At 70.6% G+C, this 44,578-nt stretch carries 39 protein-coding genes and 1 tRNA gene; 17 read left to right on the forward strand and 23 right to left on the reverse strand.

Features of this window, described 5'->3' with window-relative positions; genetic code table 11:
* Positions 1–235 precede the first annotated feature (235 nt).
* The 7 genes from PKA16_RS09320 to PKA16_RS09350 form a co-directional block, all read right to left on the reverse strand.
* Positions 236–2,701, reverse strand: a complete 2,466-nt coding sequence (locus tag PKA16_RS09320) for a serine/threonine-protein kinase (protein ID WP_324402588.1) — start codon at positions 2,699–2,701, stop codon at positions 236–238.
* Positions 2,698–3,351 (reverse strand): 4Fe-4S single cluster domain-containing protein, encoded by a 654-nt coding sequence (locus tag PKA16_RS09325; RefSeq protein ID WP_324402590.1) that lies wholly within the window; start codon positions 3,349–3,351, stop codon positions 2,698–2,700. Before PKA16_RS09325 ends, PKA16_RS09320 begins: the two co-directional genes overlap by 4 nt.
* Positions 3,352–3,719: 368 nt before the next feature.
* Positions 3,720–5,558 (reverse strand): AAA family ATPase, encoded by a 1,839-nt coding sequence (locus PKA16_RS09330; RefSeq protein WP_324402592.1) that lies wholly within the window; start codon positions 5,556–5,558, stop codon positions 3,720–3,722.
* Positions 5,555–6,649, reverse strand: a complete 1,095-nt coding sequence (locus PKA16_RS09335; RefSeq protein ID WP_324402594.1) for a hypothetical protein — start codon at positions 6,647–6,649, stop codon at positions 5,555–5,557. The genes PKA16_RS09330 and PKA16_RS09335 overlap by 4 nt, the downstream gene beginning before the upstream one ends.
* 245 nt (positions 6,650–6,894) lie before the next feature.
* The gene (locus PKA16_RS09340; protein ID WP_324402596.1) at positions 6,895–7,323 is read right to left on the reverse strand and encodes a TOBE domain-containing protein; all 429 of its coding nucleotides are present in this window, start codon (positions 7,321–7,323) and stop codon (positions 6,895–6,897) included.
* A 129-nt stretch (positions 7,324–7,452) separates the two neighbouring features.
* The gene (locus PKA16_RS09345) at positions 7,453–8,211 is read right to left on the reverse strand and encodes a TOBE domain-containing protein (protein ID WP_324402598.1); all 759 of its coding nucleotides are present in this window, start codon (positions 8,209–8,211) and stop codon (positions 7,453–7,455) included.
* A gap of 48 nt (positions 8,212–8,259) precedes the next feature.
* Positions 8,260–9,237 carry a hypothetical protein gene (locus tag PKA16_RS09350; RefSeq protein WP_324402600.1) on the reverse strand — a complete coding sequence of 326 codons (978 nt, stop codon included), beginning with the start codon at positions 9,235–9,237 and terminating at the stop codon, positions 8,260–8,262.
* Positions 9,238–9,334: 97 nt separating this feature from the next.
* On the opposite strand from PKA16_RS09350, the gene PKA16_RS09355 reads away from it, so the two are divergent.
* From PKA16_RS09355 to modC, 4 genes are all read left to right on the forward strand, one after another.
* The gene (locus PKA16_RS09355; RefSeq protein ID WP_324402602.1) at positions 9,335–10,534 is read left to right on the forward strand and encodes an MbnH family di-heme enzyme; all 1,200 of its coding nucleotides are present in this window, start codon (positions 9,335–9,337) and stop codon (positions 10,532–10,534) included.
* Between the two features lie 89 nt (positions 10,535–10,623).
* Positions 10,624–11,382 carry a molybdate ABC transporter substrate-binding protein gene (modA, locus tag PKA16_RS09360; protein WP_324402604.1) on the forward strand — a complete coding sequence of 253 codons (759 nt, stop codon included), beginning with the start codon at positions 10,624–10,626 and terminating at the stop codon, positions 11,380–11,382.
* 79 nt (positions 11,383–11,461) lie between these two features.
* The gene (gene modB / locus PKA16_RS09365; RefSeq protein ID WP_324402606.1) at positions 11,462–12,142 is read left to right on the forward strand and encodes a molybdate ABC transporter permease subunit; all 681 of its coding nucleotides are present in this window, start codon (positions 11,462–11,464) and stop codon (positions 12,140–12,142) included.
* Between the two features lie 23 nt (positions 12,143–12,165).
* A complete protein-coding gene (gene modC / locus PKA16_RS09370; protein WP_324402658.1) occupies positions 12,166–13,269 on the forward strand; it encodes a molybdenum ABC transporter ATP-binding protein in 1,104 nt (367 codons plus the stop codon).
* 159 nt (positions 13,270–13,428) lie between these two features.
* On the opposite strand, the gene PKA16_RS09375 is transcribed toward modC, so the two are convergent.
* Positions 13,429–14,619, reverse strand: coding sequence for a rhodanese-like domain-containing protein (locus tag PKA16_RS09375; protein ID WP_324402608.1), 1,191 nt, complete (start codon positions 14,617–14,619; stop codon positions 13,429–13,431).
* A 328-nt stretch (positions 14,620–14,947) separates the two neighbouring features.
* Between PKA16_RS09375 and PKA16_RS09380 the strand changes: the two genes are divergently transcribed.
* Positions 14,948–15,556 carry a TRAP transporter small permease subunit gene (locus PKA16_RS09380; RefSeq protein WP_324402610.1) on the forward strand — a complete coding sequence of 203 codons (609 nt, stop codon included), beginning with the start codon at positions 14,948–14,950 and terminating at the stop codon, positions 15,554–15,556.
* Between the two features lie 21 nt (positions 15,557–15,577).
* Positions 15,578–17,416 (forward strand): TRAP transporter large permease subunit, encoded by a 1,839-nt coding sequence (locus PKA16_RS09385; RefSeq protein ID WP_324402612.1) that lies wholly within the window; start codon positions 15,578–15,580, stop codon positions 17,414–17,416.
* A 121-nt stretch (positions 17,417–17,537) separates the two neighbouring features.
* On the opposite strand, the gene dctP is transcribed toward PKA16_RS09385, so the two are convergent.
* The 6 genes from dctP to xseB all read right to left on the reverse strand — a co-directional run bounded on the left by dctP (position 17,538) and on the right by xseB (position 23,957).
* A complete protein-coding gene (gene dctP / locus PKA16_RS09390) occupies positions 17,538–18,620 on the reverse strand; it encodes a TRAP transporter substrate-binding protein DctP (RefSeq protein ID WP_324402614.1) in 1,083 nt (360 codons plus the stop codon).
* A gap of 147 nt (positions 18,621–18,767) precedes the next feature.
* A complete protein-coding gene (locus PKA16_RS09395; protein WP_324402616.1) occupies positions 18,768–19,130 on the reverse strand; it encodes a cytochrome c in 363 nt (120 codons plus the stop codon).
* 156 nt (positions 19,131–19,286) lie between these two features.
* Positions 19,287–20,513, reverse strand: a complete 1,227-nt coding sequence (locus PKA16_RS09400) for a sulfite oxidase (protein WP_324402618.1) — start codon at positions 20,511–20,513, stop codon at positions 19,287–19,289.
* 349 nt (positions 20,514–20,862) lie between these two features.
* Positions 20,863–22,776: a 1-deoxy-D-xylulose-5-phosphate synthase gene (dxs, locus tag PKA16_RS09405; RefSeq protein WP_324402620.1), complete on the reverse strand. Its 1,914-nt coding sequence runs from the start codon at positions 22,774–22,776 to the stop codon at positions 20,863–20,865.
* Between the two features lie 48 nt (positions 22,777–22,824).
* Positions 22,825–23,721: a farnesyl diphosphate synthase gene (locus PKA16_RS09410; RefSeq protein WP_324402622.1), complete on the reverse strand. Its 897-nt coding sequence runs from the start codon at positions 23,719–23,721 to the stop codon at positions 22,825–22,827.
* Positions 23,718–23,957 (reverse strand): exodeoxyribonuclease VII small subunit, encoded by a 240-nt coding sequence (xseB, locus tag PKA16_RS09415; protein ID WP_324402624.1) that lies wholly within the window; start codon positions 23,955–23,957, stop codon positions 23,718–23,720. The genes PKA16_RS09410 and xseB overlap by 4 nt, the downstream gene beginning before the upstream one ends.
* A 476-nt stretch (positions 23,958–24,433) precedes the next feature.
* Here xseB and PKA16_RS09420 point away from each other — a divergent pair, with 476 nt between their 5' ends.
* The 3 genes from PKA16_RS09420 to PKA16_RS09430 all read left to right on the forward strand — a co-directional run bounded on the left by PKA16_RS09420 (position 24,434) and on the right by PKA16_RS09430 (position 27,382).
* Complete coding sequence (locus PKA16_RS09420; RefSeq protein WP_324402626.1) at positions 24,434–25,570, forward strand: aromatic ring-hydroxylating dioxygenase subunit alpha; 1,137 nt, start codon at positions 24,434–24,436, stop codon at positions 25,568–25,570.
* A 61-nt stretch (positions 25,571–25,631) separates the two neighbouring features.
* Positions 25,632–26,522: a DMT family transporter gene (locus tag PKA16_RS09425; RefSeq protein ID WP_324402627.1), complete on the forward strand. Its 891-nt coding sequence runs from the start codon at positions 25,632–25,634 to the stop codon at positions 26,520–26,522.
* A gap of 2 nt (positions 26,523–26,524) precedes the next feature.
* Positions 26,525–27,382 (forward strand): sulfurtransferase, encoded by an 858-nt coding sequence (locus tag PKA16_RS09430; protein WP_324402629.1) that lies wholly within the window; start codon positions 26,525–26,527, stop codon positions 27,380–27,382.
* A gap of 51 nt (positions 27,383–27,433) precedes the next feature.
* Here PKA16_RS09430 and PKA16_RS09435 read toward each other — a convergent pair whose 3' ends face one another.
* A complete protein-coding gene (locus PKA16_RS09435) occupies positions 27,434–28,300 on the reverse strand; it encodes a ZIP family metal transporter (protein ID WP_324402631.1) in 867 nt (288 codons plus the stop codon).
* Between the two features lie 132 nt (positions 28,301–28,432).
* The gene (locus PKA16_RS09440) at positions 28,433–29,260 is read right to left on the reverse strand and encodes a dienelactone hydrolase family protein (RefSeq protein WP_324402660.1); all 828 of its coding nucleotides are present in this window, start codon (positions 29,258–29,260) and stop codon (positions 28,433–28,435) included.
* 152 nt (positions 29,261–29,412) lie between these two features.
* Between PKA16_RS09440 and PKA16_RS09445 the strand changes: the two genes are divergently transcribed.
* Both PKA16_RS09445 and PKA16_RS09450 read left to right on the forward strand, forming a co-directional pair.
* Positions 29,413–29,488 (forward strand) — tRNA-Thr (locus PKA16_RS09445).
* A gap of 153 nt (positions 29,489–29,641) precedes the next feature.
* Positions 29,642–30,265, forward strand: a complete 624-nt coding sequence (locus PKA16_RS09450) for a Crp/Fnr family transcriptional regulator (protein ID WP_324402633.1) — start codon at positions 29,642–29,644, stop codon at positions 30,263–30,265.
* A gap of 298 nt (positions 30,266–30,563) precedes the next feature.
* Here the strand turns inward: PKA16_RS09450 and PKA16_RS09455 are convergent, their stop codons facing one another.
* From PKA16_RS09455 to purN, 4 genes are all read right to left on the reverse strand, one after another.
* The gene (locus PKA16_RS09455; RefSeq protein WP_324402635.1) at positions 30,564–31,700 is read right to left on the reverse strand and encodes an FAD-binding oxidoreductase; all 1,137 of its coding nucleotides are present in this window, start codon (positions 31,698–31,700) and stop codon (positions 30,564–30,566) included.
* 37 nt (positions 31,701–31,737) lie between these two features.
* Positions 31,738–32,631, reverse strand: a complete 894-nt coding sequence (locus PKA16_RS09460; protein WP_324402637.1) for an SMP-30/gluconolactonase/LRE family protein — start codon at positions 32,629–32,631, stop codon at positions 31,738–31,740.
* Positions 32,632–32,719: 88 nt separating this feature from the next.
* Positions 32,720–33,982 carry an RsmB/NOP family class I SAM-dependent RNA methyltransferase gene (locus PKA16_RS09465; RefSeq protein WP_324402639.1) on the reverse strand — a complete coding sequence of 421 codons (1,263 nt, stop codon included), beginning with the start codon at positions 33,980–33,982 and terminating at the stop codon, positions 32,720–32,722.
* 208 nt (positions 33,983–34,190) lie between these two features.
* Positions 34,191–34,784, reverse strand: a complete 594-nt coding sequence (gene purN, locus PKA16_RS09470) for a phosphoribosylglycinamide formyltransferase (RefSeq protein WP_324402641.1) — start codon at positions 34,782–34,784, stop codon at positions 34,191–34,193.
* 68 nt (positions 34,785–34,852) lie between these two features.
* Here purN and PKA16_RS09475 point away from each other — a divergent pair, with 68 nt between their 5' ends.
* The 4 genes from PKA16_RS09475 (at position 34,853) to mdtD (ending at position 39,527) form a co-directional block, all read left to right on the forward strand.
* A complete protein-coding gene (locus PKA16_RS09475; RefSeq protein WP_324402643.1) occupies positions 34,853–35,575 on the forward strand; it encodes a YceH family protein in 723 nt (240 codons plus the stop codon).
* Positions 35,575–36,783: an acyl-CoA dehydrogenase family protein gene (locus PKA16_RS09480; protein WP_324402645.1), complete on the forward strand. Its 1,209-nt coding sequence runs from the start codon at positions 35,575–35,577 to the stop codon at positions 36,781–36,783. The genes PKA16_RS09475 and PKA16_RS09480 overlap by 1 nt, the downstream gene beginning before the upstream one ends.
* Before the next feature lie 113 nt (positions 36,784–36,896).
* Complete coding sequence (locus PKA16_RS09485; RefSeq protein WP_324402647.1) at positions 36,897–38,012, forward strand: acyl-CoA dehydrogenase family protein; 1,116 nt, start codon at positions 36,897–36,899, stop codon at positions 38,010–38,012.
* Positions 38,013–38,087: 75 nt separating this feature from the next.
* Complete coding sequence (mdtD, locus tag PKA16_RS09490) at positions 38,088–39,527, forward strand: multidrug transporter subunit MdtD (RefSeq protein ID WP_324402662.1); 1,440 nt, start codon at positions 38,088–38,090, stop codon at positions 39,525–39,527.
* Positions 39,528–39,546: 19 nt separating this feature from the next.
* On the opposite strand, the gene PKA16_RS09495 is transcribed toward mdtD, so the two are convergent.
* The 3 genes from PKA16_RS09495 to PKA16_RS09505 form a co-directional block, all read right to left on the reverse strand.
* Positions 39,547–40,545 (reverse strand): OmpA family protein, encoded by a 999-nt coding sequence (locus PKA16_RS09495; protein ID WP_324402649.1) that lies wholly within the window; start codon positions 40,543–40,545, stop codon positions 39,547–39,549.
* Between the two features lie 72 nt (positions 40,546–40,617).
* Positions 40,618–41,196, reverse strand: coding sequence for an AAA family ATPase (locus PKA16_RS09500; RefSeq protein ID WP_324402651.1), 579 nt, complete (start codon positions 41,194–41,196; stop codon positions 40,618–40,620).
* A gap of 74 nt (positions 41,197–41,270) precedes the next feature.
* Positions 41,271–41,828 carry an HNH endonuclease gene (locus PKA16_RS09505; protein ID WP_324402652.1) on the reverse strand — a complete coding sequence of 186 codons (558 nt, stop codon included), beginning with the start codon at positions 41,826–41,828 and terminating at the stop codon, positions 41,271–41,273.
* A gap of 324 nt (positions 41,829–42,152) precedes the next feature.
* On the opposite strand from PKA16_RS09505, the gene PKA16_RS09510 reads away from it, so the two are divergent.
* Together PKA16_RS09510 and PKA16_RS09515 are read left to right on the forward strand one after the other, a co-directional pair.
* Positions 42,153–43,175, forward strand: a complete 1,023-nt coding sequence (locus tag PKA16_RS09510; RefSeq protein WP_324402654.1) for a bifunctional riboflavin kinase/FAD synthetase — start codon at positions 42,153–42,155, stop codon at positions 43,173–43,175.
* A gap of 128 nt (positions 43,176–43,303) precedes the next feature.
* On the forward strand, positions 43,304–44,578 hold a 1,275-nt coding region (locus PKA16_RS09515; RefSeq protein WP_324402656.1), incomplete at its 3' end, for a class I tRNA ligase family protein.

The following is a 44,578-nucleotide window of genomic DNA, read 5'->3' on the forward strand; positions in this document are numbered from 1 at the left end:
GCGCCCAGTCTAGGCTTGCGGGACGTTCAGGCAGGTCAACTGAGGAAAATAGGATGAACATGTGGCTCGGCCTCTTCGGTCGCGCTGGCTTGCCGGATCGAGGTGCCACGCACGAGCCGGCGCCACCCTCGCCGCGCCATGCCGCATGGCACGGCGCGATCGGCAGGGTCGGCCACATCCGACTGCCGGATCCCGGATGATTCGGACCCCGGTCCGGGTCGTGTCCCGCCGCCGATCAGCCGGGGTCCCGCGATCGGGCGGCGCCCATCGCGCCGTTGCCCAGCGCCCGGCCGATGGCGCGCACGGCGCCGACGCGGCCCATGATCGGGCCCAGGCGCCACAGGGCCAGGCCGCCGCCGGCCAGCAGGAGCAGCAGCACGCCGGCGGCGCGAAACAGGAACAGCACGAGGAAGAACACCCCCAGCGCGGTGCGCCCGACCTCGGAGCGTGTCCAGCCGGAATTGGCTTCCCGCCGCTCGATCACCTCCTCGACCAGGCGGCGCAGGCGCAGCGCCTGCGGCTCGGCGCGCAGCGCGATCCGGCGCGCCGCGCTGGCTGCCTCGCCAGCGTCGCCCAGCGCCCGGGCGCGGGCGGTGAGCGCGCCGAGTTCATCCAGGCTCGCCTGCAGCGGACCGGAGGAATCCAGCCAGTAGCCAAAGCGCTGCGCCTGCGCGCCGAGCTCGGCCAGGCAGGTGCGCAACTCGCGCTGCAGCTGCAGTGCCGCTTCGGCCTGGCGCGCGCGCTGCGCCTCCTGCTCGCGCTGGCGCTGCTCGGCATTCGCGCGCGCCTGCGGCAGCGCGGCCTCGCTGGCCAGCAGTTCGGCGGCCGACATGGTTGCCACCGGCGCCAGCGCCTCCAGCCGCTGATCCAGCACGCGCAGCGGGTCGAGTTCATGCTGCACCCGCGCGCGCAGGCGCTCCAGCCAGGCCGGATCGTAGGCGGCGGCCAGCAGGCGCGGGTGCAGTGCCAGCAATGGCGGGCGACGCGGTCCAGCCGGGCCGGACAGCAGCTCATCGAAGCGCACCACCGCGCCCGGCGCCGGCGGGTCGGCGCGCAGCAGGGCGTCCTGGCGCTTCCAGGCCGCGTCGAAGGCGTCGACCGCCTCGCTCCAGCGCTGGGCGAGTTCGGCGGCCTGCGCGTTGCCGGCGGTGGCATAGATGCCAAGCACGCCCTGTTCGTGCACCTGCTCGAGCCAGCGCGCGGCGCCGGCGTCGCCCTGCAGGGCCTGGTTGGCGTGCGCGAGCAGCGCCGGCAGCTCGACGCTGTGACCCTGCCACACCGGCACGATACCGGGCGCGAGGTAGAGGATGAAGTGCAGCAGTTGCTGGTCGGGCGAGAGCTGACGCTCGTAGCGCAACTGCAGCAGCAGGCGCACTACGTTCTGGTCCGGGTGCACCTTGGTGAACCAGTCGAGCAACTGGCCGCTCACGATGTCGGCGCGCCCGGCGACCCAGTGGCGGGCAAAGGCTACCGCCAGCTGCTGCGGCGTGTTGCACTGCTCGGCGCGCACGGCATAGGGCCGGGCAAAGGCGTCGCCGCCTTCGGCCGGCGCCGGCTCGGCCACCTCCAGGCGGGTGTCGCCGTCCAGCCAGCGGCCGATCTCGTCTGCACCCCAGCGGCGCTTCGGGTCGCGCAGCAGCAGCCCGCGCACCAGCAGGCGCAGGCGCGCATCGCCGACGCCGCCCAGCTCCACGGCGCGCGTCGTCAGGTGGTGCAGGATCACCGCCTCGGACAGGCCCTGGTAGGGATGGCGGCCGGTCGCCATCTCCAGCACCATCATGCCGAGCGACCAGTAGTCGGCCTTGGCGTCGATCACGCCCGACAGGCTCTCGGGCGGCGCATACAGGAGCGTGCGCGCGATGCTGGTGAAGCGCTGCGTGGCGTCCATCGCCGAAGCGGTGCTGAAGTCGGTCAGCACCAGGTCCAGCGGCTCGCGGCTGCGCAGCAACACATTCTCGGGCTTGAGATCGCGATGCACCACCCCGGCCGCGTGCACGGCCGCCAGCGCCATCTGCAGTTCCCGCACCACCTCGGTGATGAACGCCGCCGGCATGGCCTGCGCCTGCAGTTGCTGGCGCAGCGAGCCGTGGCGGCAGTATTCCATCACCTCGTAGGCGTGGCCGTCGGAAAGGCCCGTCTCGAACACCTGCACCCGGTGCGCGGGGTCGATGCGCGCGAGCCGCTGTTGCACCTCGGGCGGCGGGATGATGCCCTGGCGATAGAGCTTGGCGACGCGGGTGGTGCCGTCCTCGCCCTTGACCAGCAGGATCTCGGCCTCGGCGCCACGTGCCGGCAGCACCTCGCGCACGCGATAGTGCCCTGCCAGTGCCGACGGCAGGCGCAGCAGGCCGCTGGCGGCCGGCGTCAGCGCGTGCCCGGTCGCCAGCGGTCGGTTGCAGTAGACGCAGGTGGTCGCACCGGGCGGATTCGGCTGGCCGCAGTCCTCGTAGGGACAGACCAGCGCTGCCGCGTCCGCGGGCGGTGCCTGGGGCCGGTCGGCGGGTTCGATCTCGACCGGCAGCACGGCTGGCGCGGCCGGCTCTGGCGCGTCCGCGGCCGGCGGCGGCGCCAGCGCATCGGCGCGCACCAGGTCGACGCCGACCAGCAGCACGCTACAGCCGCAGCGCAGCACCTCGGGCGCGTTGGCGGTCCCGCAGGTGGGACACAGGCGCACGTAGCGCACCGCCCCGTCCGCGCTCACTGCCGCCACGACACCTCGCTGAAGTCCAGCCCACGGACCGCGCACAGCGCGCGCAGGCGCTCCATGTCGCCGCGCGCCGGAATGCCCACATACCAGACCCGGTCGCCGTCGACCACGGCCTGGATGCGCTTGGGCCCGAGCGCCAGCGGCTGGCGCAGGTACGCCGCGTAGCGGCGCCGGCCGCGCGCGCTCAGCAGCACCAGCGGCTGGTTCGCCGAGCCGCGCCAGGGTTCGCTCGCCGGCCGCGCCTCGACGAAGGGCTCGGGAATCAGCGCGTCCAGCAGTGCCAGCAGCGGCGCCTGGCGCTTGCGCAGCGTGGCGAGCGGATAGCCGCTGTAGCACAGCAGGTCGAAGTCCAGGCCGGCCTGCCGGCGCCAGGCGCGCAGGCCCTGCAGCAGCGCCGCCAGCGCCTCGGGCTGGTCGAAGGGTTCGCCACCCGAGATCGTGACGCCGTCCAGGCCGCCAGCCGCCACGTCGCGGCACCAGGCCAGCAGCTCGGCGATCGGCATGAGTCGCTCGGGATCGTCGGCCCAGGTGTCCTGCGAGATGCAGCCCTTGCAGCCGATGGAGCAGCCCTGCACCCACAGGCCGATGCGCCGCCCCGGGCCGAGCACGGTGACGGGGTAGTGGGCCTTGTTGATGGAGATCATGGAGCCCCCACGCTCCACGACTGCGTCTGTTGCGCTGCCCCCCGAGGGGGCCTTCGCCGCCTTGGGACGGCCCGGCGGCGGCTCAAGGGAGCCCCCACGCTCCACGACTGCGTCTGTTGCGCTGCCCCCCGAGGGGGCCTTCGCCGCCTTGGGACGGCCCGGCGGCGGCTCAAGGGAGCCCCCACGCTCCCCCGCTGCGCGTGGTCCGCTGGCCTTGCAGGCCGCGGAGCCGCCAGAGTCGGCTCCTCTTCGGGCTGTCCCGACTTGCACTGTCAAGTCGTGAGCCGCAGCCCTCAGCCCCTCGGGGGTCTTCGCGCCTTGGGACGGCCCAGCGGCGCTCATCTCGCCCCCACGCTGCGCGGTGACACTCACGACGCCTCCAGGCTCAGGCCGACGACCCGGTCCTGCTCCTGCAGGGCGGTGATGGTGACCTTCTGCTTGCCCACCAGCTCGTGCTCGAACAGCGCGCGCGACAGCGGGTTGATCAGGTTCGACTCCAGCGCATTGCCGATGCCGCGCCCGCCGTTGGACAGGTCGTGGGTGCAGCGCTCGAGCAGCTCGGCATGCACGGCCGGCAGCAGTGCCAGCCGCACCTTCAGCTCCTCGTGCAGGCGCCGCGCCACGTTGCGCAGCATGCCGTCGAAGATCAGGCGCGCGACCTCGGGCGTGATGAAGTTGAAGACGACGATGTTGTCGCCGATGCGGTTCAGGATCTCGGGGCGCGACAGGCGGTACTTGAAGTAGTCGCCGATCGCCTCGCGCACCCGGCTCTCGACCGTCTCGTAGCTGTCGCCCGGACGCACGTTCTGCACGCGCTGGCCCTGGGCGTCCTCGACGTAGATGCCGAGGTTGGAGGTGAAGATGATGATGGATTCGGAGAAGTAGGCGGTGTCGCCGCGGCCGTCGGTCAGGCGCCCGTCCTCCAGGATCTGCAGGAACTTGTCGAGGATGCGCGGGTGCGCCTTCTCGATCTCGTCGAACAGCACGACCGAGAACGGCTTCTCGCGCACCGCGTTGGTCAGCTCGCCCCCGGCGTCGAAGCCGATGTAGCCCGGCGGCGCGCCCAGCAGGCGGGCGCCGGTGTGCTCCTCGGCGAACTCGCTCATGTCAAAGCGGATGTAGGCGCGCTCGTTGCCGAACACCAGCTGCGTCAGCGCCTTGGCCAGTTCGGTCTTGCCCACGCCCGTGGGGCCGGCAAAGAACAGCACGCCGCGCGGCCGGTTGCCGCCCGAGCGCGCCTGGGCGCCGGTCATGCCCATGACCGAGCGCTTCAGGATGTCCAGCGTCTTGACCACGGCCTGGTGCTGGCCCTTGACGCGGTCCTCGATCACCGCCTCGCCGCCGCGCACCTTGTCGCGCACGTAGTCCTTCTTCCAGGGGTTGTCGAGCACGCCGACCTTGTAGCTGCGCACCGCGTCGTCGATCGCGTCCACGCGCAGCTGCTGGCGCGTCGCCAGCTCGGTGATGTCGGCCAGCGCCATCAGGCTCATGCCCTCGGTGCCGTCGGCAAAGGCGTTCACGAAGCGCTCGCGCAGCGCCTCGGCGGCCTCGGCGTGGCCGGCGAACAGCGGCGCCAGCTGGCGCGCCGCCGCCAGCCGCATCTCGTAGTCCGGCAGCGCGACCACCACGCTGGCCACGCGCTCGCTGTCGAGCGTGAACCAGGACGGGATGTCCTGCGCCCGGTTCAGCAGCCAGAACACCGGGTTGAACAGCGGCACGCCGCCGCCCTCGCGCGGCACGATCGGCGCGGCGTGCAGCGACAGCTTCTCGGCCGTGACGAAGAGCCGGTGCTCCGCCTCGCTCAGGTGATTCGGCTCACGCGTCATGCGCGAGGCGAAGTCCAGCAGCAGCGCCAGCCGCGCCTCGCGCTCGCCGGTCAGCTTGCGCATCACGCCCGTCAGGCGCTCCAGGCTGATCATCTGCCCGCCATCGGCAAGCTTGAGGTCGAACAGGCGCTCGGCCAGTTCGCGCACCTCGGCACGGTCCGGGTAGACGCGGATGCCGTCCGCCGGGTCATACACCAGCAGCGCCGCGTAGCCGTGCCCGCGCAGCGTCTCCCACAAGGCGCGCTGCAGCGGCACCAGCGACGCGGCGCCGTTCAGCGGCACGATGAAGCTGTCGCGGATGTTGCCCGAGACGACGAACTGCGAACGGATCGGCAGCAGCCGCTCGACGTCCGCCAGCCAGCGCGCGCGCGGCGGACTCATTGCAAGCTCCTGGCGCGCGGCGCCGCGCGCCGCAGCGGCGCCTCTTCGTCCTCGAACTTCGGCAGGCTGGCGCGCGGCACACGCTGTACCGGCACTTCGCCGGCCTGCAGCAAGCGCGTCACCTGCAGGTGCACGCCCTGCGCTTCCAGCGCCTTGAACAGGGCCGGAAACTCGGCGCACCAGCGGTCCTCCGCCAGATGGTCCTCGATGCTGATCTCGGCGCCGCCGTCGTCGACCGCGCGCACGACGTTGAAGTTCAGGCTCTGCGCGCGCGCATCGACGCGTGCGCGCACCATATAGTCGCCCCAGCCGCGCTTGCGGAAGTGCACCGTGCCACCCTGCACGAACAGCGTCTCGTCGAAGGCCTCGACCTCGTAGCCCAGGTCCAGCAGCGACTGCTCCAGCACCAGCGCCTGCGCCGCCTGCACCCGCAGCTTCAGCGCCTGCTCGGCCTGGCGCTGCACGCGCAGGCGCAGCTCGGAAGCCAGCAGTTCGGCGCGCTCGCCCGGCGGCAGGGCGTCGAGCTGGCGCGCCAGCGCCTCGATCTCGGCCGGCAGCGCACCCAGGTGCGCAATGCGCTGCAGCAGCCGGCCCGACACGCCGGCCGGCAGTGCCACCGCGGTCGGCAGGGCGAGCCGGCGCAGCACCGCGTCGACATCGATCGCGCCCTGCGCCTCGTCCTGCGGCTGCTGGGCCAGCACCGCCAGCAGCGCGTCCTGCGCGTGCGCGGCAAAGGCCTCGATGGCGCGCAGATGCTCGGCCCAGTCCTCGGCGCTGGCCAGTTCGCCCGGGGGGGCGGGGCGCTGGGCGGCAAAGGCGTGCCCGGCGTCCAGCCGGCCCGCCAGCTCGGCCAGGTGCTCGATGCGCTGCTGCGCGGCCTCGGCCGCCTGCTGCAGCGCCGCCAGGCCCTGCCCGGCCGCGGCGGCCTGGCGCGCGGCCCGGTCCTGCCGGGCGTCGGCGTGCTGCCCGCGCAGGGCGGCGGCCGACTGCTGCGCCTCGGCAACGGCGCGCGCGGCCTGGATCGCCGAGGCCGCCAGCAGCACCGGCAAGACCTGGGCTGGCAACAGGATGGCTGTGCAAGGCCCGCTCATGATCGATTGCTTTCCTCCGAATCACCACGCCGCAACACCAGGGCCGATTGTGCCGGACTGAAAGAAACTATCTGTAACAAACCCGAGCCTGGGTCACACGACCCGGCATTGCGACCCACAACCGGCGGCGGAGGTCGTGGCAGTATCGCAACAGTTGGCCGTGGCGGCGCTCCCGCACGGCGCTACCGCAAGCCGGGCTGTCCCCGGTCGCACCCGAAGGCGGCGCCGCGGCGCGCCGCCCGGCCTCAGGAAAGCACGCCGACGATTACGCTGGAAGCCTTGAAGAGCGCGCTGGCGGGCTGGCCCGCCGCCAGGCCCAGTCGGCTGGCGCTTTCCTGGGTGACGATGGCGACCACGTGGAGGCCACCCGCGACTTCGATCTCGACTTCGGTGTTGACCGCGCCCGCCTGCACGCGCGAAACGGTGCCGCTGAGCTGGTTGCGCGCCGAAAAGCGCAGGCCGCCGTCGCCCGCCACCACAATCGGCGACGAGGCCTTGACCAGCGCCACCGCCGGCCGGCCGACCGCCAGGTCCAGCGCGACGGCGCTTTCATGCGTCACGATGGCGACGATCTTCACGCCCTGGCCGATGTCGATCTCGACCTCGTCATTGACGGCGCCGGCCTTGAGCGCCGTGACGGTGCCCTGGAACTGGTTGCGTGCACTCGTTTTCATCATTTCATCCTTTCAGGAACACGGTGATCCATGCGCCCCACGCCGCGCAGCCCCGACGGGGCCCTCGCAGCTTCGGGCGACCGAGCAGGGCTCACATCGCACGGCGCGTGGTGCAACGGGTGAACCTTATCACCGCAGCGCCAGCACCACCGCGCTGGCTTCCACCCGCGCCTGCGCGCGGCTGCCGGCGCGCAGGCGGTTCGGGTGCGCGGCAAAGCCCACCAGCTGCTGCAGGCCGCCGTCCAGCGTCAGGGTCAATTCGTCGTGCGCCGTGCCGCGCGCGGCGCGCAGCACGCGCCCACGCAGCCGGTTCGCGCCGTCCGGCGCGGGGGCGTCGTTCGGCGGCTCGACGCGCACCGCCGTGGCCTTGCACAGCGCCAGCACCTCCAGGCCTGGCGCCAGGCCCAGCAGCTGCGCGCTCTCGCGCGTCAACAGCGCCGCCAGTTCGCCGCCACCCGGCAGGGCCAGCGCGACGCGCACCAGCGGGTCGCCCCGGCCGGCGCTGTCGAGCCGCACCACGCGGCAGGGCAGGTGGTTGCGCATGCTGGTGCGTGGGGCGGCCAGGGTCTGGGCCGATGGGTCGTTGACGCGCGCCAGCACCTCGCGCCGCGCCGCCTCCATCTGCTCGGCGACCTGCAGCAGGCGCGTGCCCGCGGGCGTCAGGCGCGCACCGCCACCGCCGGCGCCGCCCACGCTGCTGTCCACCAGCGGCTCGCCCGCGAGATTGGTGAGGGTGTGGATGGCCTGCCAGGCCGCCTTGTAGCTCACGCCGGCGCTGCGCGCGGCCTCGGAGATGGAACCGCACTCGCCAACGCGGCGCAGCAGTTCGATGCGCTTGTCGGCCGGCGCGTAGCCCAGCGAGCGCGCGGACATGGGTTTCAGCCTCATGGCCGGGATTGTGCCCGTCGGGCGCCGGCTCGCCGGCGCCTTGCGACTTCAGTCGAGCGGCACGATGCGGATCGAGGCCGGCCCGTCCGCCACCTCGGCCTTGACGGCGGCAAACAGCCGCTTGTTGGCCGCATCGAGCGCGACGCCAAGGATGCCCGGCCAGCCCTCGGCCAGCTTCTCGGACTGCCCCACCGCCGGGCCGACCTGGTAGAGCGTGCCGCCGCCGCCGAAATACAGCGTGCCGTCGGTCGCCGCGACCATCAGGTCCAGGCTGTCGGACGGGGTGAAGGCGATGAACAGCTCGCCATCCTCCGGTTGTGCCGGGGTGTCACGCGCGCGCAAATCGGCCAGCGAGTAGCGCCGCAATTCGCCCGAGAACTGATCCGACACGTAGAGCCAGTCACCCACCAGCGCCAGCCCGGTCGGCTTGCCCAGCCCGGTGATCAGTTCGCGCTCGCTGGCGCCACCGGCGCCGTCCAGCGTCACCTCGCTCACGTGGCCGACGCTGCCCGGCCCCGCAAACCAGCCGTCGATCAGGGTGCCGCCCGGCGCCGTGATGATGCCGATGCGCCGGCGCGTGACGTCCAGGCCGTCCAGGTTGCGTGCCACGCGCGATTCGGGCACGGCCACCACCGCGCCGTAGGCGCTGAAGCCGAAGCGCGTGGTGTACAAGGTGCCGGCGGCATCGCGCGTGAGCTGGCCCAGGGTGGTGCGCTCGCCTTCGCCCATCGCCGGCAGGTCGGCAAACACCGGGAAATCCTTCTTGTCGTCCCAGGCCCGGATCGCGTTGGCGTCGTCGTCCGTCAGGTAGAGCCTGGACTGACCCGGATCCCAGTAAAGGCCGTTGAGCTTGGCCTGGATCTTGATCGTGGTCGGGCCGCGATCGACGACGATCTCGTCATCGTCGTCGCTGCCGCCACAGGCCGTGAAGGTGAACAGCGTCAGCGTCGCCGCCAGCGCCGCGCACGCGGCGCGCTTCCATGCCGCGCCACGCGCGACCGGTCGGGAAAGAGTCTCCAGGTTCATCGAGGGTGCCTCCGGGGTTGGAAAAGTCGTTGTGTTTCGCTATTCTATATATGAATAACGAAATTCCCGCGCTTTCACACGTTCCAGGTAAGCACCCATGCCGACCGTCCACCCCGATCACCCGGCCATAGCCCGCCGGCCCGCCTTGCTGGCGCTGTTCACGCTGCTCGTGGCCAGTGCCTGCGGCGGTGGCGGCACCACGGCCGAGGCGCCGCCGCCCGAGCAGCCAGAGCCCTGGACCTGGACGCTGCCGGCCGGCTTCGCGCCGCCGGTGGTACCGGCCGACAACCCGATGAACGCCGCCAAGGTGGAACTCGGCCGCCACCTGTTTCACGACACGCGCCTGTCGGTCAACAACACGCTGGCCTGCGCCGGCTGCCACGCGGTGGGCCTGGCCTTTGCCGACGGCCGCGCCGTGGCACGCGGCGCCACCGGGCAGAACCACCCGCGCAACGCGCCGGGGCTGGTCAACGCTGCCTATCAGACGACGCTGGACTGGGCGAATCCGGCATCGCGCACGCTGGAGCAGCAGATGCACACGCCGCTGTTCGGCGAAGCACCGATCGAGATGGGCGTGAACGACGCGAATCGCGCCGCCATCCTGCAGCGCCTGCAGTCGGACGCCGACTATCCGGCGCGCTTTGCCAGCGCCTTCGGCGGCGAGTCAGCGCCCCTGCACTGGGACAACGTGATCAAGGCCATCGCCGCGTTCGAGCGCACGCTGATCTCGGCCGGCAGCCGCTACGACCAGGCACTGGCCGGCACGCTCACCCTGAGCAACAGCGAGCAGCGCGGCCAGGCCCTGTTCTTCGGCCAGCGCGGCGCGGCGCATTGCGTGCAATGCCACGCCGGCCCCAACCTGGGCGGCGGTGCCTTTGTCAGCAGCGAAGGCAGCGTGGGCGCGTCCGGCTTCTACAACATCGGGCTGTTCAACATCGGCGACACGGGCGCCTACCCGGTGGGCAACCAGGGCCTGATCGAGTTCACCGGCCAGCCCGCGGACATGGGGCGGTTTCGCGCGCCCAGCCTGCGCAACGTGGCGCTCACCGCGCCCTACCTGCACGACGGCAGCGCCGCCACGCTGGAGGCGGTGGTGGCGCTGCACGCCGCCGGTGGCCGCGTCTACGGGCCCGGCCCGTACGCCGGCGACGGTCGCGCCAACCCCTACAAGGAGCCGCTGATCGACCAGATCGCGATCAACGCCGAGGAGCAGGCCGACCTGGTCGCCTTCCTGCAGGCGCTGACCGACCCCGGGATCGCCGAGCAGCCCGGCTTCGCCGATCCCTTCGCAAAATGACGTTACACTCGCTATTCTTGATTCGAATAGCGCAACCGCGCACGCCATTCTTCCATTTTCCATCGACGCGCCCCCTCCAGGAGTCCCCCATGCGCCTCACTTTTCGCCGTCTGCTCGTCCTCACCGCCACCCTCGCCCTGGCCACCCTGGCACGCGCCGAGGTGGTGCAGGTTGCCGTGGCCGCCAACTTCACCGCGCCGGCCAAGACCCTGGCCGAAGTGCTGAAGGCCACCACCGGGCACGAGGCCCGGCTGTCCTTTGGCGCCACCGGCGCCTTCTACACCCAGATCAAGCAGGGGGCACCGTTCGACGTGTTCATGGCCGCCGACGACGCACGGCCCAAGCGCCTGGAGCAGGAAGGCGACATCGTGCCCGGCTCGCGCTTCACCTACGCCATCGGCCAGCTGGTGCTGTGGTCGGCCAAGCCGGGCTTCGTCGACGACCAGGGCGCGGTGCTGAAGTCGGGCAGCTTCAACAAGATCGCCATCGCCAATCCCAAGCTCGCGCCCTACGGCGCGGCCGCGGTCGAGGCCATGGACCAGCTCGGCGTGGCCGCGGCGCTCCAGCCCAAGCTGGTGACGGGCGAGAGCATCGGCCAGACGCACAACTTCATCGCCACCGGCAACGCCGAGCTGGGCTTCGTCGCGCTGTCGCAGGTGCTGGAGGGCGGCAAGCTCAAGGGCGGCTCGATGTGGATCGTGCCCGGCGACTACCATGCGCCGATCGTGCAGGACGTGGTGTGGCTCAAGCGCGGCGCCGACAACCCCGCCGCCAGGGCCTGGATGGCCCTGCTGCGCACCCCCGGCACGCTGGACCTGATCCGCAGCTACGGCTACGCGGTGCGGTAAGGTTCGATGTTGAGCGTTTGGCGTGAGCTGGTGGCGCCCTGCCACGCCAGACGCTCGACGCTGAACACCCGCCCGCCCGATGCTTGACGCCTCCAGCCTGTCGGCCATCCGGCTGACGATCGAACTGTCGCTCGCCACCACCGCCATCCTGCTGGCGCTGGGCACGCCGCTGGCCTGGTGGCTGGCGCGCAGCCGTTCGCCACTGCGCGTGCCGGTGCGCGCGCTGGTGACGCTGCCGCTGGTGCTGCCGCCCACGGTGCTGGGCTTCTACCTGCTGGTGGCCATGGGCCCGGCCGGCCCGCTGGGCAAGCTGACGCAGGCGCTCGGCATGGGCACGCTGGCGTTCACGTTCACCGGCCTGCTGATCGGCTCGGTCATCTATTCGCTGCCGTTCGTGGTGCAGCCCATCATCAACGCCTTCGAGACCCTGGGCGAGCGCCCGCTGGAGGCCGCCGCCTCGCTGCGCGCCGGCCCGCTGGACGCCTTCTGGCACGTGGCGCTGCCGCTGGCGCGGCCGGGCTACGTCACCGGCGCCGTGCTCGGCTTCGCCCACACCCTGGGCGAATTCGGTGTCGTGCTGATGATCGGCGGCAACATCCCGGGCCAGACGCGCACCATCTCGGTGCAGATCTTCGACGACGTCGAAAGCCTGGAATACGCACAGGCGCACTGGCTGGCTGGCGGCATGCTGGCGTTCAGCTTCGCCGTGCTGCTGGTGCTGCACCTGCTGCAGGCGCGCAGCGCCCGGACCGTGCCATGACGTCGCACCCGTCCGAGCCGCCGATGCCGGGCGCCGCCGACACACTGGAGCTGCGTGCGCAGCTGCGCTACGGCGCGGCCTTCGCGCTCGACGTCGACGTGCGCCTGCCGGGCCGGGGCGTGAGCGCGGTGTTCGGCCCTTCGGGCTGCGGCAAGACCACGCTGCTGCGCTGCGTCGCCGGCCTGACGCGCCCGGACGCGGGGCGGGTGGTGGTCAACGGCGAGGCCTGGCACGACGACGCGCGCGACCTGTGGCTGCCGACGCACCGGCGCGCACTGGGCCTGGTGTTCCAGGAGGCCAGCCTGTTCCCGCACCTGAGCGTGCAGGCGAATCTCGACTTCGGCCGCAAGCGCGTGCCCCCGGCCGAGCGCCGCGTGTCGCTGGAGCAGGCGATCGAGCTGCTGGGCATCGGCCACCTGCTGGCGCGGCGGCCGGCCGGCCTGTCAGGCGGCGAACGCCAGCGCGTGGCGATCGCGCGCGCGCTTGCCACCAGCCCGCGCCTGCTGCTGATGGACGAGCCGCTGGCCTCGCTCGACCTGGCGCGCAAGGCCGAGCTGCTGCCCTGGTTCGAGCGCCTGGCGCGCGAGCTGCAGATTCCCGTGCTCTACGTCACGCACGCCCTGGACGAGGTGGCGCGGCTGGCCGATCACCTGCTGCTGCTGCAGGACGGGCGCGTGCGCGCGCACGGGCCGACGGCGCAGGTGCTGGGACGGCTGGACGTGGCGCACCAGCACGGCGATGCGGCGGGCACGCTGATCGAGGGCCGGCTGCAGGCCATCGACGCCGACGACCAACTGCTGCATGTCGGCTTCGCCGGTGGCGAGCTGCAATGCCTGCACGCCCGCGACACGCCGCTGCCGCAGATCGGCGCGCGCCTGCGCCTGCGCGTGCTGGCACGCGACGTCAGCCTGGCGCTGGCAGCCCGCAGCGACACCAGCATCCTCAACATCCTGCCGGCCACGGTGCGGGAGCTGTCCGGAGACGGCCCCGGCCAGGTGCTGGTGGCGCTCGACCTGGCGGGCGTGCCCCTGCTGGCGCGCATCACGAGCAAGTCGGCGCGCGCACTGCAACTGGCGCCGGGCCAGCACGTATTCGCCCAGATCAAGGGCGTCGGCATCGTTGACTGACCCGGATGTGCGCTGGCAACCAGTCACACGTCCCGCGCACGCCGCGCCTGGGCCGACCCGGATTCAGGTCCATCCGCGACGCGGTCTCGCCGGCCCGCGTCCCCCGTCGATCCTGGGGCCCGATGCGGGGCGCGACAGTCCCGATCGCCGCGCCGCCCGTCAACCGACCTTGTCGCCGCCGCTGGCGGCCGTGTCGAACTTGCGACCAGAACTGCGCCAGGCGGGAAACCCGGTGCGGAACCAGTACACCTTGGAATAGCCGGCCTCGATCGCCGCGTGGCTGGCCTTGAAGCTCTTCCAGCACTCCGGTCCATTGCAGCCAAACACCAGGGGCTGGGCCTTGTTGGCCCCCAGGCGCTGGACCTCGAACTGGTCCTTGGACGCATCGTAGTCGGGGTCCTTGGCACTCTTTTCCACGTACGGCACCAGGGTGGCACCGGGCACGTGGCCGGCCCGGAACTCCTCGTCGTTGCGCGTGTCGATGTAGCGCGCGCCCGAAGCCAGCAGCGCCTCGACCTGTGCCGGGTCCTCGACCAACGTGGCGCCCTTCAGGGCACGCGGCGTGAAATAGCCGAGGGTGGAGACGTATTCGAAGTCCTTGCGCGTCAGCGCATCCGTGTAGCCCCCGGGGCTGGCGCGGTTCAGTTCGGCCAGCAGGGCGCTGCGCAAGCCCTCGAGCGGAACCTTGGCGTTGCGCCGCAAGGCGACGCTCAGGCCCGGAACCTCGCGGCTTTCCCAGATGATGCGCACCTTCTTGCCCGCGTCGATCCACTCCTGGGCCACGCTGCGTTCGACCGCGACCACGTCGCAGCGGCGCACCTCCAGACAGGTCAGCAGCGCGTCCTGGTAGCGCGTCTGGTAGAGCGACGCGTACTGGCGCGCCAGCGTGGTGTTGCCCGCCTGCACCTCGCCGCGCAGCAGATAGGTCACCACGCTGTCCTGCCCCGGCAGGCCGAGATTCTTGCCCTTGCCCTGCTCCCAGTTGGTGACGGCGCTGCCCTCGGGCACGACCAGCACCGCGCGCGCGGTGCGCGTGGTGCCGAGCACCGGTTCATAGCCATAGCGCACCGCGCTGCCGATCGTCGGCGCTGGCGCCACCATGACCTCATACAGGTTGGCGCGCGTGGCGCTCAGGTCCGCCGTGGCATCGCTGGACATGCGTGCCTGCGCACTGGCCACGCCGGCCTTGCCCAGTCCTGCCTCCAGCGCACTCTTCCAGGCCGTGAAGGCGGCCACCCGCCCACCCTCGACCTGGTCGCCCGAATTGATCAGGATGCTGGTCTGCGCCAGCGCGGACGCGGCCAGCGTGGCCGCTCCCAATACACCCAGCCGCTGCAGCCAGCGGCCCACCCAAGCCCCATTAACCTTCATCGGTCACCCCACGTCGATGTTTCAGCGCGTACTTTGTATTGCATCTTGTCACAAAATGATTCCAGTGTCACGGACAATTGATGATTGCAGGGTTGAAGCGTGACAACTTTGCCACGCCCCGCGCGCCGATGTGCATCCAGCGGGCATGGGCTCGTGCCGGCCCCTCTACGGGATAGCCCCCAGCACGGGTGGCCCAGGGCCTATTTACAATCACCCGCGATCCGCAATCAGGCGGGCCCACCCGGCCCCGCCACATTCCCGCGCGGCACCACCGCGCCCGTACGCGGAAACCTTCCCGGAGATCCCGATGCAAGCGCTGCTCAAGCTTTCCCGCGCCATCGACTGGCTGAACGCCACGGTGGGCCGCTACGCCATCTGGCTGATTTTTGCCGCCACCGTCATCAGCGCGGTCAACGCCACCATCCGCAAGCTGTTCAACTACAGCTCCAACGGCTTCCTCGAGGTGCAGTGGTACCTGTTTGCCTGGTCGTTCCTGATCGCGGCCGGCTACACCCTGCTCAAGCGCGAGCACGTGCGCATCGACGTGCTCAACGCCCACTTCCCGAAGAAGGTCCAGGTCTGGGTCCAGATCTTCGGCCTGGTCTTCTTCCTCGCGCCGGTCTGCATCACGGTGCTGTACCTGGTCATTCCCATGACCTTGCAGATGTATGCCTCCGGCGAGATGTCGAACAACCCGGGCGGGCTGATTCGCTGGCCGGTGTGGCTGGCGCTGCCGGTCGGCTTCAGCCTGCTGCTGGTCCAGGGCGTGTCGGAGCTGATCAAGTGCATCGCCTTCCTGAAAGGCCTCGGACCCGACCCGACCGAGAAGACCACCGGGCCGACCGACGAGCAGGCGCTGATCGACGCCCTGCGCAATCAGTCCACCAAGCCCTCCGCCCCCGCGCAGGCGCACTGAACGCGCGGGAGCACGAGCAACATGGCATTCATCGCCTCCAACTTCGCCCCCATCATGTTCGTGGGGCTGATCCTGTTCCTGATCCTGGGCTTTCCAGTCGCCTTCAGCCTGGGCGCGGCGGGCCTGTTCTTCGGCCTGCTGGGGGTCTATCTCGACGTCTTCCCGCAGGCCATCCTGTCGGTGCTGCCGTTGCGCCTGATCGGCATCATGGCCAACGAAACGCTGCTGGCCGTGCCCTTCTTCACCCTGATGGGCCTGATCCTGGAGCGCAGCGGCATGGCCGAGGACCTGCTCGACTCGGTCGGCCAGGTGTTCGGCCCGCTGCGCGGCGGCCTGGCCCTGGCCGTGGTGCTGGTGGGCGCCATGCTGGCGGCGACCACCGGCGTGGTTGCCGCCTCCGTCATCTCGATGGGCCTGATCTCGATGCCCATCATGCTGCGCTACGGCTACAGCCGCAGCCTGGCCAGTGGCGTGATCGCCGCGTCGGGCACGCTGGCGCAGATCATCCCGCCCTCGCTGGTGCTGATCGTGCTGGCCGACCAGATGGGCAAGAGCGTGGGCGACATGTACAAGGGCGCCTTCGTCCCCGGCTTCGCCCTGATGGGGCTGTACATCGGCTGGGTCGCGCTGCTGGCGATCTTCCGGCCCAAGATGGTGCCGGCGCTGCCCCCCGAAGCCCGCACCTTCCGTGAGCCCAACGGGCACTCCGGCTACCTGTCGCTGGCCGTGCTGGCCGCGCTGTCGACCGCCATCGCCATCGTGCTGGGCAAGAACATGGAAGCCGTCCACACCTGGTGGCAGGGCGTGCCGGTGGACTTCGTCGCCACCGACGAGAAGATCGTCGTCGCCATGTGCGGCGGCAGCTTCTTCGCCTGGTTGATCGCGGTCATCAACCGCGCCACCCACCTGGGCCTGTTGTCCAGGCTGGCCGAGCGCGTGACCTTCGTGCTGATCCCGCCGCTGCTGCTGATCTTCCTGGTGCTGGGCACGATCTTCCTGGGCGTGGCCACCCCGACCGAGGGCGGCGCCATGGGCGCCATGGGCGCGCTGATCATGGCAACGCTGCGCCGGCGCCTGAGCTGGTCGCTGCTGCGCCAGGCGCTCGACACCACGACGAAGCTGGCCTCGTTCGTGATGTTCATCCTGGTGGGCGCGACCATCTTCAGCATGGTGTTCCAGGCCGCCGATGGCCCGGTCTGGGTCGAATACCTGCTGGCCAAGCTGCCGGGCGGGCACCTCGGTTTCCTGATCTTCGTGAACATCCTGGTGTTCCTCCTGGCGTTCTTCCTGGACTTCTTCGAGCTGTCCTTCATCGTGGTGCCGGTGCTGGCACCGATCGCCGACAAGATGGGCATCGACCTGATCTGGTTCGGCGTGCTGCTGGCCGTCAACATGCAGACCTCGTTCCTGCACCCGCCGTTCGGCTTCGCGCTGTTCTACCTGCGCTCGGTGGCGCCCGAGAAGCCCTACGTCGACACCCACACCGGCAAGACCATGGAGCCGGTGACGACGATGCAGATCTACAAGGGCGCCGTCCCCTTCCTGCTGCTGCAACTGCTCATGGTCGCCATCCTGATCGCCTTCCCGGGCCTGGTGACCGGCAACCTCGACAAGGCGGTGCAAGTCGACATGAAGGCGGTCGGCGAACAAATGCTGCTCGACCTGAACCAGAGCGATCAGAGCCCGGACTTCGACTCCCGATCGCCGCTGTTCGACAACGCCGAGCCCGCCGGCGGCGCAGGACCGGGCGCCAGCACTCCGGGCACCAGCAGCAACGGGCTGCCGGGCGCCCCCGACAGCGGCGTCGGCGCAGACCCGGGCGATCCGATGCAGGCGATCCAGGAATCCCTGGGCAAGTAGGGCCCGCAGGGCGCCGACCGGGCCGGAGCACGGCCATCGCCACAAAAAAACCGCAGCCAAGGCTGCGGTTTTTTTCGGGGGGCCGGCGATTCGGGCAACCCCCGGGTCTCGCGTCAGGTCTTCAGATCTTCAGCGATGCCATGTCCTGCGTGAACACCAGTTCGGACACCCGGTTCCAGAGAATCTGGTCGCGCTGGAAGGCGCGCAGGTCGTCGATGATCTTCTTGAACTGGGGGTCCTTGGCGCTGTGCTCGGCGTAGACTTCCTGCGCGGCGTTGAAGCCGGCCTGCACGATGTCCTTGTTGAAGCGCTTCAGCTGCGTGCCGGTCGCCACCAGCCGCTTGAGCGAGATCGGGTTCAGGTACAGGTACTTGGACGTGCCGTCGTTGTACGCGACGTCCATGGCGGAGCGCACGATGGCCTGGTACTCGGGCGACAACTTGGCGTAGGCCTTGTTGTTGATGAAGAACTCCAGGTCGGCACCGCCCTCCCACCAGGCGCCGTAGTAGTAGTACTTGGCCACCTTGTTCCAGCCCATCTTCTCGTCGTCGTAGGGACCGACGAACTCGGCGGCATCCAGCGTGCCCTTTTCCAGCGCCTGGTAGACGTCACCGCCCGGCATGTTCTGCGCCACCACGCCGAGCTTGGCCATGGACTCGCCGAACACGCCGCCACCCAGGCGCATCTTCAGGCCCTTGAAATCGTCGACGGAATTCATTTCCTTGCGGTACCAGCCGCCCATCTGCGTGCCGGTGTTGAGCGCGCTGCGGGCGTGGAAGTTGTACTTGGCAAACAGCTCGTCGAGCAGCTTGTGGCCGTTGCCGTGCAGCTTCCAGGCCTGGTTCTGCTGCGCCGTGAAGCCGAACGGGATGGCGCAGCTGAAGGCAAACGACGGGTCCTTGCCGGTGTAGTAGTAGGCTGCCGTCTCGCCCATCTCGATCGAATCGTCCGCCAGCGCGTCGACGATGCCGAAAGCCGGGATCAGCTCGCCCGCGGCGTGCACCGAAACCTCGAACTTGCCGCCCGACATCGCCTTGACGGTCTCCGAGAACTTGACGGCACAGCCGTGCAGCGTCTCCAGCGCCTTCGGGAAGCTGGTGGCCAGGCGCCAGCGCACGGTCTCTTGCGCGTGCACCGCCGGCGCGACGCCGGCAGCCAGCACGCCGGCGATCCCGGCGTGCTTGATCAGGGAACGACGATCCATGATAGAAGACTCCTTTGATTCACGATTGGAAAACCGGTCGAGTGTAGCCGTGTGTAATCCGATCCAGCCATTAGGGATTCACATGAGACACGTGCACGGCAGCGGCAACTCGCGGCCGCGGTCGCGCCCCGCCACCTCGTCGCCGCCTCAACGCGGCCGGGTGGCCCACAACACGTAGGTGGTCACGGCTTCCAGTTGCTCCTCGCTCAACTGCCCGGCAAACGACGGCATGGCGCCGGAGCCGTCGCGCAGCACCGCACGAACTTGGTCGTGACCGGGTTGCAACTCGTCCAGGTCGGGACCGATGGCGCCCGTCGCGCCGGCTTCGGCCAGCGTATGGCAGGTGGCGCAGGTCGGGTTGGCCTGCTTGAGGAACAGCAGCCGGCCCTGCTCCAGCACTTTCGCATCAGGGGCCTGCGCGTGAGCGCCGGCGCCCACCACCAGGGCCAGCAGCAGGCCGACGGCCCGCACCCCGCGACGGACGCGGGCTCCAGGGACAAGACGTGACATCAGTGATCCATTCCGCATGCGCGCACCGGCATGAAACGACGCGACCCCCGTGGCCGCGAAGCAGGCCAGTCGGCGCACCCCGTGGCCAGCGAGCGAGCCGCGGGATGCACCCCCCTTCCGGGGGATGGAGCGCAGTGATTCAGGCGATGCGTCAGCTCACGCAACCACCAGCTCGATGCTTCGATCCAGCCAGCTGTTGTTGTTGTAGCCGCGCTCGTTCTCCTGGCGCTCCTTCGGCTGTGCCTCGCCCTGGTCGTTCACGGCGCGCGACGCGACCCGATAGGTGCCCGGCTTGAGATCGACTTCGAGCACGAAGTTGCGCCACGCGTAGCGGCCCAGATCGGGACCGAACCACTTCGCGGCCGTCCAGGTCTGGCCGCCGTCGACCGAAACCTCGATGCCCTTGATCGGATAGAAGCCGCCAAAGGCCACTCCCGCGAGCTGGACCCGGCCCGCTTTCACCGACTGGTCGGCGGGCGTGGTGATCCAGGAGTTCACCGGCACCTTCCACAGCGACGGCGCATCGGGCGAACCCTTCACCCCCACCGGCGTGAAGCGGTAGCTGCTCTGCTGGATCTTGGCGGGCGACTGCTGCGCCGTGAAGGCCAGCTGCCGGACGTACTTGACGTTGTTGACGCCCGTGTAGCCCGGCACGATCATGCGCACCGGGCCCCCATGCGCCAGCGGCAGCGGTTCGCCGTTGAGCTCCCAGGCCAGCAGCGCGTCCTCGATGTCCGACAGCGGCACCGAGCGCTCGACCATCACGGTCTTCGGATCGACACCGTCGGGGATCGTCTCTCCGCCCGTGCCGGTCATGTACTGGGCCCCGTCGGCCAGGCCGCCCAGGGCCTTGACGACGTCCTTGACCGCCACGCCGGTGAACACCACGCAGCCGGCGGCACCTTCCTTCCACTGCGTGCCGCTGGGCTTGTGCGGGAAATATCCGCGACCGTTGCCCGAGCACTGCAACACCATGGTGACCGAGGTCAGCCCCATGCGCTTCAGGTCCGCCAGCGTGAGCCGGGCCGGCTTGGCCACGCCGGTCACCTCCACGGCCCAGGCCTCGCGGTCCTTGACGATATCAGCCGACGGCGGGTTGAGGTTGTTGCGCACGAACAGGCAATCGGTCGGCGTCAGCAAGCCGTGACCGAAGTGGGAACGCTTGAGCTCGATCGTGTTGGCGCTGTGCACGATCATGGCGTCGGCATTCTTCCAGCCGGCGTATTCGGGCAGGGCCTTGCCACTGGACGTCATCTTCGCGGGTGGATCGTTGCCCACGCCATCGGCCAACGCCACTTCAGGTACCGCCGCCAAGGCCGCCAGGCCACCCCCGGTGAACAGTGCCTTGCGGCGCGTCGGGTCCTGAAGCATCAAGTCACGCATGTCATCTCCTCGTCTCGAATTCATGGAAGCGCTATTCAGGCGCCACGGACAGTGCGCCCAAGGCGCCCCTGGCGCGGCCCGGGGCAATCATCCCGGGCTGCGGCAGCAATGCATTATTACTGCATTCACACATGCGCACGGCTCGCGTGTGGCGCGCACGCGTCACGATGCGCCGACGCCGACCGCGGCGCCGAGCCGATTGCCCCGCTTCGCCGGGCCCCGTGCGCCCCGCTTCCAGCGGCCTGAGACCCGCGGCTCCAGACCTGCCTGCGCAGGCCCGGACAGGCCGAAGGGCCGCCGTCTCTGGCGGCGCGCACGGGACGCGCAGCGCCATGGAAAACGTCCCGTCTCAAGCGCGCTTGCCGACGGCGTGCAGTTCGGGCGCAGCGCCGACCAGCGCCTCGAAGCGGCGCCGGATGGCGCGCTCGATGCCCCCGGCGTCCAGGTCTTCCAGCGCCAGCAGGCGCGCCGGGTCGCCATGCTCGATGAAGCGATCGGGCAGTCCCAGCTGCAGCAACGGACGGGCCGTGCCGGCGGCCGCCAGTGCTTCGCCCACGGCGCTGCCGGCGCCGCCCATGACGGCTCCCTCCTCCACCGTCACCAGCGCCTCGTGCGTCGCGGCCACCCGCGCCAGCAGCTCGGCATCCAGCGGCTTGGCCCAGCGCATGTTGACCACCGTCGCGTCCAGCCGTTCGGCCGCCTGCAGTGCCGGATACAGCAGGGTGCCGAAGGCCAGGATGGCGACGCGCGTCCCCTGCCGGCGCAGTTCGCCCTTGCCAAAGGGCAGGCCATCGAGTCCGGCCAGCGGCTGTGCCCCGACGCCCGCGCCGCGCGGGTAGCGCACTGCCACCGGGTGCTCCTGCTCGAAGGCGGTGCTGAGCAGCTGGCGGCACTCGCGCTCGTCGGCCGGACAGGCGATGCTGACATTGGGAATGCAGCGCAGGTAGGCGATGTCGTAGTTGCCGGCGTGCGTTGCGCCATCGGCGCCGACGATGCCGGCACGGTCGAGGGCAAACACCACCGGCAGGTTCTGGATCGCCACGTCATGGATCAGCTGGTCATATGCGCGCTGCAGGAAGGTCGAGTAGATCGCCACCACCGGTTTGAGCCCCTCGCAGGCCAGGCCGGCAGCAAAGGTGACGGCATGCTGCTCGGCGATGCCGACGTCGTGGTAGCGCTGCGGGAAGCGCCGCGCGAACTCGACCAGGCCCGAGCCCTCGCGCATCGCCGGCGTGATGCCGACCAGGCGCGTGTCGTGCTCGGCCATGTCGCACAGCCACTGGCCGAACACCTGGGTGAAGGTCTGCCGGGGCGGCGTGGCCGGGGTCACCAGGCCGACCGCCGGATCGAACTTGCCCGGGCCGTGGTAGGCCACCGGGTCGGCCTCGGCCAGCTTGTAGCCCTGGCCCTTCCTCGTGACCACATGCAGGAACTGGGGGCCCTCGCGCTGCGCCATGCGCTCGCGGATGTTCTCCAGCGTCGGGATCAGCGAATCGAGGTCGTGGCCGTCGATCGGGCCGATGTAGTTGAAGCCGAAGGTCTCGAACAGCGTGGCCGGCACCACCATGCCCTTGGCCTGCTGCTCCAGCCGCTTGGCCAGCTCGAGCAGTGGCGGCACGCCGCCCAGCACCGACTTGCCGACCTGGCGCGCCGCCGTGTAGAAGCGCCCGCTCATGAGCTGCGCCAGGTAGCGGTTGAGCGCCCCGACCGGCGGGCTGATCGACATGTCGTTGTCGTTGAGCACCACCAGCAGGCGCGCGTCGCGCTCGACGCCGGCGTTGTTGAGCGCCTCGAACGCCATGCCGGCGGTCAGCGCGCCATCGCCGATGATCGCCACCGCCTTGCGGTCCTCGCCCTTCTGGCGCGCCGCCAGCGCCATGCCGAGCGCGGCCGAGATGCTGGTGGACGAATGCGCGGTGCCGAAGGTGTCGTATTCGCTCTCGTCGCGTCGCGGGAAGCCCGACATGCCGCCGAGCTGGCGCAGCGTCGGCATGCGCGCGCGTCGGCCGGTCAGGATCTTGTGCGGGTAGGTCTGGTGTCCGACATCCCACACCAGGCGATCGTAGGGCGTGTTGAACACGGTGTGCAGCGCGATCGTCAGCTCCACCGTGCCGAGGTTGGAGCTCAGGTGGCCGCCGGTGCGCGCGACGTTCTGCAGCACGCATTCGCGCAGTTCGTCGGCCAGGTGCTTCAGCTCGGCCCGCGTGCGGCGGCGCAGATCGGCCGGGTCGTTGATCGATTCGAGGAGGGAAGTGCTTGCCATCTCAATCCGCCGGGGCGCTGCGCACAGCGCGGCCGCGCCCCGAAGTCGTCAATTCTCGCGCCTTACCAGGCGCTCGGCCAGCGCGCGCAGGCACGCCACGTCCGCCAGCCCGCTGGCATCGAGCGCCGCACCGGCGCGCTCCAGCAGCGCCTCGGCCAGCGCCCGCGCCGGCTCCAGGCCGAGCACGGATACATAGGTGGGTTTGGCGGTCTCGGCGTCCTTGCCGGCTGTCTTGCCCAGGGCCTGGGAATCGGCCGTGACGTCGAGGATGTCGTCCACCACCTGGAATGCCAGCCCGACCGCCGCGCCGTAGTCGCGCAGGGCCGCGCAGGCGCGCTCGTCCAGCGGCTGCGGGGCGCAGGCCGCGCCCATCATCACGCTGGCCTGCAGCAGGGCGCCGGTCTTGAGCTGGTGCATGCGACGCAGCTCGGGCTCGGTGAGCGGCAGGCCGACGCTGGCGAGATCGATCGCCTGGCCGCCGGCCATGCCGGCCGCCCCGGCGGCACGCGCCAGCAGGCGGCACAGGCTGGCCTGCATCGCCGCCGGCACGGTGCCGGCCGCCGGCGTCATCAGCTCGAACGCCAGTGCCTGCAGCGCATCGCCCGCGAGCAGCGCCTGCGCCTGGCCGAAGCGCACGTGGACCGTCGGCTGGCCGCGCCGCAGCACGTCGTTGTCCATGCACGGCAGGTCGTCGTGCACCAGCGAATAGGCATGGATCAGCTCGACCGCGCAGGCCGCGCGCAGGGCGGCCTCGCCGTTGCCGTCGACGGCCTCGCTGGCGGCCAGCACCAGTAGCGGCCGCAGCCGCTTGCCGCCACCCAGCACGGCGTAGCGCATCGCCTGGCCGAGGCCGGCGGGAGCGTCGGCAGGCACCCAGCGCGACAGCGCGTCTTCGACGCGTGCCAGGCGCGCTTCGCTCCAGGACGCCAGCGCGGACTCGTTCATTCCACCGTCCAGGGCCGGGCGCTGCCGTCCGCATCCAGCACCTTCACCTGGTCCTCGACCACCTGGAGGCGCTCACGGCAATAGCGCAGCAACTCGGCGCCGCGCTGGTACTGGCCCAGCAACTGCTCCAGCGGCAACTGGCCGGACTCGAGCTCGGCGATGAGCTGTTCGAGCTGCTGCACCGCCTCGCCATAGCTGGCAGGCAGGGCCGGATCGGAGACGGGTTTCTTGCTCATCGCAAAACGCAGGCCAAAGCTGGCATTTTAGGCAACACCCCAGGACCACGACGGGCAGGACCGGTTGCATGCCGGACCACGCGGAGACGATCCGCTAAAATCAAGAGTTCTCTTGCGCGCAAAAAGGCGAATCCCAGCCGTGCCCAGGGATCTCTGGATGCCCCGCACTTTCTTCCCGCCACTTCATGGGGGGAGGTCGTGCAGGGTTGCACGCTGTCAGGCACTTGTAGAAGCCAGGAAAAGGCGCGCGGCAAGGCGCAGTTCGCAGGCCATCCTGGTGGCGTTGGCAGGAACTGCAACGCCGCCGCGAGCCTTTTTCTGGCTTCCCGCAGGGCGAGCCGCCAAGGGGCCATCTGCCTTGTGCGTGGCCTTGACGTGGACCTGCCATGCCAGCGCCCACGCGCCGCGCATCTGGCCCATAGGCGATTCGCCACAAGTACCTGACAGCGTGCAACCCTACACTTGGTCGGAACACCATGTCTGATTTGAGTCTTCGAGTTCAGCAGGCGGCAAGTCAACTTCCCGTCGAGTCCTATTTCGATGTGGCGCTGTTCGAGCGCGAGAAGAAGCTGCTGTTCGACGCCGGCCCGCGCTACGTCGGCCACGCGCTGGCGGCGCCCGCGCCCGGCGACTACCACGCCCTGCCGCAGGAGTCGAACGGCCGCGCCCTGGTGCGCGACTCCCAGGGCCGCATCCAGTTGCTGTCCAACTGCTGCCGCCACCGGCAGGCCATCATGCTGGGCGGGCGCGGCAACCTGGGCACCGAAGGCAAGGGCCATGCAGGCGGCAACATCGTCTGTCCGATTCACCGCTGGACCTACGCCCCCGACGGCCAGCTGCTCGGCGCGCCGCACTTCCAGCACGATCCCGGCCTGCACCTGAACCAGTGGGCGCTGCGCGACTGGAACGGCCTGCTGTTCGAGGACAACGGCCGCGACATCGCCGCCGACCTGGCCGGCATGGAGGTGGCGGGCGAGCTGTCGTTCGAGGGCTACGCGCTCGACCACGTCGAGCTGCACGAGTGTCGCTACAACTGGAAGACCTTCATCGAGGTCTATCTCGAAGACTACCACGTCGGCCCCTTCCACCCGGGCCTGGGCAACTTCGTCACCTGCGACGACCTGCAGTGGCAGTTCGGCGCCGAGTACTCGGTGCAGACCGTCGGCGTGGCGCCCACCTTCGGACGCCCCGGCACCGACGTCTACAGGCTGTGGCACGAGGTGCTGCTGCGCTACCGCGGCGGCAAGCTGCCCGAGCGCGGTGCCATCTGGCTGACCTACTACCCGCACATCATGGTGGAGTGGTACCCGCACGTGCTGACGATCTCGACCCTGCACCCGCAGGGCGTGGACCGGACGCTCAACCTGGTCGAGTTCTACTACCCCGAGGAAATCGTCGCCTTCGAGCGCGAGTTCGTCGAGGCGCAGCGCGCCGCCTACATGGAAACCGCGATCGAGGACGACGAGATCGGCGAGCGCATGGACGCCGGTCGGCGGGCACTGATGGCGCGCGGCGACAACGAGGTCGGCCCCTACCAGAGCCCGATGGAAGACGGCATGCAGCACTTCCATGCGTGGTACCGGCGCAGCATGGACCTGCCCGACACGCGCTGACCACCCCACGCCACCCACGGCCTGGGCGCCGTGCCCAGGCCGTTTTTCGTGCCCGCCCGCCATGCAAGCCGCCTGGATGATCGCCGCCTCGTTCTTCTTCGCCGGCATGGGGGTGTTCGTCAAGCTCGCGTCGAGCCACTACAGCGCGCTGGAGATCGTCGGCTACCGCGGCCTGATCGGCCTGCTGTTCCTGGGCTGGCTGGCGCGCCGCCACGGCGTCAGCCTGCGCACCCCCGTGCCGATGATGCACCTGTGGCGCAACGTCGCCGGCGTGGCCTCGCTCATGGCCTGGTTCTACGCCATCGTCCACCTGCCGCTGGCCACCGCCATCACGCTGAACTACCTGAGCGGCGTCTGGGTCGCCGCCTTCGTGATCGGCGGCACCCTGGTCCTCGGGCGCCTGGCCGACGTGCGCCGGCAGGGCCCGCTGATGCTGGCCGTGCTCGCCAGCTTCGCCGGCGTGATCATGCTGCTGCGCCCGACGCTGGACCAGAACCAGCTGTTTGCCGGCCTGGTGGGCCTGCTCGGCAGCATGGCCGCGAGCATGGCCTACATGCAGGTGGCGGCGCTCGGGCGCGTCGGCGAACCGGAGACCCGCACCGTGTTCTATTTCTGCCTCGGTGCGCTGGTGGCCGGCGCGCTGGGCGCCTGGATCAGCGCCGACGTGCACTCGCTGTGGCAGCCGCAGGCCCTGTGGCTGTTGCCCATGGGCATCTTCGCCGCGCTCGGCCAGCTCTGCATGACGCGCGCCTACACGCGCGGCGCCACCATCGTCGTCGCCAACCTGCAATACTCGGGCATCGTGTTCGGGGCGCTCTTCGGCGTGCTGCTGTTCGGCGACCGCATCCCGCCGATCGGCTGGATCGGCATGGCCACCATCATCGCCAGCGGCATGGCCGCCACCGTCCTGCGCGCCCGCGCCCTGCCCCACCTGCCCGCCGAAGAATACTGAGCATGTACACCCTACTGATCCGCGCAGCCGAGCTGCGGCAACTGCAGGCCAGCGGCGCTCCGCTGCTGGTGTTCGACTGCAGCTTCGACCTGGCCGACCCGGCGCGCGCCGACGCCCTGTACGCCGAACAGCACATCGCGGGCGCCGTGCAGGCGCACCTGGACCGCGACCTGTGCGCGCACGACGCCGCCGAGGCGGTGAATGGCGGGCGCCACCCGCTGCCCCGGCGCGAGCTGTTCGCGCGCACGCTGCGCCGCCTGGGCCTGGACAACGCCATGCAGGCCGTGGTCTACGACCGCAACGGCGTGAACTTCTGCGGCCGCCTGTGGTGGATGCTCAAGTGGGCCGGCCACGAGGCGGTGGCGGTGCTGGACGGCGGCCTGCAGGCCTGGGTCGCGGCCGGCGGCGCTGTCGAGCAGGGACCGGCGCGCGTGCGGCCCGCCGGCGACTTCCAGCTCGGGCCCGAGCTGCGCCGCTGGGTCGCCACCGCGGACGTCGCGGCGCACCTCGGCCAGCCCGGGCAGACCGTGATCGACGCGCGCGCTGCCGAACGCTACCGCGGCGAGGTCGAACCGCTGGACCCGGTGGCCGGCCACATCCCGGGCGCCCTGAACCGTCCGTTCGACAGCAACCTGGGCGTGGACGGCTGCTTCAAGCCACCAGCGCAGCTGCGCGCCGAATTCGACGCCCTGCTGGCCGGCCGCGACCCGGCTGGCGTGGTGCACCACTGCGGCAGCGGCGTCAGCACCATGCCGAACGTGATCGCCATGGAACTGGCCGGCTACGCACCGACCGCGGTGTACGCGGGCAGCTGGAGCGAGTGGTGCCGCACGCCGGGCCTGCCTTGCGCGCGCTCGTGACGCCATGACGGACAGCGCCGCCGCTGTCCGTCATTCAAGCGCGAGTGCGCATCAGCCATGTCCATGGGCCGGGCCGAGTTCGACCACCAGCACCACCAGCGCGACCCCGACCAGCAGCCAGGCCACCTGGGCCAGCGTCTGGCGTGCGTCCAGGCGCTGCTGCAGCTGGGGAATCAGGTCGGCCAGCGCCACATAGATGAAGCTGCTGGACGCCAGCATCAGCAGGTAGGGCAGCAGCCCCGCCAGCTGCGCCACCAGCGCGTAGCCGACCAGGCCACCGAGGGCCGTCACCGCCCCGGCCAGCGAGACCTTGAGCAGTGCCGTGCGGCGCGCATCGCGCCGGCCCTGGTGCAGCACCGCGAGGTCGCCCATGTGGTGCGGCACCTCGTGCACCAGCACGGCCAGCGTTGCCGCCCAGCCCAGCGGTGCGCCGGCCAGGAAGGCCGAGGCGATGAGCACGCCGTCGCCGAAGCAGTGCACTCCGTCGCCGGTCAGGATGGTCCAGGCGCCGGCCCGAGCCGGATGCGCATGGTCGTGCGCATGCCGATGCGCGTGCGCGTGCCCGGTGCGCTCCGGGTGCCGATGCGCCGGGCCGGGGTGCCGGCTGGACAAGGCCTCGTCCAGCGTCGGCAACTCGGGGTGGTGCTCGTGCCCGTGGTGCCACAGCTCGGCCTTGGACAGCAGGAAGAAGAACACCAGGCCGGCCAGCAGGGTGCCCGACAGCAGGTGCGTCGGCGCCCCGCTGGCAAAGGCCTCCGGCACCAGGTTGAGAAAGGCCGTTGCCAGCAGGGCACCGGCCGCCAGGCTCAGCATGTGCTGGGTATAGCGCGCCAGCACGCCAAACGACAGCACGGCGGCCAGCCACACGCTGCCGACGCCGGCCATCAGGGTGCCGATCACGATCACGATCAGATTCATGGTGTCTGCTGCCAGGCGAGCCTGGTCGAATTCACGAACAACGATCTCCCTGCGGCTGGCGCGGCGCCGCCGGCTCCCACGAAAAAGCCGCCTCTGGGGCGGCCTGCCGCTCGGACCCCACGCCGGTGCGACTCATGCGGCTCCGTGCTGGCGAAACCAGGCCAGCGCCCGCCGCCAGCCATCCTCGGCCGCCGCCTTGCGAAAGCTCGGTCGATAGTCGGCGTGGAACGCGTGCGGCGCGTCCGGGTAGACGACGAACTCGCTGGCGGCCGCCGCCCGGTTGCCGGCGGCGCCCGCCGCCGCGAGCGCCTTCTTCATCGTATCCACCGTGTCAAGGGGGATGCCGGTGTCGGCGCCGCCGTACAGTCCCAGCACCGGCGCCTTCAGCGCGGCCGCCAGATCGACCGGATTCTTCGGTGCGAGCGTGCTGGGCTGGCCCGCCAGGCGGCCGTACCAGGCCACCGCCGCCTTCACCTGCGGGTTGTGGGCCGCATACAGCCACACCTGCCGCCCGCCCCAGCAGAAACCCGTCACGGCCAGGCGGCTGGTGTCGCCGCCATGGGCGGCCGCCCAGGCCACCACGGCATCCAGGTCGCCCATCACCTGGGCATCGGGCACCTTCGCGATCACCTCGCTCATCAGCCGGGTCAACTCGCCGTAGCTTTGCGCATCGCCCTGGCGCACGAACAGCTCGGGCGCCAGCGCGAGGTAGCCCGCATGGGCCAGGCGGCGCGCGGTGTCGGCGATGTATTCGTGCACGCCAAAGACCTCGGACAGCACCAGCACCACCGGCAGGCCGGTGCGGCCGGTCGGCTGGGCGCGATACACGGGCACCTGGAAACCGGCCGCCTCGACCACCACCTCGCCCGTCTCCAAACCATCGGCCGGCGTCTTGATGGCGCTCTGGGCCAGCGCCGGCAGCACGGCAGCCGCATAGCCCACGCCCAGGCCGAGGCGCATGGCCTGGCGGCGCGAAGGGGCCCGCGGGTGCTCGGGCAGGTCCAGCAGGGCACGGGAATCGGTGAGGAAGTCCGGTTTCGTCATGTCAGGGGCTCCGATGGATGGGTTCACGTCAACGCGCAGTCTATATATAATGCGCAGCTCTCGGTTTTGCCGGCTTAGCTCAGTTGGTAGAGCAACGCACTCGTAACGCGTAGGTCGTCAGTTCGATTCCGACAGCCGGCACCAATTCCAGGCCCGCGCGCCTTCTGCAGGCGCACGGGCCTTTTTCCTGCCCGGCACCGGGGGGCGACCCGGCGAGCGGCCCGCGCGCCAGATCCAAAGACCCCGAGGTTGATGTGCATCAATGCCCCGGACGGTCCAGCGCGGCAAAGTCTGGCCATGCTGCCCCTGCCCGAAGCAACGCACCGCACCGTGACGCTGCCCGCCGGCGCCGTGCTGCTGCGCCGCGGCACCCACAGCGACGTGATCTACCACGTCGGTGACGGCCGGCTTGCACTGGGGTTGCTGGGCCGCGAGGGCCTGGCCCACCAGCTCGGTTGGCTGGAAGGGCCGTGCTGGCTCGACCCCGGCAGTGCCGTGCTGGGGCTGGAACCCCTGATGGACGTGGTCACGGACAGTGCCGTGGAATTGCAGGCGGTGCCGCTGGCCGAGTTTTCCGCCAGCCTGGACGCCCTGCCGAGCCCGACGCAGTCCCTGCTGCGCGACCTTGCGCGCGCGCACCGCCAGCAGGCCGAACTGGCGGTGAGCCGCCTGGGCAAGGACGCCGAGGCGCGTTGCGCCGAATGGCTGCTGCGCCAGGTCGAGCCGATCACCAGTGCCGAGGTGCCGCCCTCGCTCACGTTGCGTGAGCGCAAGCGCGCCATCGCGGCCCAGCTCGGCATTGCGCCCGAGACCTTTTCGCGCGTGCTGCGGCAGTTGCGCGAGCGCCGCCTGATCAGCGGCAAGGGACGCCAGCTCAGCCTGATCAACATCGACGGCTTGCGGGCGCTGGCGGGGGCGTAACGGCCCCCCCGAGGCGCCTGCGGTGCCTTCCCCCTGGAAGGGGGAGCACCCTGTGTCGAGGGAGACCCTGGCCTGGGATGCCCTGGGTGGCGTGCTCCGCGGCAGGCGGAACGGACTCCGATGCGCGGGCGAGATTCAGCCGGAGCTTGCCGCGCAGCAGGGCGTGGTGATCCAGCGGCCCTGCCTCAACCCGCCCTGCCCCTGCGCATCCGGGCGCGCTGCCGGATTGCCACGTCGACTTCGGCGCGCCGAGCCATGTCGTGAACCAGGAGGCCCCACCTGGCAGTCGCCGGCTGCGTCAACGCAGCCGCAGCGGCGACACCACGTCGGGATCGACGCCGTGGCGCACCAGTTCGGCGGGCAGGGCCTGGCCGCGCAGCAGGCTGGCGGCCAGCGTGCTGGCGCCGGCGGCGCTCTGGATGCCGTAGCCGCCCTGCCCGGCGAGCCAGAAGAAGCCGGGGCAGGCGTCGTCGAAGCCGATCACGATTTCGCCATCGGGCACGAAGCTGCGCAGGCCGGCCCAGGTGGCGCTCGGGCGCTCGATCGCCAGCGTCGTCGCCTCCTGGATGTGGTGGATGCCCAGGGCGATGTCGAATTCCTCCGGTTGCACGTCATGCGGCGTCACCGGGTCGGCGTTCGCCGGCGAGCCCAGCAACTGCCCGGCGTCGGGCTTGAAGTACCAGTGCTCGTCGACGTCGGCCACCATCGGCCAGGGGGCGACGTCGACGCCCGGCGGTGCGCGGAAGGTGAAGGCGCTGCGCCGGCGCGGCTGCAGGCCGACCGGCGCGGCGCCGAACAGCGCCGCGACCTCGTCGGCCCAGGCACCGGCGGCATCGACCACGACGCGCGCCGCCAGCGTCTGTCCACCCGAGAGCACCACGGTCCAGCCGCCCGCGCCGGGCTCGGCCCGCAGCGGCTGCACGCCGGTCAGGATCTGCGCGCCGGCGCGCCGCGCGCAGCGCAGGAAACCCTGCAGCAGGGCGTGCACGTCGATGTCGTAGCCATGGGCGTCGAGCAGGCCGGCGTCGAAGCGCCCGGGCCGCAGCATCGGGGCGACGCGCCCGAGCGCGTGGGCATCCAGCGCCTCGAGCCGCGTGCCGCTGGCAGCGAGCTCGGCCGCCATCTGCTGCAGCGCCGCCTGCTGCTGTGGCGTGGCGACGAACAGCGCCTGGCGCGGCACCAGCAGCGCCGCCTCGGCAAAGCCGGCGGGCGGGTGCAGGTAGAAGTCGCGGCTGGCCCGCGTGAGCGCACGAACCCCCGGCGGACCGTAGCTTTCCATGAACATGGCGGCGGAGCGGCCGGTGCTGTGCATGCCGGGCTGGGTTTCGCGCTCCACCAGCGTGACGGGCATGCCGGCGCTGGCCAGGCGCCAGGCCAGCGAGGCACCGGCGATGCCGGCGCCAATCACCAGGATCGTGCCGCCGGAAGGGGTCATGGCCGTTGCGCGCGCGGCCTCGGCTGCTGCGCGCGACTCATGGGCGTCCGGCGCGCGGCACCTCGACGCGCACCGCCAGCAGGCTGGCCTCGGCCGCCGCCTGGCGCGCGTGCTCGTGGAAGTCCGGCGCGGCGCAGATGAACAGGGTCTTGCCGTCGGCGCCGCCCAGCATGCAGGCGAAGACACCGCTGCCGGGCTGGATCTGGTCGACGATCTCGCCGCCCTCCCGCACCCGCACCACGCGGCCGTGGACGGCGTCGGCAATCCACATCGCGCCTTCGGCGTCCAGGCAGCAGCCGTCGCCCGCCACCACCGCCTGGCCCACCGCCTCGCCCACGTCGGTACTGGTCGGCGGTTCACCGAACTTCGCCCAGGTGCGCCGGTTGCGCAGCGTCCCATCGGCGGCGATGTCGAACGCGGTGACACGGTTGGCAAAGGTCTCGCACACGCGCAGCTCACCCTCTGGCGTGATCACGGCGCCGTTGGGGAACCACACGTCGCTGGCCACCGGGTGCACCGAGCCGTCCGGATCGACGCGCCAAAGGCCGGTGGGACGGAAGGGTGCGCCACCCATCAGGTCGAAGCCGAAGTCGCCCACGTAGGCGCGGCCGTGCGCATCGACCACCATGTCGTTGACATGCCCGCCAGCGTGCGCCGACAGGTCGGCGTGCGTGACCAGGGTGCCATCGGCCTCGCGCCGCAGCAGCTTGCGGTCGCGCATGGAGACGATCAGCAGCCGACCATCGGGCAGCCAGCCCAGGCCCGAGGGCTGCTGCGCCACCCGGGCCTCGATGCGCAGGTCGGCACCATCTTCCCGGGCCGAATGGACCTGGTGGGCATAGAAGTCGGAAAACCAGATGCGGCCATCGTGCCAGCGTGGGCTTTCGAGAAAGTGCATTCCGGAAATCACGGTTCGGACTTCGCGTGTCATGTCGGCTCCTGCGGTTGATGAGACTCCCGCCGTCGATTGTCGCGTGGCGGCCGGCACCCGCGTGAGCGGGTTGCCCCGGATAACCCGCTCACGCGCGCTGCCAGGCCGCGGCAAAGAAGCCGTCGGTGCCGTGCCGGTGGGGCCACAGGCGCAGGCAGGCGCCGTCCGGCGTGCACAGCGCCGCAGCGTCCGCCACCTTCAGGCCCGCCAGCAGCTCGGCCACCGGCAGCGGCCGAAAGTCGGGGTGATCGGCCCCGAAGGCGCCGGCCACGACCTCGTTCTCGTCCGTCAGCAGGCTGCAGGTGGCATACACCAACCGCCCGCCTGGCTTGACCAGGCGCGCGCTGCTGGCCAGGATGGCGCGCTGCCTGGCGACCAGTTCCTGCACGTCGGCGGGCGTCTGGCGCCACTTGAGGTCCGGGTTGCGGCGCAGCGTGCCCAGGCCCGAGCACGGCGCGTCGACCAGTACGCGATCCATCTTGCCAGCCAGGCGCTTGATGCGCTCGTCGCGCTCGTGCGCAATGGCCACCGGATGCACGTTGGACAGGCCGCTGCGCTTCAGGCGCGGCCCCAGCGCGTCCAGCCGGTGCGCCGACACGTCGAACGCATACAGCCGTCCGGTCGACCGCATGGCCGCACCGATGGCCAGCGTCTTGCCACCCGCGCCGGCGCAGAAGTCGGCCACCATCTCGCCGCGGCGGGCGTCGAGCAGCAGCGCCAGCAACTGCGAGCCCTCGTCCTGCACTTCCACCACCCCCTGCCGGAAGGCCTCGAGCTTCTGCAGCGCCGGCTTGCCGGCCACGCGCAGGCCCCAGGGTGAATACGGGGTGGGGGTCGCCGCGACGCCCTGGGCCTTGAGCTCCTGCGCGGCGGCGTCGCGCTTGCGCAGCAGGGTATTGACACGCAGATCCAGGGGTGCCGGCTGCAGCAGCGCCTCAGCCAGGGCCTCGAATTCGTCGCCGAGCTGCGCACGCAGCGGCGCCACCAGCCAGGCCGGCAGGTTGTGCCTGCAGGCCTCGGGCAGGTCGGCCGGCGCGACGGCGTCACAGGCATCGAGCCAGCGGCGCTCGGGCTCGCTCAGCGCCGACTTGAGGAAATCGCGCGGCGCGGCAAAACCCAGCATCGCCAGGCGCCGCTCGCGTGCGCCCGAGCCCGAACGCGCCAGGTGCTCGTACAGGGGCTTGCGCCGCAGCACCGCGTAGGCCGTCTCGGCCAGGGTGGCGCGCTCGCGCGGGCCGAGCTGGCGCTGCTCGCGAAAGAAACGCGACACCACGGCATCGGCCGGGTGCTGCAGGCGCAGCACGCGCAGCACCAGTTCACTGGCGGTGTCGAGCAGGGCTTTGGGGTGCATGGCGGGTGGCGAGAAGAGGGTTGAAGCAAGCGCGGGGTTGAAACGCCTGGACCTCCATGCGCAAAGAACGCAGAGGTTTCGCAGAGGACGCGAAAGAAGACCTTGGAGTGGCTTCTTTCTTGCATCTTGCGCCTGAGGTCGGGTCTCGAAGGACATGCAAGACATGCATCAGACCAGCCTGCGGCACTTTCCGTCCCAGCGCGGGCCGCTACATGCTTCGCAGCAATTCGGCGACCGCGCGCGGGTAGATCAGGTGCTCCTGCGTGAGCACGCGCGCGGCCAGGGTATCGGCCGTGTCGCCGGGCAGCACCGGCACCGCGGCCTGGGCCAGGATGTGGCCGTGGTCGAGCTCGGCCGTGACCTGGTGCACGGTGGCGCCGGCCAGCTTGCAGCCCTCGTCCAGGGCGCGCTGGTGCGTGTGCAGGCCGGGAAAGGCGGGCAGCAGGCTGGGGTGGATGTTCAGCAGGCGCCCCGCGTAATGCGCCACGAAGCCGGGCGTCAGGATGCGCATGAAGCCGGCCAGCAGCACCAGCGCCGGCCGGCCCTGGGGGTCATGGCGGTCGATCTCGGCCATCAGCGCGGCATCGAAGGCGGCGCGGTCGGCATGCGCGCGATGATCCACCACGGCGGTGGCAATGCCGGCCGCCTGCGCCGTCCGCAGCCCGCCGGCGTCGGGCCGGTTGCTGATCACCGCGGCGACGCGGGCACCGAGGCGCCCGGCCCAGTCCTGCTGCTGCGCCGCGCGCAGGATGGCGGCCATGTTGGAGCCGGTGCCGGAAATCAGGATCACGATGTGCTTCATGCCGGGTCGGATTATGGCAACGGCCCGGCCCGCGCCAGGCCGGCGCGCGCTTGCCGTATGCTTGCCGCATGAATGCGCTGCGGCCCCTGACCCCGATCGAGGCGCGCGTGCTCGGCACGCTGCTGGAGAAGGCACGCACCGTGCCCGACACCTACCCGCTGTCGCTCAACGCGGTGGTGAGCGGCTGCAACCAGCGCAGCAGCCGCGAGCCGGTGATGGCGGTGAGCGCGGACGAGGCCCAGGCGGCGCTGGAGTCGCTGCAGGGCCTGAGCCTGGCGATTGAATCGCATGGCGGGCGCGTGGCGCGCTGGTCGCACAACCTGCAGCGCGTGCTGGCCGTGCCCGAGCAGTCGGCCGTGCTGCTGGGGCTGCTGCTGTTGCGCGGTCCGCAGACCGCCGGCGAGTTGCGCCTGAACGCCGAGCGCTGGCACCGCTTCGCCGACATCTCGTCGGTCGAGGGCTTCCTGCACGAGCTGGCCGAGCGCAAGGGCGACCAGGGCGGGCCGCTCACGCTGCAACTGGCGCGCGCGCCCGGCGAGCGCGAGGCGCGCTGGGCCCAGTTGCTGTGCGGACCGGTGACCGACGCCAGCGGCCCCGGCGCCAGCCGCGTGGCCCCAGCCGAGCCGACAGGCGACGACAGCGCATCGGCGCGCATCGACCGGCTGGAGGACGAACTGGCCGCGCTGCGGGCCACGGTGACACGCCTGTGCACGGAGCTGGGACTGTCGCCTGCAGGACGGACAGCCGAAACCGCGCCTGCTACAAACCCGGACGCAAAGGAGATCAGCTGATGGATCTGGAATTCACCCCCGAGCAACTGAAGTTCCGCGAGGAAATCCGCGCCTGGGTGGCAGCCAACCTGCCGCCCGAGACGGCCGCGAAGGTACATGCCGGCCAGCACCTGACACGCGACGACTACCAGAACTGGGCGCGCATCCTGGGCAAGCAGGGCTGGCTCGGCTACGGCTGGCCCAGGCAGTTCGGCGGCCCGGGCTGGGACGCCGTGCACAAGCACCTGTTCGAGGAAGAGTGCTCGATGGCCGGCGCGCCACGCATCGTGCCGTTCGGCCCGGTGATGGTGGCGCCGGTCATCATGGCCTTCGGCACGCCCGCGCAGCAGCAGCGCTTCCTGCCCGGCATCGCCAGCGGCGAGGTCTGGTGGAGCCAGGGCTACAGCGAGCCGGGCGCGGGCTCGGACCTGGCCTCGCTCAAGACCAGGGCCGAGCGCAAGGGCGACAAGTACATCATCAACGGCCAGAAGACCTGGACCACCCAGGGCCAGCACGGCGACTGGATGTTCAACCTGGTGCGCACCAGCAGCGAGGGCAAGCCGCAGACCGGCATCAGCTTCATCGTGCTCGACATGAAGTCGCCCGGCGTCACGGTGCGGCCGATCAGGCTGCTGGAGGGTGGCCACGAGGTCAACGACGTGTTCTTCGACAACGTCGAGGTGCCGGCCGACCAGCTCATCGGCGAGGAGAACAAGGGCTGGACCTACGCCAAGTACCTGCTGGCCCACGAGCGCACGAACATCGCCGACGTGAACCGCGCCAAGCGCGAGCTCGAGCGCCTGAAGAAGATCGCGCGGCGCGAGGGCGTGTGGGACGACCAGCGCTTTCGCGACCAGGTCGCGCTGCTGGAGGTCGACATCGTGGCGCTGGAGATGCTGGTGCTGCGCGTGCTCTCGGCCGAGACCGCCGGCAAGAGCACGCTGGACATCGCCGGCCTGCTGAAGATCAGGGGCAGCGAGATCCAGCAGCGCTACAGCGAGCTGATGATGCTGGCCGCCGGTCCGTACAGCCTGCCCTGGATCTGGGACGCCATGGCCGCCGGCTGGCAGGGCGACCAGGCCGCCAGCGCCGCGCTGCGGGGTTTCCCGGGTGGCGAGGTCGGCAACGCGCCGCTCGCGGCCAGCTACTTCAACATGCGCAAGACCACCATCTACGGCGGCAGCAACGAGGTGCAGCGCAACATCATCGCCCAGACGGTGCTCGGCTGAAGCGGGGACCGCCTGCTCCGCGGCGTTTCGCACGGCTCCCCCACGGCCCTCCAGGAGGAGCTCCCGCAAGAGCCGCGCTTGACAAGACAAGTTGATTCTCAGGAAGAACGCACATGGACTTCGATTTCTCAGACGACCAGCAGGCCCTGCGCGACGCCGTCGCCAGGTGGGTTGAGAAGAGCTACGACTTCGAGCGCCGCAAGAAGGTGGTTGCCGCCGGCGGCGTCGATCGCGCGGTATACGGCGAACTGGCCGCGCTCGGGCTGACCGGCATCTGCATCGCCGAGGCGCACGGCGGCATGGGCATGGGCCCGGTCGAGGCCATGGTGGTGCTGGAAGAACTGGGCCGCGGCCTGGTGACCGAGCCACTGGCGCAGGCCTTCGTCGCCAGCGCCATCCTCCAGGACCACGGCGATGCCGCGGCCCAGGCCGCCTGGCTGCCCCGCATCGCCAGTGGCGAGGCCCTGGTGGTGCTGGCACAGCAGGAACGCAAGGCGCGCTATCGGCTCGACGTCTGCGCAGCCCAGGCGACGCCGGCCGGCGCTGGCTGGACGCTCACCGGCCTGAAGCACATCGTCCCGGCGGGCGATCAGGCCGACGCCTTCATCGTGCCGGCCCAGCTCGATGGCCAGCTGGCGCTGTTCCTGGTCGAGCGGGACGCCGCCGGCGTGGCCACGCGCGGCTACCTCACGCAGGACGAATCGCGTGCCGCCGACGTCGAGTTCGGCAACGCCCCGGCCCAGCTCGTCACCACCGACGGCCTCAAGGCGCTCGCGCACGCGGTCGACGTCGGCATTGCCTGCGCCTGTGCCGAAGGCGTGGGCGCGATGGAGCAGACCCTGCGCCTGACGGTCGACTACATGAACCAGCGCAAGCAGTTCGGCGTCGCCATTGCCAGCTTCCAGGCACTGCGCCACCGCGTCGCCGACATGAAGATGCAGCTCGAGCTGGCGCGCAGCATGAGCTACTACGCCACGCTCAAGCTGGGCGCGCCGGAGGCCGAGCGGCGCCAGGCCCTCTCGCGCGCCAAGGTCCAGCTCGGCCAGGCGCTGCGCTTCGTCGGCCAGCAGTCGGTGCAGCTGCACGGCGGCATCGGTGTCACCGACGAATACGCCGGCAGCCACTACTTCAAGCGCCTGACCCAGCTCGAGATGACCTGGGGCGACACCCTGCACCATCTGGGCGAAGTGAGCGACCACATGAGAGACTCGGCCGGCGTGTTCGCCTGACGTTCGGGCCGCCACCGGACGGCGCACGCGCCTGTCATCGACCACGGCGTCGCGGAAGCTTTCGCGGCGCCGTTCCTGTTCCATGGCCCCCTCGCTCCCCCGGCCGCTGCCGGCCCCGCCAACCCGCGCCTGGTCCTGTGGATCATTGCGATCGGCATGTTCATGCAGCTGCTGGACTCGACCATCGTCAACACGGCCCTGCCGGCAATGGCGCGCAGCCTGGGCGAAAGCCCGCTGCAGATGCAGGCCGTGGTGGTGTCCTACGCCCTCACCATGGCGGTGGTGATCCCGGCCACCGGCTGGCTGGCCGACCGCTTCGGCACCCAGCGGGTGTTCATGCTGGCGATCGCGCTGTTCACCGCCGGCTCCATCGCCTGCGCCGCCTCGACCAGCCTTGACCAGCTGATCGCCGCGCGCGTGCTGCAGGGCGTGGGCGGCGCCATGCTGATGCCGGTCGGGCGCCTGGTGGTGCTGCGCGCCTTCCCCAAGGATCAGTTCCTGGAGGCCATCAGCTTCGTCGCCATCCCGGCGCTGGTCGGCCCGCTGATCGGCCCCACCCTGGGCGGCTGGCTGGTCGAGGTCGCGTCCTGGCACTGGATCTTCCTCATCAACGTGCCGGTGGGCCTGGCCGGCCTGGCGGCGGCGCAACGCTTCATCCCGAACTTCCGCGCCGCCAGCGGCCGCTTCGACCTCGGCGGCTACCTGCTGCTGGCCGTGGCCATGGTGAGCGTGTCGCTCGCCCTCGACGGCCTGGCGGGCCTGGGCTGGGCGCGCACCCTGCTGGTGCTGCTGATGATCCTGGGCCTGGCGGCGCTCGCGGCCTACTGGCTGCACGCGCTGCGCAGCCCGGCGCCGATCTTCGCGCCGGTCCTGTTCTCGGTGCAGACCTATCGCGTCGGCCTGCTGGGCAACCTGTTCGCGCGCATCGGCTCGGGCGCCATGCCCTACCTGCTGCCGCTGCTGCTGCAGCTGGCGCTGGGCTATTCGCCGGCCGAGGCCGGCATGCTGATGCTGCCGGTGGCGCTGGCGGGCATGGGCGCCAAGCGCCTGGCCACCACCGTCATCACGCACCGCGGCTACCGGCCGGTGCTGATCGCCAACACCCTGCTGCTGGGCGTCATGATTGCCGGCTTCGCCCTCATGGCGCCCGGCCAGCCGCTGTGGCTGCGCATCGCCCAGCTGGGGGTGTTCGGCGCCATCAACTCGCTGCAGTTCACGGCCATGAACGCCGTCACCCTGAAGGACCTGCCGCCGGCGCGCGCGGCCAGCGGCAACAGCCTGTTCTCCATGGTCCAGATGCTGGGCATGAGCCTGGGCGTGACCTGCGCCGCTGCCCTGCTGTCGGCCTTCAGCGACTGGCTGGGCGCGGGCGGCACCAGCCAGGCACTGGCAGCGTTTCGCGCCACCTTCCTCGCCATCGGCCTGATGACCCTGGGGTCGGCGACGATCTTCTGGCAGCTGCGCGAGGAGGGCACGCCGCCCGTCCCCAGCGCCGACGCGCTGCCCGAGGCCTGAAACACCGTTGGGGCCGCGGCTACTGCAGCACGAGCTCCACGCGCCGGTTCTTCGCCCGCCCCTCCTCGGTCGCGTTGCTCGCCACCGGTGCCAGCGAGGCGACGCCGTTGCCGGTCAGGCGGCTGGCGGCAATCCCGTAGTCCTTCGCCAGGGCCGCGGCCACCGCCTCGGCGCGCCGGCGCGACAGTGCCAGGTTGGCATCGAAGCCCCCGACGCTGTCGGTGTGGCCGACCACGTGCAGTTTCGCCTCCGGCTGCCCCTTCAGGAAGGCTGCGATCTGCTCCAGCGAAGGCCTGGACTCGGGCTTCACGTCGGCCTTGCCGAAGTCGAAATGGATGCCGTAGATGGCCACCTTCCCGTTGGCGGTGAGCGACTTCTCGATCTCGGACGCGCTCACCACCTCCATGCGCTGCTCCATGGCCCGCGTCTCCAGCACGTCCAGCGCGACGTACGCGCCCTGGACCGCCTTGTAGACCTTGTCCGCCCTGGGCCAGTCGACCACCACCAGGCGCAGCGTCAGGTTGTCCTTCCGGAAGGTGCCGGTGCGGATGGTGTTGGGCGCCGCCGCCACGAACACCATGGGCGAGCGGTTGTTCTTGATGAAATCCTTGCCCCCGGTGTCGCTGAAGGTGGCCAGGAAGCTGGTCCACTGCCCGGCCTGCGCGTCCGCCGCCGAGTCATACAGGGTCTCGTAGCCGCTGGCCACCAGCTCGTCGACGTAGTTGCGATACACCTCCAGCGCGCGCACCTCGCCCGGTGCCTCGTACCAGGTGCGCGTGAGCTTGCCTTCCAGGTGCAGCGGCGGCTGCGCGTAGCGCCGCGTGCGCGTCTTCGGATCGTAGCCCTGGTAGGTCGAGGTCTGGAAGTCCACGGCGTCGAAGTTGCGCACCTCGTGACCGACGATCGTGCTGCCGGCGAAGCGCTTCAACCCCGGATAGTCCCTGGCTCCGGCCAGGTCCTGCGCCCAGGCCGTGCCCAGCAGGCCCAGACCGGTCACCAGCAGTACCAGTCGGCGCATCCAGCGATTTCCTCCCATGTCCGCTTCCTCCGCGTTTCGCCCCGTGCCAATTGTGCGTGCCTGGCGTCAGCGTCAGCCCTCCAGCGCAGACAGCAGGGCCTGGAATGCCGCCTCCGTGGCCCGCGTGTTGTCATACAGCATCAGTTCGGGGTAGGTTGCGGGCTCGGGCATGAACAGGCGCGTGCGATAGGCGTCCCAGTGCGCCAGCTTCCAGGCGTCATTCGGGTTGGCGCGCTGCGCGATGCGCCGGTGCGCCTCGTCTTCCTGCAGGTAGACCCACACCACGTGCACGCGCACCTCGTCCGCCACGTCCAGCCAGCCGCGGTCGGCAAGCTGGTGCGCGCGCACCTCGCGCGACAGCGGCCCCACCACGATGCAGCTCGTGCCCAGCGCCAGGTTCTCGCGCGCCGTCTTCAGCAGGCCGCCGTACTCGGGTCCACGCAGGTGCTGCAGGTAGAGCGGACTGTCCCGGTCGTTGGCGTCACCGGTCAACACCCCCATCACGGCGCTGCTGTAGTCGCCATACAGCGTGTCCTTGTCCAGCAGGCAGAAGGACTCCCCGCTGCGCGCCCGCAGCAGCGGCAGTGCGCGCCGCGCCAGCGTGCTCTTGCCGGTGCCGGCGTGGCCGCAGAAGAAGATCAGGCGGGGCATCTGGAGCTTGAGCGTTCAGCGTTGGGCGTTGAGCGCGAGAACCATCAGCCGCACGCCAGGCGCTGGACCCGGCTTCAGGCATGCAGCCGCGAGCTGCGCGGCAAATGCGCCATCAGGAACTCCATCTGGTCGGCCAGGATGCGGCGGTTGCGCAGGATGAAGTCTTCCCACAGGCTGGGCACGTAGGGGGCGTAGAGCAGCGGCATGTGGGCCTGCTCGGGCGTGCGGTCGCTCTTGCGGTGGTTGCAGGCGCGACACGCCGTGACGACGTTCATCCAGGTGTCGGGGCCGCCCTGGGCCTGCGGCCGGATGTGCTCGCGCGTCAGCTCGGCCTCGTGGAAGGCGCTGCCGCAGTAGGCGCACAGGTTGCGGTCGCGCGCAAACAGCTTGTCGTTGGTCAGGCTGGGCTTGAGGTCGAACGGGTTGATGCGCGGTGCGCCGCGGGTGCCGATGATGCTGTTGATGCGCACGACCGACTGCTCGCCGGTGACGGCGTTGTGGCCGCCGCGAAACACCGCGATTTCGCCGCCCGCTTCCCAGCGCACTTCGGCGGCGGCGTAGTGCAGCACCGCCTCCTCCAGCGAGATCCAGGACTGCGGCAGGCCCTGCGATGACAGCTTGAGCACCTTCACCCAACGACTCCTTGCACTGCAAAACCCGTTTGCGTGGCCGGTGTTGCCAGCGCCGGCCACCCCCCGCGTGGGGTTGCCCCCACGGCGCAGCAAATATACTCCGATTCGCGGCAGCGCGACGGTGGAGCCTGCGCCATCAGCTATGAAATCCATATCAACCCGCTCTCGCGCCGCACGCCACGCGCTGCCCCCCGGGGCAGCCAACCGGCGGAGGACGCGGAGCGGACTCGTCCGGTGCGCCCGCGGCTGGCGGCTCACTGGCCACGCACGCGGCGTGCCTCCGTGCCAGTGGGGAACGGCGCGCGGCGCCATGGGGAACAGTCGATGCACATCTTTCGCGGCCTGCGCCACCCGGACATCGCGCCGGGCTGCGCGCTGACCATCGGCAACTTCGACGGCGTGCACCGCGGCCACCAGGCGATGCTGGCGCTGCTGCGCGGCGAGGCCGCGCGGCGCGGCGTGCCCAGCTGCGTGATGACCTTCGAGCCGCACCCGCGGGACTACTTTGCCGCCGCCCTCGGCAAACCCGAACTGGCGCCGGCACGCGTCGTGACGCTGCGCGACAAGCTGGCCGAGCTGGCGCGTTGCGGCATCGACCAGGTGCTGGTGCTGCCCTTCAACCAGCGCCTGGCCGGCGAGGCGGCCGAGGCCTTCATCGACGAGGTGCTGGTGCATGGCCTGGGCGTGCGCTACGTGCTGGTGGGTGACGACTTCCGCTTTGGCGCACGACGCGCCGGCGACTACGCCATGCTGGACGCGGCTGGCCAGCGGCAGGGCTTCGACGTGGCGCGCATGCAGTCGTATGAAGTGCATGGCGAGCGGGTTTCGAGCTCGGCGGTGCGCGCGGCACTGGCCGAGGGGCGCATGGAGGACGCCGCCACGCTGCTGGGCCGGCCCTATGCGATCAGCGGCCATGTGGTGCACGGGCGCAAGCTCGGTCGCGCGCTGGCCGAAAGCACGCCGGGCCGGGGCGACGGCTTTCCGACCCTCAACCTGCGCTTCTCGCGCCGCGCCCATGCCTGGAAGCCGGCCGCCAGCGGCATCTTCGTGGTGCGCGTGTTCGGGCTTGCGGACCAGCCCCTGCCCGGCGTCGCCAACCTGGGTGTGCGCCCTTCGCTGGACCCGCACGACGTGAACGGCGGGCGCGTGCTGCTGGAGACGCACTGCCTGCAATGGCCGGCACACCTCGGCGCCGACGGAGCCTACGGTAAAATCATCCGCGTGGAACTGCTGCACAAACTGCACGACGAGCTGCGCTACCACAGCTTGGCGGCGCTGACGGAAGGCATCGCGCGCGATTGCGCGGACGCGCGCGCCTGGCTCGCCGCGCACCCGGCGCGAATTTGAGGGGGCTGCAGGCCCCGCGTGCGCCCGCGCCGCTGGCCTGCCCCGCCCCGCGCCTACCTCCCCCATCGCCACGCCGCGGGCCGTGTGTCCGGCCTGATCGAATCCCGTTTTCCGTATTCCGCATCGCCATGAGCACCCAGAACAAGACCGACTACCGCAAGACGCTCAATCTGCCCGACACCCCCTTCCCGATGCGCGGCGACCTGCCGAAGCGCGAGCCCGGCTGGGTGCAGGAGTGGGAAGAAAAAGGCATCTACCGCCGGCTGCGCGCCGCGCGCGCCGGGCGCGAGAAGTTCATCCTGCACGACGGCCCGCCGTACGCCAACGGCCAGATCCACATCGGCCACGCCGTGAACAAGGTGCTCAAGGACATGATCGTCAAGGCACGCCAGCTGGGGGGCATGGACGCGCGCTACGTGCCGGGCTGGGACTGCCACGGCCTGCCGATCGAGAACCAGATCGAGAAGCAGTACGGCCGCAACCTCAGCCGCGACGAGATGCAGGCCAAGGGCCGCGCCTACGCCACCGAGCAGATCGCGAGCCAGATGAAGGACTTCAAGCGCCTCGGCGTGCTGGGCGAGTGGGACAACCCGTACAAGACGATGAACTTCGCCAACGAGGCGGGCGAGCTGCGCCTCTTCAAGCGCCTGATCGAGCGCGGCTTCGTCTACCGCGGGCTGAAGCCCGTCTACTGGTGCTTCGACTGCGGCTCGGCGCTGGCCGAGGCCGAGATCGAATACCAGGACCGCAAGAGCACCACGGTGGACGTCGCCTTCAAGGCGCACGACCCGGCCGCGCTGGCGGCGGCCTTCGGCCTCAAATCGCTCGACAAGCCGGCCTATGTCGTGATCTGGACCACCACGGCCTGGACGATCCCGGCCAACCAGGCGCTCAACCTGGGCCCGCACATCGAGTACGCGCTGGTGGACACCGAGCGCGGCCTGCTGGTGCTGGCCAAGGCGCGTGTGGAAGACTGCCTGCAGCGCTACGGCTTGCAGGGCGAGATCGTCGCCACCGCCATGGGCGACAAGCTCGGCGGCCTGGAGTTCGAGCACCCGCTATACGACGTGGATGCAGGCTACCGGCGCCTGGCGCCGGTGTATCTCGCCGACTACGCCACCGACACCGACGGCACCGGCAGCGTGCACTCCTCGCCCGCCTACGGGGTGGACGACTTCAACTCCTGCGTGGCGCACGGCCTGGCGCACGCCGACATCCTGAACCCGGTGCAGGGCGGCGGCAGCTACGCGGACGGCTTCCCGCTGTTCGGCGGCCTGGACATCTGGAAGGCGCAGCCGGTCATCATCGAAGCGCTGGACCAGGCCGGGCGCCTGCTCGCCACCGGCAAGCTGGACCACAGCTACCCGCACTGCTGGCGCCACAAGTCGCCCGTGATCTACCGC

It is taken from the genome of Ottowia sp. (assembly GCF_035325765.1).
GTDB lineage: Bacteria > Pseudomonadota > Gammaproteobacteria > Burkholderiales > Burkholderiaceae_C > Ottowia.

Bases quoted from the DNA above. Each gene is read 5' to 3' on its own strand.
- PKA16_RS09325 (WP_324402590.1), bottom strand. From the start codon at position 3,351: ATGATCTCCATCAACAAGGCCCACTACCCCGTCACCGTGCTCGGCCCG.
- PKA16_RS09330 (WP_324402592.1), bottom strand. From the start codon at position 5,558: ATGAGTCCGCCGCGCGCGCGCTGGCTGGCGGACGTCGAGCGGCTGCTG.
- PKA16_RS09335 (WP_324402594.1), bottom strand. From the start codon at position 6,649: ATGAGCGGGCCTTGCACAGCCATCCTGTTGCCAGCCCAGGTCTTGCCG.
- PKA16_RS09340 (WP_324402596.1), bottom strand. From the start codon at position 7,323: ATGAAAACGAGTGCACGCAACCAGTTCCAGGGCACCGTCACGGCGCTC.
- PKA16_RS09345 (WP_324402598.1), bottom strand. From the start codon at position 8,211: ATGAGGCTGAAACCCATGTCCGCGCGCTCGCTGGGCTACGCGCCGGCC.
- PKA16_RS09350 (WP_324402600.1), bottom strand. From the start codon at position 9,237: ATGAACCTGGAGACTCTTTCCCGACCGGTCGCGCGTGGCGCGGCATGG.
- PKA16_RS09355 (WP_324402602.1), top strand. From the start codon at position 9,335: ATGCCGACCGTCCACCCCGATCACCCGGCCATAGCCCGCCGGCCCGCC.
- modA (WP_324402604.1), top strand. From the start codon at position 10,624: ATGCGCCTCACTTTTCGCCGTCTGCTCGTCCTCACCGCCACCCTCGCC.
- modB (WP_324402606.1), top strand. From the start codon at position 11,462: ATGCTTGACGCCTCCAGCCTGTCGGCCATCCGGCTGACGATCGAACTG.
- modC (WP_324402658.1), top strand. From the start codon at position 12,166: ATGCCGGGCGCCGCCGACACACTGGAGCTGCGTGCGCAGCTGCGCTAC.
- PKA16_RS09380 (WP_324402610.1), top strand. From the start codon at position 14,948: ATGCAAGCGCTGCTCAAGCTTTCCCGCGCCATCGACTGGCTGAACGCC.
- PKA16_RS09385 (WP_324402612.1), top strand. From the start codon at position 15,578: ATGGCATTCATCGCCTCCAACTTCGCCCCCATCATGTTCGTGGGGCTG.
- dctP (WP_324402614.1), bottom strand. From the start codon at position 18,620: ATGGATCGTCGTTCCCTGATCAAGCACGCCGGGATCGCCGGCGTGCTG.
- PKA16_RS09395 (WP_324402616.1), bottom strand. From the start codon at position 19,130: ATGTCACGTCTTGTCCCTGGAGCCCGCGTCCGTCGCGGGGTGCGGGCC.
- PKA16_RS09400 (WP_324402618.1), bottom strand. From the start codon at position 20,513: ATGCGTGACTTGATGCTTCAGGACCCGACGCGCCGCAAGGCACTGTTC.
- dxs (WP_324402620.1), bottom strand. From the start codon at position 22,776: ATGGCAAGCACTTCCCTCCTCGAATCGATCAACGACCCGGCCGATCTG.
- PKA16_RS09410 (WP_324402622.1), bottom strand. From the start codon at position 23,721: ATGAACGAGTCCGCGCTGGCGTCCTGGAGCGAAGCGCGCCTGGCACGC.
- xseB (WP_324402624.1), bottom strand. From the start codon at position 23,957: ATGAGCAAGAAACCCGTCTCCGATCCGGCCCTGCCTGCCAGCTATGGC.
- PKA16_RS09420 (WP_324402626.1), top strand. From the start codon at position 24,434: ATGTCTGATTTGAGTCTTCGAGTTCAGCAGGCGGCAAGTCAACTTCCC.
- PKA16_RS09425 (WP_324402627.1), top strand. From the start codon at position 25,632: ATGCAAGCCGCCTGGATGATCGCCGCCTCGTTCTTCTTCGCCGGCATG.
- PKA16_RS09430 (WP_324402629.1), top strand. From the start codon at position 26,525: ATGTACACCCTACTGATCCGCGCAGCCGAGCTGCGGCAACTGCAGGCC.
- PKA16_RS09435 (WP_324402631.1), bottom strand. From the start codon at position 28,300: ATGAATCTGATCGTGATCGTGATCGGCACCCTGATGGCCGGCGTCGGC.
- PKA16_RS09440 (WP_324402660.1), bottom strand. From the start codon at position 29,260: ATGCGCCTCGGCCTGGGCGTGGGCTATGCGGCTGCCGTGCTGCCGGCG.
- PKA16_RS09450 (WP_324402633.1), top strand. From the start codon at position 29,642: ATGCTGCCCCTGCCCGAAGCAACGCACCGCACCGTGACGCTGCCCGCC.
- PKA16_RS09455 (WP_324402635.1), bottom strand. From the start codon at position 31,700: ATGACCCCTTCCGGCGGCACGATCCTGGTGATTGGCGCCGGCATCGCC.
- PKA16_RS09460 (WP_324402637.1), bottom strand. From the start codon at position 32,631: ATGACACGCGAAGTCCGAACCGTGATTTCCGGAATGCACTTTCTCGAA.
- PKA16_RS09465 (WP_324402639.1), bottom strand. From the start codon at position 33,982: ATGCACCCCAAAGCCCTGCTCGACACCGCCAGTGAACTGGTGCTGCGC.
- purN (WP_324402641.1), bottom strand. From the start codon at position 34,784: ATGAAGCACATCGTGATCCTGATTTCCGGCACCGGCTCCAACATGGCC.
- PKA16_RS09475 (WP_324402643.1), top strand. From the start codon at position 34,853: ATGAATGCGCTGCGGCCCCTGACCCCGATCGAGGCGCGCGTGCTCGGC.
- PKA16_RS09480 (WP_324402645.1), top strand. From the start codon at position 35,575: ATGGATCTGGAATTCACCCCCGAGCAACTGAAGTTCCGCGAGGAAATC.
- PKA16_RS09485 (WP_324402647.1), top strand. From the start codon at position 36,897: ATGGACTTCGATTTCTCAGACGACCAGCAGGCCCTGCGCGACGCCGTC.
- PKA16_RS09495 (WP_324402649.1), bottom strand. From the start codon at position 40,545: ATGCGCCGACTGGTACTGCTGGTGACCGGTCTGGGCCTGCTGGGCACG.
- PKA16_RS09500 (WP_324402651.1), bottom strand. From the start codon at position 41,196: ATGCCCCGCCTGATCTTCTTCTGCGGCCACGCCGGCACCGGCAAGAGC.
- PKA16_RS09510 (WP_324402654.1), top strand. From the start codon at position 42,153: ATGCACATCTTTCGCGGCCTGCGCCACCCGGACATCGCGCCGGGCTGC.